General features: G+C 72.4%; 49 protein-coding genes (1 of these 49 running past the window's edge). 30 read left to right on the plus strand and 19 right to left on the minus strand.

All coding sequences use genetic code 11. The features are described 5' to 3' along the window. Nucleotides 1-136 precede the first annotated feature (136 nt). From ABTZ54_RS32575 to ABTZ54_RS32610, 8 genes are all read left to right on the plus strand, one after another. Nucleotides 137-550 carry a DUF3151 domain-containing protein gene (locus tag ABTZ54_RS32575; RefSeq protein WP_351670369.1) on the plus strand — a complete coding sequence of 138 codons (414 nt, stop codon included), beginning with the start codon at nucleotides 137-139 and terminating at the stop codon, nucleotides 548-550. A gap of 49 nt (nucleotides 551-599) precedes the next feature. Further along, nucleotides 600-1,553, plus strand: coding sequence for a DUF3152 domain-containing protein (locus tag ABTZ54_RS32580; RefSeq protein WP_351670372.1), 954 nt, complete (start codon nucleotides 600-602; stop codon nucleotides 1,551-1,553). Between the two features lie 110 nt (nucleotides 1,554-1,663). After that, nucleotides 1,664-2,524: a tryptophan 2,3-dioxygenase family protein gene (locus ABTZ54_RS32585; protein WP_351670375.1), complete on the plus strand. Its 861-nt coding sequence runs from the start codon at nucleotides 1,664-1,666 to the stop codon at nucleotides 2,522-2,524. Continuing rightward, nucleotides 2,517-3,716 carry a kynureninase gene (gene kynU, locus ABTZ54_RS32590; protein WP_351670378.1) on the plus strand — a complete coding sequence of 400 codons (1,200 nt, stop codon included), beginning with the start codon at nucleotides 2,517-2,519 and terminating at the stop codon, nucleotides 3,714-3,716. The genes ABTZ54_RS32585 and kynU overlap by 8 nt, the downstream gene beginning before the upstream one ends. A 95-nt stretch (nucleotides 3,717-3,811) precedes the next feature. Beyond that, nucleotides 3,812-4,669, plus strand: a complete 858-nt coding sequence (locus ABTZ54_RS32595; protein ID WP_351670381.1) for an alpha/beta hydrolase family protein — start codon at nucleotides 3,812-3,814, stop codon at nucleotides 4,667-4,669. Nucleotides 4,670-4,810: 141 nt separating this feature from the next. Further along, nucleotides 4,811-6,070 carry a sensor histidine kinase gene (locus tag ABTZ54_RS32600; RefSeq protein ID WP_351670517.1) on the plus strand — a complete coding sequence of 420 codons (1,260 nt, stop codon included), beginning with the start codon at nucleotides 4,811-4,813 and terminating at the stop codon, nucleotides 6,068-6,070. Further along, nucleotides 6,067-6,729 carry a response regulator gene (locus ABTZ54_RS32605; RefSeq protein ID WP_351670384.1) on the plus strand — a complete coding sequence of 221 codons (663 nt, stop codon included), beginning with the start codon at nucleotides 6,067-6,069 and terminating at the stop codon, nucleotides 6,727-6,729. Before ABTZ54_RS32600 ends, ABTZ54_RS32605 begins: the two co-directional genes overlap by 4 nt. A gap of 27 nt (nucleotides 6,730-6,756) precedes the next feature. Beyond that, nucleotides 6,757-7,959: a cytochrome P450 gene (locus ABTZ54_RS32610; RefSeq protein WP_351670387.1), complete on the plus strand. Its 1,203-nt coding sequence runs from the start codon at nucleotides 6,757-6,759 to the stop codon at nucleotides 7,957-7,959. Nucleotides 7,960-7,967: 8 nt separating this feature from the next. Here ABTZ54_RS32610 and ABTZ54_RS32615 read toward each other — a convergent pair whose 3' ends face one another. Together ABTZ54_RS32615 and ABTZ54_RS32620 are read right to left on the minus strand one after the other, a co-directional pair. Next, entirely contained in the window at nucleotides 7,968-9,578 is a 1,611-nt protein-coding gene (locus ABTZ54_RS32615) for an ABC transporter permease (RefSeq protein ID WP_351670390.1), read from the minus strand. Next, nucleotides 9,575-10,474 carry an ABC transporter ATP-binding protein gene (locus ABTZ54_RS32620; RefSeq protein ID WP_351670393.1) on the minus strand — a complete coding sequence of 300 codons (900 nt, stop codon included), beginning with the start codon at nucleotides 10,472-10,474 and terminating at the stop codon, nucleotides 9,575-9,577. Before ABTZ54_RS32620 ends, ABTZ54_RS32615 begins: the two co-directional genes overlap by 4 nt. A gap of 75 nt (nucleotides 10,475-10,549) precedes the next feature. On the opposite strand from ABTZ54_RS32620, the gene ABTZ54_RS32625 reads away from it, so the two are divergent. Further along, nucleotides 10,550-11,044, plus strand: a complete 495-nt coding sequence (locus ABTZ54_RS32625; protein WP_351670396.1) for a GbsR/MarR family transcriptional regulator — start codon at nucleotides 10,550-10,552, stop codon at nucleotides 11,042-11,044. Here ABTZ54_RS32625 and ABTZ54_RS32630 read toward each other — a convergent pair. Together ABTZ54_RS32630 and ABTZ54_RS32635 are read right to left on the minus strand one after the other, a co-directional pair. Continuing rightward, entirely contained in the window at nucleotides 11,014-12,303 is a 1,290-nt protein-coding gene (locus ABTZ54_RS32630; protein ID WP_351670399.1) for a hypothetical protein, read from the minus strand. The two genes, ABTZ54_RS32625 and ABTZ54_RS32630, sit on opposite strands and share 31 nt — an antisense overlap. A 42-nt stretch (nucleotides 12,304-12,345) precedes the next feature. Then, nucleotides 12,346-13,104, minus strand: a complete 759-nt coding sequence (locus ABTZ54_RS32635) for a diacylglycerol kinase (protein ID WP_351670520.1) — start codon at nucleotides 13,102-13,104, stop codon at nucleotides 12,346-12,348. 194 nt (nucleotides 13,105-13,298) lie between these two features. Between ABTZ54_RS32635 and ABTZ54_RS32640 the strand changes: the two genes are divergently transcribed. Next, nucleotides 13,299-14,582 (plus strand): adenylosuccinate synthase, encoded by a 1,284-nt coding sequence (locus ABTZ54_RS32640; protein ID WP_351670402.1) that lies wholly within the window; start codon nucleotides 13,299-13,301, stop codon nucleotides 14,580-14,582. Between the two features lie 85 nt (nucleotides 14,583-14,667). Here ABTZ54_RS32640 and ABTZ54_RS32645 read toward each other — a convergent pair whose 3' ends face one another. Beyond that, on the minus strand, nucleotides 14,668-16,536 hold the full coding sequence (locus ABTZ54_RS32645; RefSeq protein WP_351670405.1) for a serine/threonine-protein kinase: 1,869 nt from the start codon (nucleotides 16,534-16,536) through the stop codon (nucleotides 14,668-14,670). A 43-nt stretch (nucleotides 16,537-16,579) separates the two neighbouring features. Then, nucleotides 16,580-18,061 (minus strand): substrate-binding domain-containing protein, encoded by a 1,482-nt coding sequence (locus ABTZ54_RS32650; protein ID WP_351670408.1) that lies wholly within the window; start codon nucleotides 18,059-18,061, stop codon nucleotides 16,580-16,582. Nucleotides 18,062-18,217: 156 nt separating this feature from the next. Between ABTZ54_RS32650 and ABTZ54_RS32655 the strand changes: the two genes are divergently transcribed. Next, a complete protein-coding gene (locus tag ABTZ54_RS32655; protein WP_351670411.1) occupies nucleotides 18,218-19,159 on the plus strand; it encodes an NADP-dependent oxidoreductase in 942 nt (313 codons plus the stop codon). A 30-nt stretch (nucleotides 19,160-19,189) separates the two neighbouring features. On the opposite strand, the gene ABTZ54_RS32660 is transcribed toward ABTZ54_RS32655, so the two are convergent. Beyond that, nucleotides 19,190-22,570 (minus strand): FlgD immunoglobulin-like domain containing protein, encoded by a 3,381-nt coding sequence (locus ABTZ54_RS32660; RefSeq protein WP_351670414.1) that lies wholly within the window; start codon nucleotides 22,568-22,570, stop codon nucleotides 19,190-19,192. Nucleotides 22,571-22,736: 166 nt separating this feature from the next. Then, nucleotides 22,737-26,153, minus strand: coding sequence for a flagellar hook assembly protein FlgD (locus tag ABTZ54_RS32665; RefSeq protein WP_351670417.1), 3,417 nt, complete (start codon nucleotides 26,151-26,153; stop codon nucleotides 22,737-22,739). A gap of 233 nt (nucleotides 26,154-26,386) precedes the next feature. On the opposite strand from ABTZ54_RS32665, the gene ABTZ54_RS32670 reads away from it, so the two are divergent. Next, a complete protein-coding gene (locus ABTZ54_RS32670) occupies nucleotides 26,387-27,280 on the plus strand; it encodes a glycoside hydrolase family 19 protein (RefSeq protein ID WP_351670420.1) in 894 nt (297 codons plus the stop codon). Here the strand turns inward: ABTZ54_RS32670 and ABTZ54_RS32675 are convergent, their stop codons facing one another. Together ABTZ54_RS32675 and ABTZ54_RS32680 are read right to left on the minus strand one after the other, a co-directional pair. Next, the gene (locus tag ABTZ54_RS32675; protein ID WP_351670423.1) at nucleotides 27,281-27,517 is read right to left on the minus strand and encodes a DUF397 domain-containing protein; all 237 of its coding nucleotides are present in this window, start codon (nucleotides 27,515-27,517) and stop codon (nucleotides 27,281-27,283) included. It lies immediately after the preceding gene. Beyond that, complete coding sequence (locus tag ABTZ54_RS32680; protein ID WP_351670426.1) at nucleotides 27,514-28,350, minus strand: helix-turn-helix domain-containing protein; 837 nt, start codon at nucleotides 28,348-28,350, stop codon at nucleotides 27,514-27,516. Before ABTZ54_RS32680 ends, ABTZ54_RS32675 begins: the two co-directional genes overlap by 4 nt. Nucleotides 28,351-28,587: 237 nt before the next feature. Here ABTZ54_RS32680 and ABTZ54_RS32685 point away from each other — a divergent pair, with 237 nt between their 5' ends. From ABTZ54_RS32685 to ABTZ54_RS32705, 5 genes are all read left to right on the plus strand, one after another. Then, nucleotides 28,588-28,941 (plus strand): hypothetical protein, encoded by a 354-nt coding sequence (locus ABTZ54_RS32685; protein WP_351670429.1) that lies wholly within the window; start codon nucleotides 28,588-28,590, stop codon nucleotides 28,939-28,941. 39 nt (nucleotides 28,942-28,980) lie between these two features. Then, entirely contained in the window at nucleotides 28,981-29,772 is a 792-nt protein-coding gene (locus ABTZ54_RS32690) for a DUF2785 domain-containing protein (protein ID WP_351670432.1), read from the plus strand. 116 nt (nucleotides 29,773-29,888) lie between these two features. Beyond that, entirely contained in the window at nucleotides 29,889-31,250 is a 1,362-nt protein-coding gene (locus tag ABTZ54_RS32695; protein ID WP_351670435.1) for an aspartate aminotransferase family protein, read from the plus strand. Between the two features lie 66 nt (nucleotides 31,251-31,316). Then, on the plus strand, nucleotides 31,317-32,015 hold the full coding sequence (locus ABTZ54_RS32700; RefSeq protein ID WP_351670438.1) for a GntR family transcriptional regulator: 699 nt from the start codon (nucleotides 31,317-31,319) through the stop codon (nucleotides 32,013-32,015). A gap of 194 nt (nucleotides 32,016-32,209) precedes the next feature. Next, complete coding sequence (locus ABTZ54_RS32705) at nucleotides 32,210-32,863, plus strand: putative DNA-mimic protein (protein ID WP_351670441.1); 654 nt, start codon at nucleotides 32,210-32,212, stop codon at nucleotides 32,861-32,863. Between the two features lie 148 nt (nucleotides 32,864-33,011). Here the strand turns inward: ABTZ54_RS32705 and ABTZ54_RS32710 are convergent, their stop codons facing one another. Continuing rightward, complete coding sequence (locus ABTZ54_RS32710) at nucleotides 33,012-33,746, minus strand: SLATT domain-containing protein (protein WP_351670523.1); 735 nt, start codon at nucleotides 33,744-33,746, stop codon at nucleotides 33,012-33,014. A 260-nt stretch (nucleotides 33,747-34,006) separates the two neighbouring features. On the opposite strand from ABTZ54_RS32710, the gene ABTZ54_RS32715 reads away from it, so the two are divergent. From ABTZ54_RS32715 to ABTZ54_RS32730, 4 genes are all read left to right on the plus strand, one after another. Beyond that, nucleotides 34,007-34,345, plus strand: coding sequence for a YbaB/EbfC family nucleoid-associated protein (locus ABTZ54_RS32715; RefSeq protein ID WP_351670444.1), 339 nt, complete (start codon nucleotides 34,007-34,009; stop codon nucleotides 34,343-34,345). A 55-nt stretch (nucleotides 34,346-34,400) separates the two neighbouring features. Continuing rightward, entirely contained in the window at nucleotides 34,401-35,000 is a 600-nt protein-coding gene (recR, locus tag ABTZ54_RS32720) for a recombination mediator RecR (RefSeq protein ID WP_046911841.1), read from the plus strand. A gap of 47 nt (nucleotides 35,001-35,047) precedes the next feature. Continuing rightward, nucleotides 35,048-35,710, plus strand: a complete 663-nt coding sequence (locus ABTZ54_RS32725) for a DUF5063 domain-containing protein (protein ID WP_351670448.1) — start codon at nucleotides 35,048-35,050, stop codon at nucleotides 35,708-35,710. Nucleotides 35,711-35,869: 159 nt separating this feature from the next. Then, complete coding sequence (locus ABTZ54_RS32730) at nucleotides 35,870-38,473, plus strand: CLIPPER-2 domain-containing protein (protein WP_351670451.1); 2,604 nt, start codon at nucleotides 35,870-35,872, stop codon at nucleotides 38,471-38,473. Between the two features lie 58 nt (nucleotides 38,474-38,531). Here ABTZ54_RS32730 and ABTZ54_RS32735 read toward each other — a convergent pair whose 3' ends face one another. From ABTZ54_RS32735 to ABTZ54_RS32745, 3 genes are read right to left on the minus strand one after another with little or no spacing between them, the layout of a single operon-like run. Next, on the minus strand, nucleotides 38,532-39,293 hold the full coding sequence (locus tag ABTZ54_RS32735; protein ID WP_351670454.1) for an amino acid ABC transporter ATP-binding protein: 762 nt from the start codon (nucleotides 39,291-39,293) through the stop codon (nucleotides 38,532-38,534). Continuing rightward, the gene (locus ABTZ54_RS32740) at nucleotides 39,290-40,135 is read right to left on the minus strand and encodes an amino acid ABC transporter permease (protein ID WP_351670526.1); all 846 of its coding nucleotides are present in this window, start codon (nucleotides 40,133-40,135) and stop codon (nucleotides 39,290-39,292) included. Before ABTZ54_RS32740 ends, ABTZ54_RS32735 begins: the two co-directional genes overlap by 4 nt. A 38-nt stretch (nucleotides 40,136-40,173) precedes the next feature. Continuing rightward, entirely contained in the window at nucleotides 40,174-41,067 is an 894-nt protein-coding gene (locus ABTZ54_RS32745; RefSeq protein ID WP_351670457.1) for an ABC transporter substrate-binding protein, read from the minus strand. 264 nt (nucleotides 41,068-41,331) lie between these two features. On the opposite strand from ABTZ54_RS32745, the gene ABTZ54_RS32750 reads away from it, so the two are divergent. From ABTZ54_RS32750 to ABTZ54_RS32765, 4 genes are all read left to right on the plus strand, one after another. Further along, nucleotides 41,332-42,612 (plus strand): aspartate kinase, encoded by a 1,281-nt coding sequence (locus ABTZ54_RS32750; protein WP_046910219.1) that lies wholly within the window; start codon nucleotides 41,332-41,334, stop codon nucleotides 42,610-42,612. Between the two features lie 36 nt (nucleotides 42,613-42,648). Then, entirely contained in the window at nucleotides 42,649-43,695 is a 1,047-nt protein-coding gene (locus ABTZ54_RS32755) for an aspartate-semialdehyde dehydrogenase (RefSeq protein WP_351670461.1), read from the plus strand. A gap of 341 nt (nucleotides 43,696-44,036) precedes the next feature. Next, on the plus strand, nucleotides 44,037-44,708 hold the full coding sequence (locus ABTZ54_RS32760; protein ID WP_351670464.1) for a SigE family RNA polymerase sigma factor: 672 nt from the start codon (nucleotides 44,037-44,039) through the stop codon (nucleotides 44,706-44,708). Continuing rightward, entirely contained in the window at nucleotides 44,705-46,027 is a 1,323-nt protein-coding gene (locus ABTZ54_RS32765) for a hypothetical protein (RefSeq protein ID WP_351670467.1), read from the plus strand. The genes ABTZ54_RS32760 and ABTZ54_RS32765 overlap by 4 nt, the downstream gene beginning before the upstream one ends. Before the next feature lie 33 nt (nucleotides 46,028-46,060). Here ABTZ54_RS32765 and ABTZ54_RS32770 read toward each other — a convergent pair whose 3' ends face one another. Both ABTZ54_RS32770 and ABTZ54_RS32775 read right to left on the minus strand, forming a co-directional pair. Next, complete coding sequence (locus ABTZ54_RS32770; RefSeq protein ID WP_351670470.1) at nucleotides 46,061-46,801, minus strand: SURF1 family protein; 741 nt, start codon at nucleotides 46,799-46,801, stop codon at nucleotides 46,061-46,063. 24 nt (nucleotides 46,802-46,825) lie between these two features. Further along, nucleotides 46,826-48,655 (minus strand): S9 family peptidase, encoded by a 1,830-nt coding sequence (locus ABTZ54_RS32775; protein WP_351670529.1) that lies wholly within the window; start codon nucleotides 48,653-48,655, stop codon nucleotides 46,826-46,828. A gap of 112 nt (nucleotides 48,656-48,767) precedes the next feature. Between ABTZ54_RS32775 and ABTZ54_RS32780 the strand changes: the two genes are divergently transcribed. Beyond that, the gene (locus ABTZ54_RS32780) at nucleotides 48,768-49,607 is read left to right on the plus strand and encodes a class I SAM-dependent methyltransferase (protein ID WP_351670473.1); all 840 of its coding nucleotides are present in this window, start codon (nucleotides 48,768-48,770) and stop codon (nucleotides 49,605-49,607) included. On the opposite strand, the gene ABTZ54_RS32785 is transcribed toward ABTZ54_RS32780, so the two are convergent. Continuing rightward, on the minus strand, nucleotides 49,576-49,887 hold the full coding sequence (locus ABTZ54_RS32785) for a DUF6191 domain-containing protein (protein WP_351670476.1): 312 nt from the start codon (nucleotides 49,885-49,887) through the stop codon (nucleotides 49,576-49,578). The two genes, ABTZ54_RS32780 and ABTZ54_RS32785, sit on opposite strands and share 32 nt — an antisense overlap. Before the next feature lie 61 nt (nucleotides 49,888-49,948). Next, a complete protein-coding gene (locus tag ABTZ54_RS32790) occupies nucleotides 49,949-51,010 on the minus strand; it encodes an Lrp/AsnC family transcriptional regulator (RefSeq protein ID WP_351670479.1) in 1,062 nt (353 codons plus the stop codon). Between the two features lie 235 nt (nucleotides 51,011-51,245). Here ABTZ54_RS32790 and ABTZ54_RS32795 point away from each other — a divergent pair, with 235 nt between their 5' ends. From ABTZ54_RS32795 to ABTZ54_RS32805, 3 genes are all read left to right on the plus strand, one after another. After that, entirely contained in the window at nucleotides 51,246-53,093 is a 1,848-nt protein-coding gene (locus ABTZ54_RS32795; RefSeq protein ID WP_351670482.1) for a tetratricopeptide repeat protein, read from the plus strand. A 62-nt stretch (nucleotides 53,094-53,155) separates the two neighbouring features. Next, the gene (locus ABTZ54_RS32800) at nucleotides 53,156-54,169 is read left to right on the plus strand and encodes a YdcF family protein (protein WP_351670485.1); all 1,014 of its coding nucleotides are present in this window, start codon (nucleotides 53,156-53,158) and stop codon (nucleotides 54,167-54,169) included. A 77-nt stretch (nucleotides 54,170-54,246) separates the two neighbouring features. Next, nucleotides 54,247-54,528, plus strand: a complete 282-nt coding sequence (locus ABTZ54_RS32805) for a hypothetical protein (protein ID WP_351670488.1) — start codon at nucleotides 54,247-54,249, stop codon at nucleotides 54,526-54,528. Between the two features lie 6 nt (nucleotides 54,529-54,534). On the opposite strand, the gene ABTZ54_RS32810 is transcribed toward ABTZ54_RS32805, so the two are convergent. After that, nucleotides 54,535-55,566 carry a serine/threonine-protein kinase gene (locus tag ABTZ54_RS32810; RefSeq protein ID WP_502997355.1) on the minus strand — a complete coding sequence of 344 codons (1,032 nt, stop codon included), beginning with the start codon at nucleotides 55,564-55,566 and terminating at the stop codon, nucleotides 54,535-54,537. 168 nt (nucleotides 55,567-55,734) lie between these two features. On the opposite strand from ABTZ54_RS32810, the gene ABTZ54_RS32815 reads away from it, so the two are divergent. Then, nucleotides 55,735-56,192: the 5' portion of a hypothetical protein gene (locus ABTZ54_RS32815; protein ID WP_351670494.1), read on the plus strand. The gene runs 175 nt beyond the window's last position; only the first 458 of its 633 coding nucleotides appear in the window; the start codon lies at nucleotides 55,735-55,737; its stop codon lies beyond the right edge, outside the window.

Raw genomic sequence — 56,192 nt, forward strand, 5'->3', positions numbered from 1 at the left:
CGATCTGCGCACTTCACTTCGCTTCGCTCGTTCAGGGCGCCGCCACGTCCGGACACCCCCACCCCCGCTCCGGCCCCGGACCCCTCCCCGCCGTCGTCGGCTTTCCGCCGGGCGTTCCTTTGGCAGACTGGGGCGCATGGCCATCCACGAGAACCTGCTGGGGGGACCGGCCCCCACCCATCTGCCCGACGACCCGGAGCCGCGCGAGCTGCTGGCCGGCGGGACCGCGCCGGCGGACGTCGCCGCGAAGTACCCGACCTCCTCGCTCGCCTGGGCGCAGCTCGCCGACGACGCGTACGAGCGCGGCAGCGTCGTCGAGTCGTACGCCTATGCCCGTACGGGCTACCACCGGGGGCTCGACGCCCTGCGCCGCAACGGGTGGAAGGGGCACGGGCCCGTGCCGTGGGAGCACGAGCCGAACCGGGGCTTCCTGCGCGCCCTGCACGCCCTGGCCCGTGCGGCCGGCGACATCGGTGAGAAGGAGGAGTTCGAGCGCTGCTCCACCTTCCTGCGGGACTCCTCGCAGACCGCGGCCGACACCCTGGGTTAGTTCCTGGGCCGCCCCCCCCGTCCTTTGTGGCGGGGGGAAATCCGGCCAGATGTTTCCGAGCCGTTCGACGGTGTTCGAGGCGTCGGTACCATCCTCCGGACCGCGTACCACCGAGCGGCCGGTGTCGAGGCCCCCCACCTTCCTCTCCCCACCCCGGCCCACGCAGGGGGAGAAGTCTGTCTTGGGCAAGCGCGCCGCTCCGCAGAGGCGGGGCCGGTTTCTTCTGCCGGTGCTCGCGTTGATCCTGGTTGTGTTGGGGGGTGGGGCCGTGATCGCTCGTTATGACGTCGGCCCCCTTCCGTCCGCCGGTCCCGAGTCGTCCTCTGTTCCGGACCGTCCCCGTGCGACGACCGTGGCGCCTGTGACCAAGCCTGTGACCAAGCCTGTGCCCGAGCCTGTGGCTACCTCTTCGTCCGGTCCTCGGCAGAGTGGTGTGCCTCGGGTGGGGGCCGGGACCTTCAGTACTGCTCAGGCCAGTGGGGCTCCTGTGGGGAGTGGCGGGGCGCTGCGGCGGTACCGGGTGCAGGTCGAGGACGGGATCGATCTCTCCGCGCGGGATGCCGCCGGTGAGATCCAGCGGATTCTCGCGCATCCACGCGGGTGGGCCGCGCATGGGCGTGGCCGGTTCCAGCTTGTTTCCGGGGAAGCCGATTTCGTCATTCGGATCGCCACTCCCGACACCGCCGACAGGCTGTGTGGAGAGAGTGGGATGGATACGCATGGTGAGCTGAACTGTGAGACTGCTGCTGGTGTTGTGGTCAATCTGCGGCGGTGGGTGCTTGGGTCGCCCACGTTCGCGGGAGAGCCCGCCGAGTACCGGCATCTGATCATCAACCACGAGGTCGGGCACGAGATCGGGATCCGGCATCACATGGGCTGTCCGGGGGCGGGGCGGTTGGCGCCTGTCATGATGCAGCAGATCAAGGGGCTCGACGGGTGTCGTTCGAATGCGTTTCCGTATGACGAAGACGGTATCTACATCACCGGGCCGATCGTGTCATGATGCGCATGGGAGCCCGTGCGACGAGGCACGACTCCTGAGGGGACCGGGGCTCCCGTGCCGGAAGGCGACGAGCAGACCGCTACCCGGCAGTACGTATCGAGGAGACAGAAATGTCGACCTTCACAGGTTCTCCCGATGCCTCCGGAGCCGGTTCGGTCGCTGACGACCCGAATCTCGACTTCGCGGGCACCACGCCGTACGAGGACTACGTCCAGGCGGACGTCCTCACCCATCTCCAGCACCTGCGCTCCGACGACCCGGGCGAGATGGTCTTCCTGGTCACCACCCAGGTCATGGAGCTGTGGTTCACCGTGATCGTCCACGAGTGGGAGACCGCCAGCCGGGCCCTGCGCCGGGACGATCTGGGGGTGGCGCGGGACGCGCTCAAGCGTTCCGTGCGCGAGCTGGAGGCCCTCAACCAGTCGTGGCGGCCGCTCGCCCAGCTCACCCCCGGGCAGTTCAACGCCTACCGCAGCGCGCTCGGCGAGGGCTCCGGCTTCCAGTCCGCGATGTACCGGCGGATGGAGTTCCTGCTTGGCGAGAAGTCCGCGTCCATGCTGGTGCCGCACCGGGGCGCGCCCCGGGTCCACGCCGAGCTGGAGAAGGCGCTCCAGGAGCCCAGCCTGTACGACGAGGTGCTGCGGCTGCTCGCCCGGCGTGGCCTGGCCGTTCCGGCCGAGGTCCTCGACCGTGATCTCGCGCTGCGGTACGAGCCGCATCCTGGCGTGGAGAAGGTCTGGGCCGGGGTGTACGCGGACTCTGATCAGAACGCCGAACTCGTGCGGCTGGGCGAGGCGTTGAGCGACGTCGCCGAGCTGGTGTGGCGATGGCGCAACGATCATCTCGTGGCGACCCGGCGTGCCATGGGCTCGAAGACCGGCACCGGCGGCTCCGCCGGCGTGGCCTGGCTGGAGAAGCGGGCCCAGAAGAACGTCTTCCCCGAGCTGTGGACGGCCCGTAGCCATGTCTGAGCTGGAGGAGAAGGCGCGCCTGCTTGATGAGGGTGATGGGCTTGCCTCGTGGCGGGAGAAGTTCGCGCTCGATGGTGGGGTCTATCTGGATGGGAATTCGCTGGGTGCGCTTCCCGCTCATCTTCCTGCGCGGATGGCCGATGTCGTTGCGCGGGAGTGGGGTGAGCTGCGGATTCGGTCCTGGGACGAGTCCGGGTGGTGGACCGCGCCCGAGCGGATCGGGGATCGGATCGCGCCGCTCGTGGGTGCCGGGCCTGGGCAGATCGTGGTCGGTGACTCGACCAGTGTGAATGTGTTCAAGGCCGTCGTTGCCGGTGTTCGGCTTGCGGGGGAGGGGCGGGACGAGATTCTCGTCGACGCCACCACCTTTCCCACGGACGGGTACATCGCGGCGTCCGCCGCGCGTATGACCGGGCATCGGGTCGTGCCGCTTGAGCCTGGTGAGATGGTCGCCGCCGCTGGGCCGCGTACCGCGCTCGCCCTGGTCAATCACGTCGACTACCGCAGTGGGCGGCTCCGGGATCTGCCCGGGCTCACCGCCGCGCTCCACGCCGTGGGCGCGCTGGCCGTCTGGGACCTGTGCCACAGCGCCGGCGCCCTGCCGGTCGGGCTCGACGCGCACGGGGTCGACCTGGCCGTCGGGTGCACCTACAAGTACCTGAACGGCGGGCCCGGTTCGCCCGCGTACCTGTATGTCGCCGAGCGGCACCAGGCCGGGTTCGACTCGCCGCTGCCGGGCTGGAACTCGCACGCCGATCCCTTCGGGATGACGCCTGGTTACGAGGCCGCCGACGGCGCGGTCCGGGGGCGGGTCGGCACGCCCGACATCCTGTCGACGCTGGCTCTGGAGTCGGCGCTCGACGTCTGGGACGGGGTCCGGATCGAGGACGTACGGGACAAGTCCCTTGCCCTCACCGACTTCTTCCTGGAGTGCGTCGACGCGTACGTCCCCGAGGGCCGGGTCGTCTCCGTGACGCCCGAGGCGCACGGGGAGCGGGGGAGTCAGGTCGCGCTGCGGTGCGAGCAGGCGCCCGATGTCATGGCGGAGCTCATTCGGCGTGGAGTCGTCGGTGATCTGCGCCGGCCGGACATTCTGCGGTTCGGTTTCACCCCGCTGTACGTCGGCTTCGCGGACGCCGAGCGGGCTGCCCGGGTGCTCGGGGACGTGCTCAGGGACCTGCCTCCGGCATAGGTCTGATGATCGCCTGATCTGCGGGTGTCGGACTCCTGGTACCGTCCCCGCAGGTCAGGCCAATTCGGCCTCGTATCCGAGAGGTTGGAAGCAGCATGCCGGACCCCGCCGCGCGCGACGCCGCCGAAGAGGCTTCGGCCCTCTCGCACCCGGCCGTCGCCCCGGACGCCTCCGCCGCGTACGGCGAGCATCCCGACCAGGTCGTCGACTTCTACGCCCCGCGCGACGGCCGGACGAGCGCGCCGCTCGTGGTCGCCCTGCACGGCGGCGCCTGGCGCGCCCCCTACGACCGGCAACACCTCACCCCCTTCGTGGACTTCCTGGCCCGGCGTGGTTTCGCCGTCGCCAACGTCGAGTACCGGCGGGGCGCCGACATCCCCCGGCAGGGTGCCGTGGGGCCGGTCGCCGGGCGCTGGCCCGAGACCTTCGATGATGTTGCGGCTGCGCTCGATGCCCTGCCGGATCTGGCGGCTGAGGTGCTGCCTGCCGCTGATCCGCGGCGGATCGTGCTGACCGGGCACTCCGCCGGTGGGCATCTCGCTCTGTGGGCCGCCGCCCGTCATGTCCTGCCCGTCGGCTCCCCCTGGCGCCTGTCCGCCCCGCCTGCCCTGCGCGGCGTGGTGGCCCTCGCCCCGATCGCGCACTTCGCCCGGGCGGTGGAGCTGGATGTGTGTGGTGGGGCTGTCACTCAACTCATGGGTGGGGAGGGGCGTTTTCCGTTTGCCGATCCTTCTGTTCTGCTGCCTACCGGGATCGCCACCACCGTCGTCCAGGGGCGTGAGGACACCGTCGTTCCGCCCGCCGTCGCCGAGGCCTATGTCGACGCCGCGGCCAAGGCCGGTGAGACGGTCGGGTTCACCCTGCTGGAGGACGCCGGTCACTTCCCGCTGATCGATCCGGCGGCGGACGCCTGCGCGGTGGTCGCGGAGGAGATCGCCCAGCTCGCCTGGTAGGTGTTCCGTAGTCCTCAAGGCGGACCTCCGAGGATCCGTATCCAGCGGGACGACCCCGTCACCGGCCACCCGTACGGTGGTCGGGTGACTTCGACGACCCAGACCCCCGAAACGAGCCGCAGCCCCGAGCTCCGCCTGACCATGAAGGCGCTCGGCGGTCTGCGGGAGGACCTCCTCGACAATCCGAACGCCTACCGGCCGCTGCCCCGCATGGACGTGGAGCGCGGTCTGACCCGCTTCCTCCCGGCGCGGATACGGGTCCACGCGGGCCTGATCCCGCACGCCCTGGTCGTCGGCCTCGCCGCGATCGTGTTCGGCATCGGCTTCGTGACCGGCGACACCGGGTACCGGGGCCTGACCGGGCTGTTCTACGCGGGCTTCCCCGCCGCGACGGTGCTGCTCACCCTCGTACGGCCGGTGTCGGCGTTCTGGGTGTCGCTCGGCTCGACCCCGTTCATCGCGTACATGGGCGCCTCGGGCATGTGGCCGTGGGAGCCGAACTCGCTCGGCGCCCACCTCGTCGTCCTCACCGTCGTGGCCCTGCGCACCCGCCCGCGTACGGCCGGCTGGATGTGGCTGATCACCGCCGGGTACGCCTTCGTCACCAGCTTCCTCCTCGGGATCGGGCGCACCAACGACGCCCCCCAGCTGCTGTTCTTCTCCGCGCTGATCCTGCTCGTCGTCAGCGTCCGCCAGATCCGCCGCGAGGCCGCCCGCGAGGTGACCGCCCAGCAGTCGGTGACGGCCGTGGAGCGTTCGAAGCGCACCCTTCTGGAGGAGCGCACCACCATCGCCCGCGAGCTGCACGACGTCGTCGCCCACCACATGTCGGTCGTCGCGATCCAGGCCGAGGCCGCCCCGTACCGGGTCGAGAATCCGCCGCCGGAGCTGGAGCAGGCCTTCGTGACCATCCGCGAGAACGCGGTGGCCGCCCTGACCGAGCTGCGCCGTGTCCTCGGGGTGGTCCGCGCGGAGGACTACGAGGCGCCGGACGCCCCGCAGCCCACCCTCGCCGACCTCGACGGTCTGGTCGGCAACGTCCGCGAGGCCGGTCTCGACGTGACGCTCACGGTCACGGGTGCCGTGCGGGAGCTGCCGCAGGGCGTCGAGCTCTCCGCGTACCGGATCGTGCAGGAGGCCCTGTCGAACGTGCTGCGGCACGCGCCCGGCGCCGGTGCCGCGGTGGAGGTCAGCCATGTGCTCGGCGGGCTTGGGCTGCGGATCGTCAACGGGCCCGCGCGGGGTCTGGTGAAGCCCTCGCCGGGGGCCGGGCACGGCATCACCGGGATGCGGGAGCGGGTCGCCATGCTGAACGGCGAGATGACGGCCGAGCCGACCGACGAGGGCGGTTACGCCGTGACCGCGTACATCCCCGTCCCCCGTGAGGAGGTCGTCGAATGACGATCCGGGTCCTGATCGTCGACGACCAGATGATGGTCCGCGAGGGTTTCTCCGTGCTGCTCGGCGCCATGCCGGACATCGAGGTCGTCGGCGAGGCCGTCAACGGGCGCGAGGCCGTCGCCCAGGTCGCCGCGCTCCGTCCGGACGTGGTCCTGATGGACATCCGTATGCCGGAGCTGAACGGCATCGACGCCACCCGCGAGATCGTCGCCGCCGACGCCGACGCGAAGGTGCTCGTCCTCACCACCTTCGACCTCGACGAGTACGTGTACCAGGCGCTGCGCGCGGGCGCCTCCGGCTTCCTGCTCAAGGACGCCTCGGCTCGGCAGCTCGCCGACGGCGTCCGGGTCGTCGCGGCCGGCGAGGCGCTGCTCGCGCCGACCGTCACCAAGCGCCTGATCACCGAGTTCGCCCGCTCGGCCGTTTCGCCTCGGCCGCCCGCCATGGCGCAGGTCGGCGAGCTGACGGAGCGGGAGACGGAGGTGTTGGTGCTGATCGCGCAGGGGCTGTCGAATGTGGAGATCGCGGATCATCTTGTCGTGGCCGAGTCCACCATCAAGACGCATGTCAGCCGGATCCTGGTGAAGCTGGGGCTGCGCGACCGGACGCAGGCGGCGGTCTTCGCGTACGAGGCGCGGCTGGTCCAGGTCGGCGGCTGAGGGGCGGAACGGGGGTAGCGTCCGGTCATGGACGCTGCCGATGCCAAAACTGCCTTCGACCCCTGGTCCCCGGAGTTCGTAGCCGATCCGTACCCCGCGTACGCGGAGCTGCGCGCGACCGGCCGTGCCCACTGGTACGCGCCGACCCGCCAGTGGCTGATCCCGCACTACGCGGACGTGTCGGCGCTGCTGCGGGACCGCCGCCTGGGGCGTACGTACACCCATCGCTTCAGCCACGAGGAGTTCGGGCGCGCCGCCCCGGACGAGGCCCACGAGCCCTTCCACACGCTCAACGACCACGGGCTGCTCGACCTGGAGGGCGCCGACCACACCCGGATCCGGCGGCTGGTCTCCAAGGCGTTCACGCCCCGGACGGTGGCGGACCTGGAGCCGACGGTACGGCGGCTGGCCGGCGAGCTGGTGGGGGCGCTGGTCGCGGACGGCGGCGGTGATCTGCTCGCGGCCGTCGCCGAGCCGCTGCCCGTGGCGGTGATCGCCGAGATGCTCGGCATCCCCGAGGGTGACGAGGAGCGGGCGATGCTGCGGCCCTGGTCCGCGGACATCTGCGGCATGTTCGAGCTGAACCCCTCGGAGGACACGGCCCGGCGCGCGGTCAGCGCCTCGATCGAGTTCTCCGGCTATCTGCGGGAGCTGATCGGCCGGCGGCGCAAGGAGCCGGGGGACGATCTGATCTCGGCGCTGGTGGGGGTGGCGGAGCTGACCGAGCAGGAGATGATCTCCACTTGCGTGCTGCTGCTCAACGCCGGTCACGAGGCCACCGTGAACACCACGGTCAACGGCTGGTGGACGCTGCTCTCGCACGGCGTGCGCCCCGATCCCGAAAAGTTGTCCACAGCTGTGGACGAACTTCTGCGCTACGACACCCCGCTCCAGATGTTCGAGCGCTGGGTCCTCGACGACATCGAGCTCGGCGGCCAGGTCATCCCCCGTGGCTCCGAGGTCGCCCTGCTCTTCGGCTCCGCCAACCGCGACCCGGCCCGCTTCGGCCCCACCGCCGACCGGCTCGACCTCACCCGCGCCGACAACCCGCACCTCACCTTCGGCGCCGGCATCCACTACTGCCTGGGCGCCCCGCTCGCCCGCCTGGAGCTGACCGCCGTCTTCGGCGAGCTGCTGCGCAGGGCACCGGGCCTGCGGCTGGCCGCGGACCCGGTGTGGAAGCCGGGATATGTCATCCGGGGCTTCGAGGAGTTGCTGGTGGAGGTCTGAGGTCCCGCTCAGGTCGTCATGTCCCGGCGGCGCAGTCCCGCCAGGCCGCCCGCCACCAGGGCCGCCGCGAGCGCCGTGAGGGCGAGCAGCGGGGTCCAGGCGAGCTCCTGGCCGGGCAGCTTCGGCAGGTGGGCGAAGGGGGAGAGGTCCAGGAAGGCGCTCGGCAGGTCGAGCGCCGGGCCGATCCAGCCGAGGGCCAGGGACACCCCGGCCACGCCCCAGGCGGCGACGGCGGCCTTCGGGAAGGCGCCCCACAGCAGCACCGTGAGGCCGGCCAGGGTCCAGACGGCGGGGAGCTGGGCGAGCGCGGCGCCCAGGAGCGGGCCGACGTCGTGGCCGTACGAGAGGGCGAGGCCGAGTCCGCTCAGGAGCATGACCAGGGTCGATCCCGCGAAGGCGACCACCAGGTGCCCGGCCGCCCAGCGCAGCCGTCCGACGGGGGCGACGAGCAGCGGTTCGGCGCGCTGCGAGGTCTCCTCGCCGTGCAGCCGCAGCACCGAGCCGACCGCGAACAGGGCGGCGACCATGCCGAACAGGCCGGTCATGGTGGCGAGGAAGGCGTCGGTGAGGGCGCCCTGTCCGCCCATCCGCTCGAAGATCTCGCGGGCCCGCTCGTTGTCGCCGACCAGGTCGGCCGCGCCCTCGGCCATGCCGCCGAAGACCAGACCGCCGAGCAGGAAGCCGAGGGACCAGCCGAGCAGCGTGCCGCGCTGGAGCCGCCAGGCGAGGGCGCCCGCCGTCGCGAGCCGCCCGGTGGCCGGGCCGGGACGGGTGGGCAGGAAGCTCATGCCGAGGTCGCGGCGGGCGGTCAGCGCGTACGCGAGGGCCGTCTGGACGCCGATGGCCGCGGCGGTCAGGAGCAGCACCCACCAGCGTTCGCCCGCGAAGGCGCGGACGTGCTGGGCCCAGCCGACGGGGGAGAGCCAGGTGAGGACCGACTCCCCGTCGGCCGAGCCCGCGTCGCCCGCCGCGCGCAGCACGAAGGCGAGGCCGAGGAGGGCGGCCGTCAGGCCCTTGGCGAGCCGGGCGCTCTCGGTGAGCTGGGCGACGATCGCGGTGAGGGTCGCGAAGACCATGCCGGTCCCGCCGATCGCGAGGCCGAGCGCGAGGGCCCCGGCGGCGCCCTGTCCGGCGAGCCCGGCGGTGATGATCAGGGCGACGGCCGCGTTGGCGGCGAGCGCGGTGAGCAGGGCGGCGGTCAGCGGGGCCCGGCGGCCCACGGCTCCGGCGGACAGCGGCTCCTGACGGCCCGTCTCCTCCTCCTCGCGGGTGTGCCGTACGACGATGAGCAGGCTCATCACGGCGGCGAGCACGGCGGCGAAGGTGCCGAACCGCCAGGCGACGAGCCCGCCGAGCGAGTCGTCGAGGACCGGCCCGTACAGGGAGCGCATCGAGCTGTTGGCGTTCATGGAGGCGGCGAGCTCGGCGCGCTGGGCGGCGGTGCCGTAGAGGCCTTCGAGGGAGCCCGCGCCGCTGGCGACCAGGCCGCCGGTGACCAGGGCCCAGACCGGCAGCATCAGCCGGTCGCGGCGCAGGGCGAGCCGGGTGAGCGCCCCGGTTCCGGTGAGAGTGCCGGAGAGAGTACCGGTGAGAGTTCCGGTGGGAGCGACCGTACTCATCGGGCCGTCGCCTCGGCTTCCTCGTAGTGGCGGAGGAAGAGCTCCTCCAGGGTGGGCGGGGTGCTGGTGAGGGTGCGGACCCCGGTGGTGGTGAGCGAGCGGAGCACCGCGTCCAGCTTGTCGGTGTCGACCTGGAGCCGGACCTTGGTGCCCCGTACGTCCAGGTCGTGCACGCCGGGCAGGTGGGCGAGCCCGTTGGGGGGTCCGGCGAGTTCGGCGACGACGCTGGTGCGGGTGAGGTGGCGCAGTTCGGCGAGGGAGCCGGACTCGACGGTGCGGCCCTTGCGGATGATGCTGACCCGGTCGCAGAGGGTCTCGACCTCGCTGAGGATGTGGCTGGACAGCAGCACGGTCGCGCCGCGCTCGCGGGCCTCGCCGACGCACTCCTTGAAGACCTCCTCCATCAGCGGGTCGAGTCCGCTGGTGGGCTCGTCGAGGACGAACAGCTCCGCGTCGGAGGCGAAGGCGGCGACCAGGGCGACCTTCTGCCGGTTGCCCTTGGAGTAGGTGCGGCCCTTCTTGGTCGGGTCGAGTTCGAAGCGCTCGACGAGCTCGGCCCGGCGTGCGGTGTCGAGGCCGCCGCGCAGGCGTCCGTACAGGTCGATGACCTCGCCGCCGGAGAGGTTGCGCCAGAGGGTGACGTCGCCGGGGACGTAGGCGATCCGGCGGTGCAGCGCGACGGCGTCGGCCCAGGGGTCGCCGCCGAGCAGCCGCACGGCGCCGGAGTCGGCGCGGAGCAGGCCGAGCAGGACCCGGATGGTCGTGGACTTGCCGGCGCCGTTGGGGCCGAGGAAGCCGTGGACCTCGCCGGACGTGACGTCGAGGTCGAGGCCGTCCAGTGCGTGGGTGCGGCCGAACGCCTTGTGGAGCCCGGCGACCGTGATTGCCTTCGTCATGCTTCAGAACGTACGCGACTTTCACAAACTTGTGAAGTTAAGGAAGCGTAGAAAGTTGGTGACATAGTGGAAGGCATGACGACGACCAACGAAGAGGCGGTCTCCCGCTTCGTCGAGCGCTTCGCGGCCGAACTCACGGAGGCCGGCATGCAGCGCATGGCCTCCCGCGTCTTCGCGGCGCTGCTCGCCTCCGAGACGGCCTCGATGACCTCGGCCGAGCTCGCCGAACGGCTCCAGATCTCCCCGGCCGCCGTCTCGGGCGCGATCCGCTACCTCTCGCAGGTCAGCATGGTCAGCCGCGAGCGCGACCCCGGCACCCGCCGCGACCGCTACGTCCTGCACAACGAGCTCTGGTACGAGACCTTCACCCGCCGCGACCAGGTCCTCATCCGCTGGGAGAAGGTCCTCAGGGACGGTGTGGAAGCCCTCGGGCCGGACACCGCGGCGGGCGCCCGGACGGCCGAGACCGCCGAGTTCTTCGACTTCCTCCAGAAGGAGACGCTCGGCCTGATGGACCGCTGGCGGCAGCACAAGGAGGCTCAGGGAGCGGGGACCCCCGACGCGCTCTGAGGCGGTGCGAGCCGCGCCAGGTACTCCCGCGCCGACGGATCGCCCGCCGCCAGCTCCTCGTACGGCCCCGAGGGCCAGACCGGCCGCCCCCCGATCCAGGGCACGACGACCTGGGTGCCGTCCGCCGCCGTCACGCCCCGCAGCTCCACCGGACCGCACGGCTCCTCGGGAAGCCCCCGGCGCGGCTTCGCCAGGGTGCCCGGCGGGTACAGCGGGACCACCGCCTCCGGCAGGTCCCGCGCCCCGTCGCCGTACGGGAAGAGGACCAGGACCGGGCCGCCGCCGAGCGGGTCGAAGAGCAGCGCGTACCGCTTCGGCACGGCCTGGGGCGCCCGCGCCGCCCGGGCGAGCCGCCGGGCCTCGGGCAGGCCGGAGCCGAAGAAGCGCCGGCCCGAGTGCAGTACGACGCCGATGCCGAACGCCACGACGGCGTACTCCACGACCGCCGGGTAGTCGTCCGCCCGGCCCAGCATCAGCAGCCCGGTCACCACGAGCACCGGCGACAGCAGCAGGCGCGTCAGCCCCGACACGTGCCGCAGCGTGCCCACCCGCCACCACGCCACCCTCCGCACGTCCGCCTCGCGGCGCGGGCGCCCGGTGGGCAGGGCCTGTCGCCGGGCGGCCGCGGCGAGGACGGCGTACGTCGGCGGATACGGCTCGGGGGCGGTGGTGCCGGTGCCGGTGCCGGTGACCGGGGCCGCCGCCGGGCGGTCGAACAGGCCCGTGGCCGCCGCGAGCCCGATGGTCCGGTTCCTGGTGTGGTGGCCCCGCACCGGCCGCGTCCAGATCGGCTCCCCGCCGCCGGGCGGCGCGATCACGCCGCCTCGGTCCGGGTCGCCGCACCACCACAGGACGCCGTCCGGGCCCGGCAGCACGCGCTCGTACCGGTGCTTCGTCGCCGCCAGGGTGAGCGGCCACGCCTGCCCGCCGTCCGGGTCGCCCAGGACGATCGACGGGGGCACCATGCCGCCACGGACCACCGCCACGGCCGGGTGGGCCGACCACGGTCCGGCTGCCAGCGCTCGCCGCATCCGCCCGGCGTTCCGCAACGCGCTGAGCGCGACGCCGAGCAGGAGCAGCCCGGCGACGCCGAGGCCCGCGGCCGCGTCCGTCGCCCAGGAGGCCCCGATCGGGAGCAGGAGGAGGGTGAGCGCGGTGACCACGAGGGCCGCCCCCGCCCAGGTGCCCCGCTCCGCCTGCCGCCGGTAGCGCCCGAGCCCCTGCCGGGTCTCCGCCCGGTCCAGCGCGCACTCCACCACGAACCCCCCGTTCCGCCTGTGATCACGTACCCCACGGGGAGGCTAGACCGCGCCGGGCTCCCGGGGAAGCGTCAGCCCCCAGGCCCCCGCCCGGACCGTCCACTCCCGCCGCCGCACCGGCCCCGAGACCAGGGCGTCGGCGCGGTAGCGGAAGTCGGCGCCGGTGACCGTCAGGGTCTGGGCGGTGGCGTGCACGGCCGGGGCGCCGGCCGGGGCGAGGGTCAGGGCGGCCGAGCCGCCCAGGGCGCGCACGGTCAGGCCCGCGAGCGGCGTGTCCACGTCGCTGAGCAGCACCCCGTCCGCCTCCACCCGCAGCCGGTGGGCGCGCTCCAGGACCGGCGCGGGCGCCGGGCGGACCAGGGTGCGGACCAGCGAGCGGCAGGTGTCCCAGACGGTGGGCGGGGCGGCGGCCGGGACGCGGGAGGCCGGGACGTCCAGGCGGTGCAGGACGACCCCGCCGCTGTCGTCCACGAGCAGGTCCAGGCGGCGCGCCACGCCGTCCAGGACCACCCGGGCGGCCGCCACCGTGCCCGGCGGCACGCCGAGCGCGCGGGCGACCTGGAGGCGGTCGGGAGCGCCGATCGGGACGAGTGCCAGGGGCGCCCCGGAGGGGTCGCGCTCCCGGTGGAGCAGGGTCGCCGCGCGGAGCAGCGCGCGGTCGTCGCCGAGGACGACGGGGCGCCGGGAGCCGTGCCGGGACAGGGCCCGGGCGAACTCCTCGGGACCGTCCGGCAGGCAGATCTTCGTTTCCGCGCCGGCGGACAGCACATCCTTCGCGATGCGCACGGACTCGCCGTCCATTCGGCGGGCGACCGGGTCGATGATGACCAGCAGCTGGTCGGTATCCGACACCTCGGTCCTTCCTCGGGTAGCATCTTTGTGCAAGAGCCCCTTGCGCTATTGCGCCAGGGGCTTCGTCTATTCCGGGGCACACCGGTGAGGCGGCGTACGCCCCCTGACCTTGGACATGCCCCACCCGGAAGGGGTGTACGCCTGTGCCCGCACTTGTGCTGCTCGGTGCTCAGTGGGGTGACGAGGGCAAGGGAAAGGCCACCGACCTCCTCGGTGGATCCGTTGACTATGTGGTGCGCTACCAGGGCGGCAACAACGCCGGCCACACGGTCGTCGTAGGCGACCAGAAGTACGCGCTGCATCTTCTCCCTTCCGGAATCCTCTCCCCGGGGTGCACCCCGGTGATCGGAAACGGTGTCGTCGTCGACCCGGCGGTCCTGCTCTCCGAGCTGAGCGGACTGAACGAGCGCGGCGTGGACACGTCGAAGCTCCTGATCAGCGGCAACGCCCACCTGATCACCCCGTACAACGTCACGCTGGACAAGGTGACGGAACGGTTCCTCGGCAAGCGCAAGATCGGTACGACCGGTCGCGGCATCGGTCCGACCTACGCCGACAAGATCAACCGCGTCGGCATCCGGGTCCAGGACCTGTACGACGAGTCGATCCTCACCCAGAAGGTCGAGGCGGCGCTGGAGAGCAAGAACCAGCTGCTCGCCAAGCTGTACAACCGCCGCGCGATCGAGGCGGAGCAGATCGTCGAGGAGATGCTCCAGTACGCGGAGCAGATCAAGCCGTTCGTCGCCGACACCACGCTGATCCTCAACAAGGCGCTCGACGACGACAAGGTCGTGCTCTTCGAGGGCGGCCAGGGCACCCTGCTCGACGTCGACCACGGCACGTACCCCTTCGTCACCTCCTCGAACCCGACCGCCGGCGGTGCCTGCACGGGTGCGGGCGTGGGCCCGACGAAGATCAGCCGCGTCATCGGCATCCTCAAGGCGTACACGACCCGCGTCGGCGCCGGCCCGTTCCCGACCGAGCTCTTCGACGCGGACGGCGAGGCCCTGCGCCGCATCGGCGGCGAGCGCGGTGTCACCACCGGCCGTGACCGCCGCTGCGGCTGGTTCGACGCGGTCATCGCCCGCTACGCGACCCGCGTGAACGGCCTGACCGACTTCTTCCTCACCAAGCTGGACGTGCTGACCGGCTGGGAGCAGATCCCGGTCTGCGTCGCGTACGAGATCGACGGCAAGCGCGTCGAGGAGCTGCCCTACTCGCAGACCGACTTCCACCACGCGAAGCCGATCTACGAGATGCTGCCCGGCTGGTCCGAGGACATCACCAAGGCCAAGACCTTCGCCGACCTGCCGAAGAACGCGCAGGCGTACGTGAAGGCCCTGGAGGAGATGTCCGGCGCCCCGATCTCCGCGATCGGCGTCGGCCCGGGCCGCACCGAGACGATCGAGATCAACTCGTTCCTGTAGGCCTCTCCAGGCTCCAGAGCACGACGGAAGGGCCCGCACCCCGGATGGGGGGCGGGCCCTTTCGCGTGCCCCTAGGGGGAGGCGGTCAGCTCCGCTCGTACTCCCCCGGCTCCCCGTCCGCCGTCATCCCGTAGAGGAGGAGCCGGTCCTTGCCCTTGTACGGGACGAGGCGCAGGTTGTTGGAGCCGTCCTCGACGCAGTCCGGGTCCCAGACGTCCGGGTCGCGGGTCTGCGGGCCGACGACGAGGTGGGGGCCCGCGCCGCCGACCACGGCGGTGGCGGTGCAGTTGACGGTCTCGGAGGTGTTGTTGCCGTCGGCGTCGGTGCGCGGGTACGACTGCTCGACGCGGACCAGGGCGGCGCCGACCGGGCCCTGGGAGACCGTCAGGCGGTTGACCCAGCGGTCGGGCTCCGGGGGCGAGATCCCGCCGAGCGGCACCAGCTTCCAGGTGCCGAGCAGGGTGGCCGGGACGACGGCCGTACCGGTCCTGGCGCGCTGGAACGTGCTCTTGGCGACGCCGGAGCTCCACTCGACGACGTCGTTGGCCCGCAGCCGCAGCGTCTGGCGGGCGGCCGGGGTGCAGCGCTGCGCGGGGACGCTCGCGGTGATCTCGGCGTCGCCCAGGACGAGTTCGGTGTCGGTGGCGGAGAGCAGCACCGCCCGCCCGATGCACAGCCGCTCCCCGGTGACATGGGTGTAGACGGCGCTCCTGCTGCCCGCCGCGCCCTGGGTGATCTCGATCCGGCTGGTCTCGTACGGGGCGTCCGCGGAGCCCCGCAGGACGCCTTCCCAGGCGCCGACGTAGGCGGCGGGGACGATCCCGGCGGGGCGGGAGGAGGTCGGGGAGCCGGTGCCGCGCGCCTTGTCCGACGTGTCGCCGCCGTCGCCGCCGGGGTGGGGCCAGTAGGTGTACGTCAGGGTCGCGGCGCCCGCGACGGCGAGGGCGGTGAGGGCGGCGACGAGGCCCCGGCGGCGGCGCCGGGGGGCCGGGGCGGCGGGAGCCGGGGTGTCCGGGGCCTCCGGGGCCTCCGGGGTGCCAGGGGTATCAGGGGTATCAGGGGCCTGCGCCTCCGTCTCCAGGAGCCGGGCCGCGTGCCGGCCGAGCCGGGCGAGGAGGTCGGCGGGCAGCCAGGGGTCGGTGACCCGGAGGGTGTCGGCGAGCTCGGTCGCGGAGGGGCGCCCGGCGGGGTCCTTGGTGAGGCAGGCCCTGATGAGGCCGCTGAGCTCCGGCGCGAGGTCCGTCAGGTCGGGCTCGTCGTGCGCGATGCGGAACATGGTGGCGTGCACGCCGCTGTCCGCCCCGCCGAACGGGGTGCGCCCGGTCGCCGCGTACGCGAGGACGGAGCCGAGGCAGAAGACGTCGGACGCGGCCGTGACCTTCTCGCCCCGCACCTGCTCCGGGGACATGAAGCCGGGCGAGCCGACGACCGCGCCGGTGCTGGTCAGGCCGCCGTCGGTGACGGTGTCGACGGCGCGGGCGATGCCGAAGTCGATGATCTTCGGGCCGTCGACCGTCAGGAGGACGTTCGAGGGCTTCAGATCGCGGTGGACGAGCCCCGCCGCGTGGATGTGGACGAGGGCGCGGGCGAGCCCGGAGGCCAGGGTGCGGACGCTGTCGGGCGGCAGCGGCCCGTACGCGTCGCCGACGACGGTCCGCAGCGAGGGCCCCGGCACGTATCCGACGGCGACCCAGGGCAGTTCGGCCCCGGTGTCCGCGCCGAGCACGGGCGCGGTGCCGGTGCCGCCGACCCGTTCCAGGGCGGCGACCTCGCGGGCGAAGCGGCGGCGGAACTCGTCCTGGGCGGCGAGCTCCGCGTGCACGACCTTCACGGCGACCGTGCGCCCGCCGGCGGAGCGGGCCAGGAACACCCGGCCCATGCCGCCCACGCCGAGCCGGCCGATCAGCCGGAACGGCCCTATGGTGACCGGGTCTTCCGCGTTCAAGGGATCCACGTCGACAGAGAATGCCAGATGGGCCCGCGCGGGGGAGGGCCGCTCAGCCCTCGCCGCAGATCTTCAGACCCTTGGGGGTGGCGCAGGGCAGGTGTCCGTGGGTGGTGATGACGGCCTGGCCGCCGCCCCGGCTGAGGAAGGTGAGGAAGCTGGAGGTCAGCGAGTCCGCGGGCGGCACGCCCCAGGTGTAGGCGTACTCGATCTCCCGGTACGGGTAGGGCGAGGAGCCGATCTCGTCCACGTTCGGGTGGCGCCCGTCGATGGCGATCCGGTGCAGGCCCTTGAGGCCGCTGCCGGAGCGCAGTTCGGTGTAGCCGATGGCGCCGGGGAGCGCGGCGACGCTGCTGAGGACCTGGTCGGTGCTGTCGAGTTCGCAGCGGACGACCCGGGACTCGGGGTCGTCCTTGTGGACGCAGTCGCGGGAGGAGTTGGCGGGCTCGTTGCGGCGGAGGACGCGCCGCTGGAAGACCTCGCGGGTCCCGGAGTTGGCGTCCCGGCTGACCAGCCGGACGGGGAGGTCGGGGCCGCCGAGCTGCCGCCAGTTGACGACGTCGCCGCGGTAGATCCGGCGTACGGCGTCCAGCGTCAGGTTGTTCAGGGGCACCCGGTCGTTGAGGACGAGCCCGAAGAGGGAGACGGCGACCATGTTCTCGCGCAGCTGGGGGTAGCCGTCGGGCTTGCGCCCGTCGGAGAGGGCGATGAGCGCGGGCGCGCCCTTGGCGTTCTTCGCGCCCTGCTCGGCGAGCTCCCGTATCCCGGCGGTGGATCCGTGGACGTCGACGAGGACGGTGGCGCCCTCGCAGTCCTCCTCGTACTGCCGGGCCAGGTCGCGCATGACGGGCGCGAAGGCGGTGGAGCCGGTGACGGTGAGGGTGCCGTGGGCGCAGCCCATGGGCGGCGGGGCGTCGTCGCGGACCACGATGATCGTGGCGAGGACGATGACGCAGGCGGTGAGGACGAGGGTGACGGCGCGGGCGGCGCGGCCGAAGGTGGGTGGGATGTCGTCGACGGTCGTGCTGTGGTTGGTGTGGATGTCGCCGTCGCGGATGCCGCCGGAGACGGTGACGGGGGTGTCGACGGGCCCGCCGGTGAGCAGGGCGAGCAGCTTGAAGTACTGGCCCCGGTTGAGCGGCACCTTGGGCAGCTTGACCTGGCTGCCGCCGTGGCTCATGGCGGCGGCGGTGAAGGACGCCTCGGTGGCGGCGACCGCCCGGACCCGCCGCGGCCCGAACTCGACGGTCAGCCCGTGCTCCTCCAGCTGGTAGTCCTCGCGGCCGATGGAGACGGCGCCGTCGTTCTCGATCCGCAGCAGCACGAGGGTGGCGTCCGCCATGTCGGGCTGCCCGTGGAAGAGCCCGGCGTCGGGGTTGTCCCGCTCACCCACGGGAGTGTCCAGTTGCACGCGGTAGCCGATCCGCTTGCGGCGCGGCACCCGCCGCTCGATGACGAGCACGCCGAAGGTCACCACGACGCCGAGCAGCGCGGTGACGACGGCGATGACGTTCTCGGGGCTGACCCAGTCCACGGCCGCCACGGTACGGACGTACGTGCGACCGGGCGGGTGGTCGGCGATCCCGCCACCCGGTGTTCGTGCTTCCTTCACCTCGCCCCGTACCTGTTGCCGGGGGTGCCGGGCGTGGGTGTAATGGCCACGAGGGGGCTGCCGCAGGAGGAGAACCCCATGCGTGTCGTCGAAGTGACCGCCTACGGCGGACCCGAGGTCCTGAGCATGGCCCGCCGCCCGGAACCCGAGGCCGGGGACGTGCCGGGCAAGGTACGGGTACGGCTCAAGGCGGCCGGTGTGACCGTGGCGGACCTGAGGATCAGATCGGGCCTCTACGTCGACGCGATCGGGGGCCTGCGCCCGCCCTTCGTCCTCGGCACGGACTTCGCGGGCCGCCTCATGGACCAGGCGGGGAGCCTGCCGGCGGGCACCCGGGTGGCGGGCTTCATGCCCTGGTTCGACGAGCTGACCGGCGAGGGCACGTACGCGGAGGTCATCAGGGTCGACCCGGAGTGGCTGGCCCCCCTCCCCGAGGACGTGGATTTCACGGTCGCCGCCTCCGTCCCGCTGGCCGCGATCACCGCCCGCCAGGGCCTGGACAAGCTGGCCCTCCCGGAGGGCGCGACCCTGCTCGTCACGGGCGCCAGCGGCGTCGTGGGCCGCTTCGCCGTCCAGCTGGCCGCGGCGGACGGCCTGCGGGTCGTGGGCGTCACCTACGAGGGCGACGAGAGCGAGCTGAAGGTCCTGGGCGCCCAGCACTGCGTACCGCGCGGGGAACCGGCCCAGATCCTGTCCGGAATCCTGGAGTACGCCCCCGACCGCGTCGACGGCGTCTTCGACGGCGCCCTGATCGGCACCCCGGTCCTGGCCGCCCTGAAGGACGCCGGCCGCTTCGTCTCCCTGGCCGCCGACCGCACCCCGACGGCCGAACGCGACATCGAGGTCCACACGGTCGTCGGCCGCCCCGACCCCGCCACCCTGACCACCCTCCTGAACAAGGTCGCGGCCCGCGAACTCGTCACCCGAGTGGCCGACGTCATGCCCCTGGAGGAGGCGGCGGAGGCCCACCGTAGAGCGGAGTCGGGGCACCGGCCGGGGCGGATCGTCCTGATGATCTGAGCCCCGGCCGGGGCGGCGGCCGCCTACGGGCTACTCGGCGAAGTAGCCCTGCACGTCGGCGACGAGGTCGGTGGTGCCGGCGTGGTTGTACAACGTCACCTTGCCGTCCTTCACCGGCACGACCACCAGGTTGGACACGATGCTGCCCGCCGGCACATTGAGGTTGGAGGCGGCGGTGCGGGTGGTGCCGTAGGGGTAGGCCGTGACGTACGTGTTCGCCGTCGTGTTGGTGGCGGTCACGTTGAGGACCACGGCGGTGACGTCGACGGCGGAGACGCCGCCCTTGCCGCCGACCGTCAGGGTGATCTCACCCTTGGCGCCGACCTTGGCCTTCGCCGCACCGGTGCCCGTACGGGTGTCGAGCAGCCGGCTCGGCGCCAGCGGCTCGAACCGGGAGCCGGGACCGGCCTCGTCGTAGTAGCCCTGCACGTCGGCGATCAGGTCGACCGCGCCCGACTTGTTGTACAGGTACACCTGGCCGTCGATGACGGGGGCGACGACGAGGTTGGAGGCGGTCTGCCCGGCGGCCACGTTGAGCAGCGAAGGTCCCGTCCAGTCGTTGTTGAACATGTAGGGAACCACGGAGACCACGGTGGGGTCCGTCGGGTTGGTGGCCGTCACGTTCAGCACGACGGACTTCGTCCCGTAGGGCAGCTTCCCGTACTTGCGGCTGATGCCCAGCGGAAGGGTGATGCTGCTCCCCACCTTGTACTTGGGGGCGCCGAGGCCGCTGCGGGTGTCCAGCAGACGCGAGGGCGTCAGCGGCGTGTAGAGGTCCCCGGCGCCCGGGGCGTAGTAGCCCTGGACGTCGGCGATCAGGTCGACGGTGCCGGAGTTGTTGGAGAAGGTGACCTTCCCGTCCTTCACCGGCACGACGACCAGGTTCGGCACGGTCTTCCGGGCCGGGACGTTCACGTTCGACGCGTTGGGCCTGGCGGTCCCGTACGGGTAGGCGGTGACGAAGGTCGACGCGGTCGCGTTGGTCACGGTCAGGTTGAGCGCGACGGCGGTGACGCCGGTGGCCGGGACGCCGCCCTTGCCCGCGAGGTCCAGCGTGACGGTGCCCTTCGCGCCGATCTTCGCCTTGGCGACGCCGGTGCCGTTGCGGGTGTCCATGACCCGGGCCGGGGTGACGCTCGTGTACGCCTCGGAGGCCGTGGGGATCGACTTGCGCAGGCTCGTGGTGCCCTGGACGGTGACGTCGGCGCCCACGCCGTCGGCGGGCTTGGCGGTCAGCGTCCAGGTGTACGCGGCGTTGGGCAGCGGGTTGCCGGCCGCGTCCTTGCCGTTCCACGTGGGCGTGATGGCCCCGCGCGCCTCCCCGCCGCCCGGCAGGTCGTAGACCTGGTCGGTGACGGTGTTGCGCACGCTCAGGGACCACGAGGCGACGGGCTTGCTCAGCGTCAGGGAGCCGAGCGGCGAGGCGGTCGGACCCGCGTCGACGAAGGCGGCGTCCCGCTGGTCCACGACGGCCAGCGGCTGCGTGGCGATGCCGGAGGGCACGACGTGCACCTGCTCCTGCGCGTCCACGTACGCGACACCGCCACCGAAGCGGTCGACCGTCCAGCGGACATGGCGCTGCGAGACGCCGGTGTCGGGCAGGTCGCCGACGACGCGGCTCACCGGCTGGGCGGGGTCGAGACCGGTGAGGACCAGCTTGCCCGCGGCCTTGTCGTGGGTGACGACGTAGCCGTCACCGAGCAGCGCCTCGCCGGCCGGCACGGTCCGGGAGGCCATCTTGTCGCTGTCGAGGACTCCGGCCGGGCCGTTCGGGCCGCAGTTCCAGTAGATCCAGCGGCCGGACTTCTGGAGCTCCTGCGGGGTGCAGGGGATTCCCCCGGTGATCCGGCGTTCCTGGCCGGGGTCGGTGACGCTGCGGCCGACGAGAGTGCCCTCGTCCCGGGTGGAGGGCGCCCAGTTCCAGGCGCCGTCCAGGGCGACGGCACCCGCCGGGTACTCCCGGCTGACGCCCTTGTCGATGTCGAGGACCTGGTTCCTGGCGGGCGGTCCGGGCACGGCGTGGAGCAGCTGGTTGGGGGCCGCGTCGCTGAGGACGCTGCCCAGGGGGGTCTCCCATTCCCGGTTGCTGCCGGTTCGGCCGACGGCGTAGATCTTGCTGGTGCCGTCGAACCTCGCGTAGCGCGCGAAGCGCCCGTCGCCGAGCCCGAGCAGCCGCGAGCACGCCGGGTTGTCGGCCGCGCAGCCGTTGAGGGGCGGCAAGGTGGCCTTGCGGCTGTCGACGGCGGGGTCGCTCGCGGGGTCGACGGTGCGGACGTACGCGTCGACCCTTCCGGCTATGCCGAAGCTGTCGTCGGCGACGGCCAGCCGGCCCTGCGTCAGCGCGATGCCCTGGATCTTCGCCGGGATGGGCGCGAACCGCTTCACGAGCGTGGCGGTGGGCGTCCCCTCGGCGTCGGCGGTGATGCGGCGGATGCCCCAGTCCTGGTTGCTCGTCCCGCCGATGACCACGGCGGTGCCGTCGGGGCCGGTGGACAGGTTCGCGGTGGACGAGGCGACGATCTTGACCGCCGCGCCGCCGGCGATGGGCTGGGACCAGATCCCGCCTCGGTAGTCGCGGTACACGAGGCTCTCGCCGACCACGGCCGCCTCGTCGTACGTCGCGGCGGTGACGGCGGCGTCGATGTCGACGATCACGGGTGCGGCGGAGAGGTCGCCGCGGGAGAGCAGGCGGACCTTTTTGTCGGAGGAACCCTGCAGGGCGATGTACTTGGGCGAGACCGCCATCGCCATCAGCCCCGGCGTCGGCACGCCGCGCTGCGTGATCCGCCCGGTCTCCTTCGAGACCAGCAGCGTCTCCCAGGCCTCGCCGGACATGACGAGGGACGTGCCGTCGGAGTCGACCGCCCAGGTCTCGACGGCCGGCTTGCCGGACTCGTCGGTGACCGTCACGTCCTGCGTGGTGCCGTCGGGACGGGCCGACAACAGGTGGGTCTCCACCAGCTCTTTGGTGCCGTCGGCCTTCGTCGTCTCCTTGTACGCGACGACGGTCGAGCCGAAGACCCGTACGGACGTGAGGCCCGCCGGGACCTTGACGGTCTGGACCGCCCCGCTCGCGTGGCGGAGCTCGACCTCGCCGTTCCGGAGGTACGCCAGGAGGTCGTCGCCGGTCGCCTGGACCGAGGTCCACGGCGTGGCGGGCTCGGTGACCTGGACGGTCGTGCCGTCCGCGTACCGGGTCCACTGGACGCCCTTGAGGCCCTCCTCGGTGTGGAAGAAGCCCTCGACGCCCGCCCCGTCGGCGCGGGAGTACCTCGACTGCTCCGCGAGGTACGGCTTGCCGCCCCGCGGCGGGCCCTTGAAGGTCGCCGGAACGACCACTTCCTGCGCCACGGGAGTCTCCGCGGCCGTCGCCAGCGGTGCCAGACCGCCGACGGTGAGTGTGATGCCCATCGCGGTGGCGAAAGCGCCCCTCGCGAGATGGTGGCGAGTCACTTGTGTGTCCCCTTGTTCGCAAACCTGCCGTGGCCCCCCACGCAGGTGGACCGGAGCCTAACAAGCGCTTGCAGGCTCCGGTCCACGGGTGTCGCGTCAGGGGCGCGTCAGGATCGCGTCAGGGTCACTCCGCGAAGAACCCCTGCACATCGGCGATGAGGTCCGTCGTCCCGCCGTGGTTGTAGAACGTCACCTTGCCGTCCTTGACGGGGACGACGATCAGGTTGGAGACGGTCGCGCCCTTCGGGACGTTGAGGTTGGACGCGGCGGTGCGGGTCGTCCCGTACGGGTAGGCCGTGACGAAGGTGTTCGACGTGGTGTTCGTGGCGGTCACGTTGAGGACGACCGCTGTGGTGCCCTTCGCCGGGATCCAGGCCTTGTCGGCCACCGTCAGGGTGACCGTGCGGCCCGCGCCCAGCTTCGCCTTCGGGACGCCGGTGCCCGTGCGGGTGTCCATGAGGCGCTGGGGGGACAGCGACTCGTAGAGCGAGCCCAGCCGGTCGGCGGTGTAGTAGCCGGCCACGTCGGCGATCAGGTCGACCGAGCCCGCGCGGTTGTAGAGGTCGACGCCGCCGTCCTTGACGGGGACGACCACCAGGTTGGAGCGGGTCTCGCCCTTGCCCGGGTTGAGGTGCGAGCCGACGACCGCCGCGCCCTTCGGGAGGGCGGTGACGAAGGTGCCGGCGGTGACGTTGGTCGCCGTCACGTTCAGGACGACCGCCGTCACGGCCGGGTTGTCCAGTTCCGTGCCCTTGAAGGAGAGGCGGGCCCGGGCGCCGCCCGTGATCTTCGCCTTCGGCGCGCCGAGGCCGCTGCGCGTGTCGAGCGCCCGCCACGGGGCCATCGGCCGGTACAGCCCCGCCTCGTCGCCGAAGGTGTTCGCCCCGGCGAGGTCGGCGATCAGGTCGACGGTGCCCGCGTGGTTGTAGAAGGTCACCTTGCCGTGGTCGACGGGGGCGACGACCAGGTTGGAGACCGTCCTGCCCGCCGCCACGTTGAGGTTCGACGCCGACGAGCGGCCGGTGGAGGCGTCGTACACGGAGACGAAGGTCCCGGCGGTCGGGTTGGTCGCGGTGACGTGCAGCGCCACGGACGTGGTCATGCGGCTGTCGATGCCGGGCACGCCCGAGAGGTCGACGGTGACGGTGCCCTTGGCGCCCAGCTTGGCCTTGGTGACGCCGGTGCCGTCACGGGTGTCGAGCACCCGGCGCGGCGGCAGGGCGGTGAAGCTGGAGCTCGCCGGGGACTTCCCGCCGCGCAGGACGACCTCACCGCTCAGCGTCGTCGCCGCGCCCGAGGCGCCGTCGGGGCGGGCGGTCAGCGTCCAGGTGTACGCGCCGTTCCCCATCAGCTCGCCGGACTTGTCCTTGCCGTTCCAGGAAAGGCGCAGCGCCCGCCCGTCCGTGCCCGAGGCCAGCGTGCTGACCTTGCCGGTGGTGCGGTGGCGGGCCGTCAGGGTCCAGTCGCCGAAGGGACGGGACGGCGTGAGGGAGGTGAGGGCGGTCGGCTCCCCGTACTTCTGGCCGTCGACGACCCCGGCCGGGTTGTCCTCCCGGGCCAGCACCGTCAGCGGCTGGCGCGCGATGCCGCTCGGCACCACGTGGATCTGCCCCTGGGCGTCGGCGTACGCGAGGTGGCCGCCGAACTTGTCGACGGTCCAGGTGATCCGCCGCTGCGAGCTGCCCGTGTCGGGGAGGCTGCCCACCACGCGGGTGACGGCGGGCCCGGCGGAGTCGGCGCCGGTCAGGACCAGCTTCCCGGCCGCCTTGTCGTGCGTGACGACATAGCCGTCGCCCAGCAGCGCCTCGCCGGACGGCACGGTCCGGTTCGCCTTCTCCGTACGGTCGAAGACCCCGGCCGGGCCGCTCGCGCCGCAGGACCAGTACAGCCAGCGGCCGACGGCCTGGAGCTCCTCGGGCACGCACGGCGCGCCGGTGTTGAGCGCCTCGACGGTCTTGCCGGTCTTCAGGTCCTTCGCGCTCACCGCGCCCTTGTCGGCGCCCGCGCTCCACAGCCAGGACCCCCACAGGGCGGACGCGACGGGCTCGCGCTCCTCCAGGACCTGGGTGCTCTTGTCGTCCGTCACCATCCGCAGCACGCGCTGGGTGGTGCCGGTCTTCCGCACGCTGTCCACGACGAGGTACGGGCCGCTGAGGTCGCGGACGCGGGCCGTGCCGCCGGGGAACGTGGAGCGGAAGGTGCTCTCCCAGCCGCCGACGGTGATGTAGCCGTCGCTGCCGCCGATGTGGGTGAGGAAGCCGCCGTCGCCGCTGGGCCAGTACTCCTGGCACGCGAGGTCGCCCGCCGGGCAGGGGCCCACCCACTTGCTCGTGGCGGTGCGCTTGCCCGCGGTCAGGGCGCCGGTGGTGCTCAGCCCCCGGCTCCAGGCCGCGCCGTCCGACGCGCTGTCGTCGCTGCGGTCGATGACGGCCAGCTGGCCCTGGGCGAGCGCGAGCCGCTCGACCGGGACGGCTTTGCCGGGGACCTTCTTCAGGACCGAGATCACGGGCTTGCCGTCCGGCCCGACGGTGATCCGCCGGACCGCCCAGTCGGAGTTGTCGGGGCCGCCGACGACGACCGCGCTGTCCGGGCCCTGCCCGATGCCGCCCCAGGTCTTGCCGGTGAGCAGATCGACGGGCGCGCCGCCCCCGATCGGGACGGCCTGGACCATCCCGTACGGGTTGTGCACGACCCAGTCGCCGACGAGCGCGACCTCGCTGCCGTACACCCGGGCCGGCACCTCGGCGAGCGGCGCGGAGAGGTTCGCGCGGGAGCCGACGAGGACCTTGTCGAGGCGGTAGTCGGCGTAGAACAGGACGCGCGTGGCGGAGATCCTGGCGCTCGCGTAGGCCGCGGGGACGGCCGGGAAGCGGCCCTGGGCCTTGCCGGTGGCCGCGTCGACCAGGGTGTAGGTGCGCGTGCCGTCCAGCTCGGGGCCCTGGAGCAGGAGGGAGGTCGCGTCGCCCGCGACGGCGGGGCCGTAGTCGACTCCGGCCGGCTCCTCGACCACCAGATCGGCGGTGCCGCCGTCGGGGGTCGCCGAGAGGATGTGGGTGCGGCCCGTCGCGTCGTCGGCGACCGCGCGCGACCCGTAGACGTTGGTCCCCTTCAGGCCCGCGGGCACCGCGAGGGTCGCCACCCGCCCGTCGGAGTACCGCAGTTCGACCTTGTCGTCCGTCACGTAGGCGAGCGCGTCCGTGCCGGTCCCGCGTCCCGAGCCCATCGCCGACTCGATGCCGGGGATCGCGGAGGTCCTGCCGTCGGAGAAGCGCGTCCACACCGGCTGCGTGCGTCCGTCCTCGTGGACGAAGACGCCCTCGGTGCCGACGCTGTCGGCGTCCCCGTACTCGGACTGCCCCGCCTGGTGCACCTTCTCCCAGATGGGGCCGCTCTTGACCGCGGCCGGGATGACCAGCTCCTGCGGCACCTCCGGCGTGTCCGCGACCGCCGGTGCGGCGGCCAGCGGTATCAGGCCACCTGCGGCGACCGTGAGTCCGAGCGCGGCGAAGGAAGCCCTCCGCGCGAGGGTATGACGAACCACCTGGTGTTCTCCCCGTGTTGCCCCGGGTCGGTCCGGGCTCCCCCCGGCCCCGCCCTGTTGCTTCTGTGGCCTCTGCGGCCCTTGTTGCGTCTGCTCGTTCCCCCGGGCAGGCCGAAAAGGAGCCTAACAGCGGGCGTTCGCGCGCTCTCAGTGGTTTTACGTTTGGTCTAGACCTTGACGGGTCCAGACCAATCACGCTTCGCTGGCCCTTCCCCCACCGGAAGGAAGAGCGCGTGTTGCGACGTCTTCTCACCGTTCTCGCCGCGATCTGTACGGTCGTCGGCCTCGCTGTACTCGTCCCCGCCACCTCCGCCGCCGCGGCGCCCGCCTGCGCGGCGGCCTGGAGCTCCGGCGCGGTCTACACCGGCGGCATGACCGCCTCGTACAACGGCCACAACTGGCAGGCCAAGTGGTGGACCCAGAACGAGACCCCCGGCACGACCGGCCAATGGGGCGTCTGGGCCGACCAGGGCGCCTGCGGCGACGGCGGCGGCAACCCGGACCCGTCCGGATTCGTCGTCTCCGAGGCCCAGTTCAACCAGATGTTCCCGAACCGGAACCCCTTCTACACGTACGCGGGCCTCGTCGACGCCCTCAAGTCGTACCCCGCCTTCGCCACCACCGGCGGCGACACCGTGAAGAAGCAGGAGGCCGCGGCCTTCCTCGCCAACGTCAGCCACGAGACCGGCGGCCTCTACTACATCGTCGAGCAGAACACCGCCAACTACCCCCACTACTGCGACGCCACCCAGTCCTACGGCTGCCCCGCCGGCCAGGCCGCGTACTACGGCCGCGGCCCCATCCAGCTCTCCTGGAACTTCAACTACAAGGCCGCGGGCGACGCCCTCGGCATCGACCTGCTGAACAACCCCTGGCGCGTCGAGCGCGAGCCGGCCGTCGCCATGGCCACCGGCCTCTGGTACTGGAACACCCAGAACGGCCCCGGCACCATGACCGCCCACAACGCCATGGTCAACGGCGCGGGCTTCGGCGAGACCATCCGCTCCATCAACGGCGCGCTGGAGTGCAACGGCGGCAACCCGGCCCAGGTGCAGAGCCGGGTCACCAAGTACCAGCAGTTCACCCAGATCCTGGGCGTCCCGACCGGGGCGAACCTGTACTGCTGATCAGCCCTGCCAGGTGAGGAACGACTGCCAGACGGACGGCTCGACCGCGAAGGTCGGGCCGTCCTGCACCTTGGAGTCGCGGAGGTGGATGGAGTGGGGGCAGGTGGCTACTTCTACGCAGTTGCCGCCGCCGCTGTCGCTGTAGCTGGACTTGTGCCAGTCGAAGGCGACTTCGACGCAGCTTCCGCCGCCGCTGTCGCTGTAGCTCGACTTGAACCAGCTCAGGGTGTCGCTCATCTCTGTACTCCCGCCAACCGCTCGATGAGGCCAAGGGACTTGCGCGGATCCAGGGCCTGTGCGCGGATCTTCGCATACCTCTGCATGAGCTTACTCACCTTGGCGCGGTCGGTGATGAGTACGCTCTCGCCCTGGATTTCCAGGTAGCTGGCGTGCGTGTGGTCCGGGCTCTCGACGATCTCCAGGTTGCCCCGATCGCCCGAGTACTCGCCCCCCAGCGCCGCGTCCAGCGGCAGCACCAGAAGGTTCACGTTGCTCCTGCGGGCGCAGTCCGCCAGGTACAGCAACTGCTCCCGCATGATGTCCACGCTCCCGATCGGGCGCAGCAGGACCGACTCGTCGAGCACCAGCTCGATCTCACAGGTCGGTGTCCGGTCGAACAGGGCCTTACGGGCCATCCGGCCCATGACCAGCTCCTCGACCCGCTCCGGGCTCGGCTTCGGGTACCCGCCCGCGATGAGCGCCCGCATGTACGGCTCGGTCTGGAACAGTCCGTGGACGACGTGGTTCGCGTACAGCCACAGCGCCACCGCCTTCTGCTCGATCTGCGAGTAGTTGCGGAACTGCTCCGGCAGCTTCTCCAGGCTCACCGGGACCCGGAGCTGCTCGAAGATGCCGAGGCCGTCCCCGAGGATCCGCTCCAGATGGACGAGCATCTCGTCGCTGACCGGATGCACGAAGCGCTCCATCGCGCTGATCGCCGCGCCGGTGTACCCCATGAGCGCCCCTTCTCGCGCCTGAGTGAGCCCCTTTCGCAACCGCATCTTTTTGGCCAGGGTCGCGGCCATACGGGCCATCGGACCCACGGTTTCCCTGTTTTCTTCACGCGCCATTCGCGTTCCCCAATCGAACTCAACCGGACTCAACCGGTCTCAACTGCTCCCCGCCGAATTCGACTGCGCGCAAGGCACGTTGGCGCAGGTCAACGGTTTCCCGACGCGCCCTCGCAGTCGTGGAAAACGCTAGCGTCGAGCCGCCACCATGGTCCTGTGAATGTCGCAAAGAGTGAGCGAAACTCCGCGCCGTGTGATTGGATTCCGCTTTCCGGATTCCAACTCCGCAAGGCGGGAGTGCAATTCGACGCCGTACGCGTCGACGGAGACGAGGGCCGCCGCCTCGCGGACTGGATGGAAGCCCTTACGGGAGGCGATCCGGGACCGGTCGTGATGGAGGCGAACGGGCGGCGCGGGGTCTACTTCCTGCTGCCGCCGGGCTCGACGTCGCACCGCGCGTGGCCGCGGGGCGTGACGCGGTTCAACGCGGGCCCGGCCCATGTGAGCTACGTGCCGGTGCCGGCGCTGACGGGGAAGACCTGGCCGCTCTCGTGGCGGTTCCCACCGACGGAGCCGGGACGGCTGGTGCACCCGTTACTCCTGAGGAGCGCGGTGTCGGAGCTGTTCGCCGACCCGTACGCGGGGAATTAATCCCGGCAGGGCCGACTCCTGTCCGATTATCGTGCGGGCGTGACCGACTGGAGTGGCGTCGTGGACGCCGATTACGCCGTGCCCGCCGACCGTGACCTGGGCGAACTCGTGGGGGAGTTGTCCCGGGCGCTCGCCGACCCGGATCCGGAGGTCCGGGACGGCGCGCCGTACGCGGTGCTGTACACGTGGCTCCAGCGGGGGGTGGTCGACGAGGGTCGGCGGCTGGAGCTGGGTGACGAGATGGCGGCCCGGTTCGGGGATGCCGAGATCCAGGCGCGTACGTTCGCGCCGCTCGTTCTCGACATGATCGTGGCGGCGGGCGGCTTCAGCGAGGCCTGGGTGGACGCCTTCGAGCGCTGGTATCCGGCGGAGGGCGATCTGCGCGGGTACGACGAGAAGCTGGGCTGGCTGCACGCGGTGGCGCACGGGGCGGATCTGCTCGCGCGGTTCGGGCGGCACGCCGAGGTGGAGCCGGTGCGGATGCTGGAGCTGGCCGCCGCGCGGCTGACGGCGCCGACCGGGCACGTGCTCGACCAGCTGGAGGACGACCGGCTGGCGCGGGCGGTGGCGCGGGTGCTGACCCGGGAGGGTCTGAGCGAGCGGGACGCGACGGGGTGGCTGGACGCGGTCGACGCGGAGTTCGGCGCGGACCGGATCGTCACACCGGTGCCCGCCCATCTCTCCAACTGCCTGCGCACCCTGCGCCTGCTCTACGTCCTCGCGGACCGGGGCGTGCGCCCGGACCAGGAGTCGCAGCCGGAGCCCCTGCGCCACGCCGAGGCCGTGAAGGCGCGCCTGGGCGAGGTCCTGGACCGGATCGTCAAGCGCTAGCCGCCTCCCGCAGCCCCCTCCCGCGGCCCCGTCCGGCAACCTGTCTCGTCCGTCCCGGTCTCGGTGGACAAGATGGCCATGGCCCGCCCCACCTGCGGTTCCTTACCCTCGGACGCATGACCCCTCATGTCGAGCCCGACCCCCAGGCCGGTGCGGCCGTCAAGGCCGCCGACCGCGCGCACGTGTTCCACTCCTGGTCCGCCCAGGGCCTGATCGACCCGCTCGCCGTCGCCGGCGCCGAGGGTTCGTACTTCTGGGACTACGACGGAAACCGCTACCTCGATTTCACGAGCGGTCTCGTCTACACCAACGTCGGCTACCAGCACCCGAAGGTCGTCGCCGCGATCCAGGAGCAGGCCGGGAAGCTGGCGACCTTCGCGCCCGCCTTCGCCGTGGACGTCCGCTCCGAGGCCGCGCGCCTGATCGCCGAGCGCACCCCGGGCGACCTGGACAAGATCTTCTTCACCAACGGCGGCGCCGAGGCCGTCGAGAACGCCGTCCGCATGGCCCGTCTGCACACGGGCCGTACGAAGCTGCTCTCGGCCTACCGCTCGTACCACGGCGCCACCTCCACCGCGATCAACCTGACGGGTGACCCGCGCCGCTGGCCCTCCGACACGGCCTCCGCCGGTGTGAAGCACTTCTGGGCGCCGTTCCTCTACCGCTCGCCGTTCTACTCGGCGAACGAGGCCGAGGAGAGTGCCCGCGCGCTCCAGCACCTTGAGGACACCATCGCCTTCGAGGGCCCGCAGACGGTCGCGGCGATCATCCTGGAGTCCGTCCCGGGCACCGCCGGCATCATGACCCCGCCGCCCGGCTACCTGGCCGGTGTCCGCGAGATCTGCGACAAGTACGGCATCGTCTTCATCCTCGACGAGGTCATGTCCGGCTTCGGCCGCACCGGCAAGTGGTTCGCCGCCGAGCACTTCGACGTCGTGCCCGACCTGATGACCTTCGCCAAGGGCGTGAACTCCGGCTACGTCCCGCTCGGCGGCGTCGCCATCAGCGAGAAGATCGCCGCGACCTTCGACAAGCGGCCGTACCCCGGCGGTCTGACCTACTCCGGTCACCCGCTGGCCTGCGCCGCCGCCGTCGCGACGATCCAGGTCATGGAGGACGAGCAGGTCGTCCAGCACGCCGCGAAGATCGGCGAGACGGTCCTCGGCCCCGGCCTGCGCGAGCTCGCCGAGCGCCACCCGTCCGTCGGCGACGTGCGCGGTCTGGGCGTCTTCTGGGCCCTGGAGCTGGTCAAGAACCGCGAGACCCGCGAGCCGCTGGTCGCGTACAACGCGGCGGGCGCGGACTTCGCCCCCATGGCGGCCTTCGCCGCCGAGGCGAAGAAGAACGGCCTGTGGCCCTTCGTCAACATGAACCGCACCCACGCCGTCCCCGCCTGCAACGTCTCCGAGGCGGAGGCCAAGGAGGGCCTGGCGGCCCTCGACGCGGCCCTGACCGTGGCCGACCAGTACACGGTGTGACATGAGCGGCCCCCTCCGTGCCCTGGACTAGGGTGTCCGGGAGCCGGACGGAGGGGGCCGACCACCATGCCCGCGAGCGGAGCTGTCACCCGCAACACCCTGCGGCAGCAGATCGCGGACGCGCTGCGTGACGAAGTCCTCGCGGGGCGTCTCGCCGCCGGTGAGGAATTCACCGTCAAGCAGATCGCCGAGCAGTACGGGGTGTCCGCGACCCCCGTGCGCGAGGCCCTCGTCGACCTCTGCGCGCAGGGGCTCCTCGACTCCGACCAGCACCGCGGCTTCCGCGTGCACCGCTTCTCGGTCGCCGACTACCGGGGCATGGTCGAGGCCCGGATGCTCGTCGTCGACGGCATCTTCCGCCGCGACGCCCCCCGCACCCCGCCCGCCGAGCCCGACCTGTCGTACGGGGTCACGCTGGTCTCCATACGGCGCCGGGGCGAGGCCGCCGCCCGCGCGGCCCGGGCCGGCGAGCTGGAGGTCCTCATCGGCTACGACATCCGCTACTGGCGCGAGCTGGGGCGGCTGGTCTCCGCCAACGACCACATCGCCGGCTTCCTGCACCGCCTGCGCGTCCAGGCCTGGGTCTTCGCGGTACCCCACCTGCGCGCCGACCGCGCGTGCACCCGCTGGCTGTGGAGCGGCCACGTGGACCTCGTCGACGCGATCACCCGCGGCGACGCGAAGGCCGCCGTCGCGGTCGTACGGGAGTACAACGCGCGCTCCCTGGAGTGGGCGGACCGACTGGAGGGGCTGGAACGCCCCTGAGCGGAGGCGGGGCCTGCCGTACGGGGCCGGGCGGGGCCTGTCGGGGTTCGGCCTGGTTCGGCCCGGGCGGGTTGAGGGGGGTCCTCCAGGGGCAGTTCCCCGGCGGGGTGTGCGGGGCCGGAGGGCCCGACTACCCTGGCCGTTTCCGAACACCGCCCGTACCGAACCCGCGACTGACGGAGAGCGAGCCTCCCTTGGCCTGTGACCTGTGGCTGGTCCCCCTCGTCGACGTGTTGTGCCACAGCGCCGACAACCCCTTCGCCGAAGAGATCGCCGCCTACGACCACGCCCTGACCACGGCCGGCCTGCCGACCGTGCCCGTCTACGCGTACATGCCGGGGCTCTCCGGGGACGTCGCCCCGGTCGCCGGCTTCGACTACGAGGCCCTGCACTTCCTGCGCCGGGCCTACCTGCTCCAGATGTGCGGGCTGCCCGTCGAGCCGGTCGGCGAGCTCGGCGGCGACTACGAGCAGCTCCTGGAGATGTTCGAGGCGACCGCCCAGCAGTCCCACCTGGTCTGGCACTACGACCACGCGGGCGCCTACGTGCCGGTCGACTTCCCCGTACCGCTCTCCAACGACGAGCTCCTGGAGGGCGGCGGCCCGCTCGGCTCCTCGCACGGTCTGCTGCGCGAGCTCCAGCTCGTCGCGCCCGCGATCGGCATCAACCCGGCCAACCCGCCGGCCGCGCCCCGGCCCCCGGAGCGGCCCACCGCCCTGGAGGAGCCCGCCGCCCCCCTCCCGTACGAGGACGACAGCCCCTTCGCCCGCGAACGGCACGTCTGGCTGGGCCTCCACGCGGCGGCCACCCGGAGCCTGGGCCAGGGCTCGATGATCGTCCTCAGCTGAGGCCGCCGCCGGGCCTCCCGCGCCGGACCCGACCCGTCCGCCCGCTACCCGACGCGTCGCCCCACCCCGTACCGGGTAGGCATCCGGCCAGGGGGCCACCGCACCCGTACGGGACCTCCCGTACGGGCCTCACCGGGCCTTCACCGCCTCAGCGTGCCTCCGGCGGCCGCTGGCGCGGCATGTTCGGCCGGGTGCCCGGGGGCAGCGGGAAGCGGCCCGAGGGGTGTCCGCTCTCGGGGCGGGCGGCCGTCGTGCCGACCGACTGGAGCGCCAGCGGCGCCGGGCCCGAGCGGAACTCCACCATCCAGTCCGCCGTCTCCGCCCGGACCAGCTCCGTCACGTCCTCGGAGAAGCGGCGCAGCACGCCCAGGCAGCGCTCGGCGGCCTCGCTCGCGGTGCCCTCGGTGGGGCCGAGGACCTCGCGGACGCTCTCCGACGCCCAGTCGAACTGGAGCGCCTGGAGCCGCCGCTGCACCGCCTGCGCGGTGGCCACGTCCCTTATCCAGCCCGAGGTGATCCCGAAGTACCGGTCGCAGGCCAGACAGGCCGCGCCGAGCAGCAGCGAGAGGTAGCCCCAGCCGGCGAGGCCCGCGGCGGCCCCGGCCAGGTCGAGCAGCGGCAGCGCGGCGCCGGCGATCACGCCGAGGGCGGTGCCCATGCGCAGCGCGCGGGCGCAGCGCCGCTTCCAGACGCGGTCGGACAGATACCACTCGGCGGTGCGCAGGGCGTTCGACTCGACCCAGCGGTAGAGCTCGTCGAGGCGTTCGGCGGGCTCGCCCCAGTCGCCGAGGGGGAAGGGCGCCCCGGTCAGGTCGCGGTCCGGCGCCGGACCGGGACCCCCGCCCTTGCCCGGGTCCTCGGGATTCCCCGGCTGCGGCTGCATGTCCGGCTGCTGGCTCACCGGGGTACTCCTCTGTTCAGCTCAGCGCTCGTGTCCTTCTGTGACGTGCGGTGCACGTGGTGCCTGCCCTTCCTACCGCCGAATGGTGGGCCGCGGGCCCGGAATCCCGGGATTTCCGCCCTCAAGAGGGTCTTGATCAGGTAGAGAAGCCCGCAGTTTCTCACTCGAAAGTGTTGTGTCGGCAGCCCGGTCGGCGACCACGTAGGCTCGTTTCACCAAGTCCCTGAACCTGAGGAGTGACCGTGATCCCCGGTGGTGGCCAGCCCAACATGCAGCAGCTCCTCCAGCAGGCGCAGAAGATGCAGCAGGACCTCGCCCGCGCCCAGGAGGAGCTCGCGGCGACCGAGGTCGACGGGCAGGCGGGCGGCGGCCTGGTCAAGGCCACCGTGACCGGCTCCGGGGAGCTGCGCGGCCTGGTGATCGACCCGAAGGCGGTCGACCCGGAGGACACCGAGACGCTGGCCGACCTGATCGTGGCCGCCGTGCAGGCCGCCAACGACAACGCGCAGGCGCTCCAGCAGGCCAAGCTGGGCCCGCTGGCGCAGGGCCTGGGCGGCGGCGGCATGCCGGGCCTCTTCTAACACTGGTTTTAGGCCACTACCGTAAGAATCAAGCACTCCCGAGAAGGGCGTTCCGTTGTACGAAGGCGTGGTTCAGGACCTCATCGACGAGCTGGGCAGGCTGCCCGGCGTCGGTCCCAAGAGCGCGCAGCGGATCGCCTTCCACATCCTCCAGGCCGAGCCGACCGATGTGCGGCGGCTCGCGCAGGCCCTCCTGGAGGTCAAGGAGAAGGTCCGGTTCTGCGCGGTCTGCGGCAACGTGGCGCAGCAGGAGCAGTGCAACATCTGCCGCGACCCGCGCCGCGACCTGACGGTCATCTGCGTGGTCGAGGAGCCGAAGGACGTCGTGGCGATCGAGCGGACCCGTGAGTTCCGCGGCCGCTACCACGTGCTGGGCGGCGCGATCAGCCCCATCGAGGGCGTCGGCCCGGACGACCTGCGGATCCGTGAGCTGCTCGCGCGGCTCGCGGACGGCGCGGTCACCGAGCTGATCCTGGCGACCGATCCCAACCTGGAGGGCGAGGCGACCGCGACGTACCTGGCGCGGATGATCAAGCCCATGGGGCTCAAGGTGACGCGTCTGGCGAGCGGTCTGCCGGTCGGCGGCGACCTCGAATACGCGGACGAGGTCACCCTGGGGCGTGCCTTCGAGGGGCGGCGGCTGCTAGATGTATGACGACCGGGTCCGTGCGCACGACGGCGCACTCTCAGGGAGGCTCCTCGATGTCTGACGCCACGCTGCACTCCATCACGCAGGACCCGGACGACTTCGCCGTCCAGATCGCGGACTCGATCGAGAGTTTCATCGTCGCGACGGCCGAGGTCGCCAAGGGTGACGAGCCGGACAGCGCGGTGCCCTTCCTGCTCCTGGAGGTCTCCCAGCTGCTGTTGGCCGGCGGGCGGCTGGGCGCGCACGAGGACATCGTCCCGGACGAGCGGTACGAGCCGGACGCGGGCCCGGACGTGGACGTGGACGAGCTGCGCCTGCGGTTCGCCGTGCTCCTGGAGCCGGTGGACGTGTTCTCGGAGGTCTTCGACCCGTACGAGCCGCGCAAGGCGCCGGTCCCGGCCCGGATCTCGGACAACCTGGCGGACATCGTCACGGACCTGCGGCACGGCCTGGCCCACTACCGGGCGGGCCGGACCAGCGAGGCGCTGTGGTGGTGGCAGTTCTCGTACTTCTCCAACTGGGGGCCGACGGCCTCCGCGACCCTGCGCGCCCTCCAGTCGCTGGTCGCCCATGTCCGGCTCGACCAGCCGCTCGCCGCGCTGGACGGCCTCGACACGGACGAGGACCTGACCGAGGACGACCTGGCCGAGGAGGCGGGGCGCGTGATGATCGAGGAGATCGCGGGGCCGCTGGGGCTGGGGCGGCCGAAGGGCTGAGGGCGGGGCGCCCGCCGTCTTCGGGCTGCCGCCCGGAGTGCCCGTCGGCGGTCCCGGGGCTGCCGGTCGGCGGGATGTTCAGTCGCTCGTAGGGGCGGATTTCCCTCCGTACGTCACATAATGTGATAATTAGTCACTCTGGGTGGTCATTGTCTCGGAATGACGAGAAGTGACTGCGGACCCCCGAGACCGCGATCCCGCGCCCCCCGCCTCGTGGCGGCGGCGGCGACCCTAGGGCTGCTCGGCACCGGACTGGTGGCGGGGACCCTCGCCCACGCCGCCGATCCCGCGCCCCGCCACGGCGCGCCCCGCGCGGGCGCCCCGCTGCTCAACGAGACCTTCACCGGGGCCACCGCCGACTCCCGGTTCACCGCCGTCGGCGCCGCCTGCCTCACCGGCGCGGCCCCGGCCCCGGCGGGCTCCGGCAACCACCCGCTGACCGGCTGCCCGACCCCCGGGACCGGCCCGGTGCCCCCGCCGAGCGGAGCGCCCCACGGGTACCTCCGGCTCACCGACTCCGGCAACGACATGAGCGGCGCCGTCCTCTTCGACCAGGCCCTGCCCGCCGGGAACGGCCTCGACGTCACCTTCGACCAGTGGCAGTACGGCAGCACCACGCCGAACACCCCGGCCGACGGCATCTCCTTCTTCCTGGTCAACGGCGATGTCTCGCTCGAACACCCCGGAGCCTTCGGCGGCAGCCTCGGCTACGCCCAGAAGCTGCCCGACGACAACCCGGGCCTCGCCTTCCTGCCCGGTGTCGACCGCGGCTACCTCGGCGTCGGCCTCGACGTCCTCGGCAACTACTTCGGCGACTGGGAGCACCGCGGCGACGGCTGCGCCAAGCGCTCCCCGGCCGGCACCTCCTTCCGTATCCCCGCCCCCGGCGCGAACATGGTCACCGTCCGCGGCCCCGGCGACGGCACCGTCGGCTACTGCTTCCTGACGGCGACGACCAGCAACTTCACCACCACCGGGCCGTGGCCCTCCACGCTGCCCGGCACCCTCCAGGGGCCGCTGACCACGATGCCGCCCGGCACCACCCCCGCTCAGGCCGAGGCCCTGCTCGAACCCTCACGGCGCCGGGTGAACGTCCACCTGACCCCGGCCCCCTCGCCGGTCCTCACCGTCTCGCTCGACTTCAACGACGGCCAGGGCATGCGCCAGGTGCTCCAGACGCCTGCCCCGGAGCCCGTCCCGGGCACGTACAAGTTCGGCTTCGCCGCGTCGACCGGCCTCTTCACCGACGTGCACCTGATCCGCAACGTCGCGGTCAGCACGGAGCAGCCGCTGCCCGAGCTCAACCTGGTCAAGCAGGTCCATGAGCCGAGGCCGGGCGAACTCGTCGTCGGCACGCCCGTGAACTACGACTTCGTGGTCACCAACTCCGGCAACACGCCGATCAACGACCTCGCCGTCAACGACCCGACGGTCGGCGCGATCGACTGCCCGGTCAGCGTGCTCGCCCCCGGCGCGACGATCACCTGCACCGGCACCTATCTGATCACCGCGGCGGACGTCGCCCGGGGCCATGTCACCAACACCGCGCGTGCCACCGGGACCTCCGACGGCGATCCGGTCACCTCGCCGCCCTCCACGGTCGAGGTGCCCATCGACGCGCCCCCGGGCATCAACATCGTCAAGCACGTCGACGCCACCGGGCCGTTCGCCGTCGGCGCCGTCGTGCCGTACCGGTACGTCGTCACCAACGAGGGCGGCACCGAGATCACCGGCCTCGCCATCACCGACGACCGGGTCACCGGCATCACCTGCGACGCCACCACGCTGGAACCGGCCGGCAGTCCGGGCGACCACACCACCTGCCGGGGCACGTACACCGTGACCGCGGCGGACGCCGACGCCGGGGAGGTCACCAACACCGCCAAGGCCACCGGCACCTCGAACGGCGGGCCCATCGAGTCCCCGCCGACCGACGCCACCATCACCGTCGTCGGCACGTCCTCGCTCGGCCTGACCAAGAAGGCCGACACCGCGGGCCCGGTCCGCGTCGGACAGAACGTCACCTACACGTACACGGTGACCAACACCGGCAGCACCACCCTGAACGCGGTCGCCGTCACCGACGACCACGCCACGAACGTCACCTGCGACCGGACCACGCTGCCCGCCGGTGAGCACGCCACCTGCACCGCCACGTACCGGGTGACCGAGGCCGATCTCGCCCTCGGCCATCTCACCAACCAGGCCCGGGCCACCGCGAACGACCCGCGCGGCGACACCGTCGTGAGCCCGTTCGCCGAGGTCACCCTGGACGTCGTCGGCGTCTCCAAGCTGACCGTGACGAAGAAGGCCGACACGGCGGGGCCCGTCGCACCCGGCGACCGGATCACCTACACGTACACCGTGACCAACTCCGGCTCGACGACGCTGAACGACATCGCCGTCGTCGACGACCGCGTCACCGACGTCACCTGTGACCCGACGACGCTGGCGCCCGGCGCGAGCGCCACCTGCCACGGCACGTACACGGTCACCGAGGAGGACGCCGCCGCCGGACACGTCACCAACGTCGCGAAGGCCACCGGCACCGACCCCGACGGCCACACCGTCGAGAGCCCCCCGGTCCGGCTCAGCATCCCCGTCGCCTGCCCGCCGAAGGGGTACGGGGACGAGGGCCACGGTGAGCCGGGCTACGGCGAGCCGGGCCACGGCGACCAGGGTTACGGCGCCGAGCACTGCAAGGACCAGAAGCCTGAGCACGGCTACGGCGAGCCCGGGAAGCGGAAGGAGGCCAAGCGCTGAGCCGCTCCTGAGCCGATCCTGAGCCGAGCGCTGAGCTGATGTGAGGGCCGGGCGGTGTCTACAGCCGCCCGGCCTCCACGATCCGGCTCAGGAACCTCTGGGTCCGCTCGTGGGAGGGCGCGCCGAAGACCTCCGCGGGGGTGCCGCGCTCCAGGACGACGCCGTCGGCCAGGAAGCAGACCTGGTCGGCGACCTCCCGGGCGAAGCCCATCTCGTGGGTGGCGATGACCATGGTCATGCCCTCCTCCTTGAGGTCCCGGACCACGTTCAGGACCTCGCCGACCAGCTCTGGGTCGAGCGCCGCCGTCACCTCGTCGAGGAGCAGCAGGCGCGGGCGGCTCGCGAGGGCGCGGGCGATGGCGACGCGCTGCTGCTGCCCGCCGCTGAGCCGGTCCGGGTACTCGCCGGCCTTGTCGCCGAGGCCGAGCCGGACGAGCAGCTCGCGGGCCCGCTCCTCGGCCTCGCGGCGCTCCGCCTTGTGGACGCGGCGCGGGGCGAGCGTGATGTTGTCGAGCACGCTCATGTGCGGGAAGAGGTTGTACGCCTGGAAGACGACGCCGATCCTGCGCCGTACGGTGTCGGCGTCGACGCGCGGGTCGGTGATCTCCTGGCCGTCCAGGAAGATCGCGCCGTCGTCGATGTCCTCCAGGAGGTTGGCGCAGCGCAGCAGCGTCGACTTGCCGGAGCCGGAGGCGCCGATGAGCACGGTGACCGTGTGCTGCGGGACCTCCAGGTCGACGTCCCGGAGGACGACGGTCTCCCCGTACGTCTTGCGGACCGCCTCCAGGCGGAGCACGGGGCGGTCGGGGCTGTCCGTCATACGGTGCCTCCCTGCGACTGGCGCCGGTTCATGCGCGCCGTGATCCAGTCGGTGAAGCGGGTCATGGGGATGGTGAGCAGGACGAAGACGAGGCCCGCGACGACGTACGGGGTGTAGTTGAAGGTCTTGCTGGAGAGGATCTGCGCCGCGTACACGGCGTCGACCGCGCCCGCGATGGAGACCAGGCCGGTGTCCTTCTGGAGCGACACCAGGTCGTTGAGGAGCGGCGGTACGACCCGGCGTACGGCCTGCGGCAGGACGACGAAACGCATGGTCTGGGCGTTGGAGAGGCCGAGCGAGCGGGCGGCGGCCCGCTGGCTGGGGTGGACGCTCTCGATGCCGGCCCGGAAGACCTCGGCCATGTACGCCGAGTAGGTGAGGACGAGGGCGGCGCCGCCGAGCACGACGGGGTCGGTGGGGACGCCCGTCAGGCGCAGCGCGGGCACGCCGAAGATCACGGCGAGCAGGCAGATGATCAGCGGCAGGCCGCGGAAGAAGTCGACGTACGCGGTGGCCAGCGCGCGCAGCGGGAAGAACGCCGGGCCGCGCAGGGTGCGGGCGACGGCCAGCAGCAGGCCGATGACCAGGGTGAGGGCGCCGCAGACGACGAGCAGCTGCAGGTTGAGCCAGAGGCCGTCGAGGACCTTGGGCAGCGCCTGGCGCGCGTACTCGGCGTTGAAGAAGGTCTCCTTCGTGCGCGGCCAGCCCGGGGAGCCGGTGACGACGAAGTAGAGCACCGTCAGGGTGAGGGCGCTGCTCAGGGTGGCGACCGCCGTCGCGCGGCGGGTGCGGGCGCGCTTGTAGCGCTCGCGCTCGATCCGCCGCTGCGACGGCTGGTACATGTGACCGGGGGTGTCCTCTGCGGTCTTCTCTGTGGTGGTCACTTGAGCACCGGGGCGCCCGCGGCGTCGGACAGCCACTGCTTCTCGATGGCGGCGAGGGTGCCGTCCGCGCGCAGCGCGTCGACGGCCTTCGAGACGCAGGAGGTGAGCGCGCTGTCCTTGTCGAGGACGAGGCCGAACTGCTCCTTGGCGGCGCCGGCGGGGGTCTCGAACTGGCCGACGACCTTGGCCTCGGTGACCTCGGCGCCGGTGATGTAGAACGCGGTGGGCAGGTCGACGACGATCGCGTCGACCTGCCCGTTCTTGAGTGCGGCCTTGGCGAGGTCGTTCTTCTGGAAGACGGCCGGCTGCTGGTCCGGCTTGATGAGGTCGTTGATGACGTCGAGGCTGGTGGTGCCGACCTGGGCGCCCAGCTTGGCGCCCTTGAGGTCGGCGAGGCTGGTCGCCTTGGCCGCCTTGGAGTTCTTCAGGGCGATGATCGTCTGGCGGACGTCGTAGTAGCCGCTGGACAGGTCCACGGCCTTGCGGCGGTCCTCGTTGATCGACACCTGGTTGATGTCGATGTCGAACGTCTTTTCGCCGGGGGCGAAGGCGTTGTTGAAGGCGACCTTCTGCCAGACGACGTCGCCCTTGGCGAAGCCCAGCTTCTGCGCGACGGCGTAGGCGACGGCGGACTCGTAGCCCTTGCCGTTGGCCGGGTCGTCGTCCTGGAACCAGGGGGCGTACGCGGGCGTGTCGGTGCCGACGGTCAGCTTCCCCTTCGCCTTGGTGGCGAGCGCGTCCGGCGCGCAGGAGCCGGCCTTGGCGGCGGCGGAGGAGGACGTGCCCGAGGCGCTGCCCGTCGTCTCCTGGGGCGCGCAGCCGGACGCTACGAGGGCTGCGAGGGCGGAGGCGACGGAGGCCGCGGCTATGGCGGCGGAGCGAGAGCGCATGGCGGGAGAGTGGCAGCCGCACGGGAATGTGTCCAGGTCACACCGTTGCCGTCTCGAATGCCGGAACGTTTGTGAAAGGGATGTTGCCAGACGCTATGAGCGGCTTCGGGCGTGTGGGTGCGGAGTTTTCTCCCGCCGATCCGCCGGGATCATTTTCTGAACATCACATCTCAGCATGCGATATCTCGTCGGTGTTTTCCGGTCCCTCGTTAGACTGAGCCGACCGCAGCGTGTGCTGCGGCGAGGACTGAGCGAGGAGCGCACGTGGGCCTTGTCGTGCAGAAGTACGGAGGCTCCTCCGTTGCCGATGCCGAGGGCATCAAGCGCGTCGCCAAGCGGATCGTGGAAGCCAAGAAGAACGGCCACCAGGTGGTCGTCGTGGTCTCCGCGATGGGCGACACGACGGACGAGTTGATCGATCTCGCCGAGCAGGTATCCCCGATGCCGGCCGGGCGTGAGTTCGACATGCTGCTGACCGCCGGAGAGCGGATCTCCATGGCCCTGCTGGCCATGGCGATCAAAAACCTGGGCCACGAGGCCCAGTCGTTCACGGGCAGTCAGGCCGGTGTCATCACCGACTCGGTCCACAACAAAGCGCGCATCATCGATGTCACGCCGGGCCGCATCCGCACCGCGCTCGACGAGGGCAACATCGCCATCGTCGCCGGTTTCCAGGGTGTGTCCGCCGACAAGAAGGACATCACCACCCTGGGCCGCGGCGGCTCGGACACGACCGCCGTCGCCCTGGCCGCCGCGCTCGACGCCGAGGTCTGCGAGATCTACACGGACGTCGACGGCGTCTTCACCGCCGACCCGCGCGTGGTGAAGAAGGCGAAGAAGATCGACTGGATCTCCTTCGAGGACATGCTGGAGCTCGCCGCCTCCGGCTCCAAGGTGCTGCTGCACCGCTGCGTCGAGTACGCGCGCCGCTACAACATCCCGATCCACGTCCGCTCGTCCTTCTCCGGACTGCAGGGCACCTGGGTCAGCAACGAACGACCCGTCGAGCAAGGAGCCGAGCAGGTGGAGCAGGCCATCATCTCCGGTGTCGCCCACGACACCTCCGAGGCGAAGATCACCGTCGTCGGCGTCCCGGACAAGCCGGGCGAGGCCGCCGCGATCTTCCGGGCCGTCGCGGACGCCGAGATCAACATCGACATGATCGTGCAGAACGTGTCCGCGGCCTCCACGGGCCTCACGGACATCTCCTTCACGCTCCCCAAGGCCGAGGGCCGCAAGGCCATCGACGCCCTGGAGAAGACGAAGCCCGTGATCGGCTTCGACTCGCTGCGCTACGACGACCAGATCGGCAAGATCTCCCTGGTCGGCGCCGGTATGAAGACCAACCCCGGGGTCACCGCGGACTTCTTCAAGGCGCTGTCCGACGCGGGCGTGAACATCGAGCTGATCTCCACCTCGGAGATCCGCATCTCGGTCGTCACCCGCGCCGACGACGTCAACGAGGCGGTACGCGCCGTCCACACCGCCTTCGGTCTGGACAGCGACTCGGACGAAGCCGTCGTCTACGGCGGCACCGGTCGCTGACGTCCTGGCCCCCTCGATGACGCCCGGGCCCCCTCGATGAGCCGCAAGCCGACGCTCGCGGTCGTGGGGGCGACCGGGGCCGTCGGGGCGGTGCTGCTCCAGATGCTCACGCACCACGCGGACGTCTGGGGCGAGATACGGCTCCTCGCCTCCCCGCGCTCGGCCGGCCGCAGGGCCACCGTGCGCGGGGAGGAGTGCGAGGTGCTGGCCCTGAGCGAGGAGGCCCTGGAGGGCGTCGACCTCGCCCTCTTCCTCGTGCCCGAGGCCGTCGCCGCCCAGTGGGCGCCGATCGCCGCCGCCAAGGGCGCCGTGGTCGTGGACACCTCCACGGCCTTCCGGGCCGATCCGGACGTGCCGCTGGTGGTCCCGGAGATCAACGCCCCCGCCGCACGGGTACGCCCCCGGGGCATCGTCGCGAGCCCCGGCTGCTCCACCCTGGCGCTGATCGTCGCCGTGGGCGCGCTGCACGCCGAGTTCGGGCTCACCGATCTGGTCGTCACCGTCCAGCAGGCCGCGAGCGGCGCGGGCCGGGCGGGCACGGCCGCGCTGCGCGACCAGCTGGCCCTGGTCACCGGCAGCGAGCTCGGCACCCACCCCGGAGACGTACGGCGGGCCGTCGGCGACCACACCGGCCCCTTCCCCGGGCCCGTCGCGCTCAACGTGCTGCCCTGGTCGGGGGAGCTCGCCGCCGACGGCTGGTCCTCGGAGGAGCTGGCCGTCCGCGAGGAGACCCGCAAGGTCCTGGGCCTGCCGGGGCTGCGCGTCGCGGCCACCTGCGTCCGGGTCCCCGTCGTGACCGGGCACGCCGTCTCGGTGCACGCCCGCTTCGAACGGCCCGTCACCGTCGCCCGCGCCCACGAGATCCTGGCGACCTCGCCCGGCGTGGTGCTGTACGACGCCCCCGCCACGGGCGACTTCCCCACGCCGGCCGACGTCGTGGGCACCGATCCGGCCTGGGTGGGGCGGGTGCGGCGGTCGATGGACGACGAGCGGGCCCTGGAGCTCTTCGTGTGCGCGGACAACCTGCGCAAGGGGGCCGCGCTGAACGCCCTGCAGATCGCCGAGTCGGTCATCACGGTCTGAGCCCGCGAGCGTCCGGAAATCGGCACCGCGTCACCGCTGAAGTTTGTAGGATCTGTGAAGCCCTTGTGAGCAAATCGGCTTCGGATGCCTCTTGAACAGGTCAGATGTCCTGGACGACGATGCTCTTCCCTCCCCTTCGCAACCGGCGGTCGGGCAGGAGGCGTCTTCGCGTGCACCCATCACTACGTGGCCGTTCACTTTGTGGCCGTCCAGACAGCGCGAAGCAGACCGCGAAAGCGGGGCATCGGGGGAGAACGGGTACGCATGAGGACGAACGACGCATCGTCAAAAACGGTGCCGTACGCGTACAACCCTGACGGGGGGAAGCGTGTCCAACAGGCGTGGCAGAGGTACTCGACATCGCTGCGGTCATCCCGCTTCGCGGCTCCGTGGCGCGCCCGCTCCGGCGGCCGCGCCCGGCCGGCGGCATGCCGGTGATCGCCCCCATGCCCATCAGGACCCGCCCGACCGTGAACGGCATCCCGGCGCCCCGCGAGGGCGCTGACGACACGATGGCCGCCGGCACCACCGTCGACCACCTCACCGAGACCTACCGCGCCCACTACCGCTCGCTGCTCGGTCTCGCCGCGCTGCTCCTCGACGACACCGCCTCCTGCGAGGACGTCGTGCAGGAGGCCTTCATCCGGGTCCACTCGGCGCGCGGCCGGGTGCGCGAGCCCGAGAAGACCCTGGCCTACCTGCGCCAGACCGTCGTCAACCTCTCCCGCTCCGCGCTGCGCCGCCGCATCCTCGGCCTCAAGCTGCTCTCGAAGCCGATGCCCGACATGGCGAGCGCCGAGGAGGGCGCGTACGACCAGCTGGAGCGCGACGCCCTGATCAAGGCGATGCGCGGCCTCCAGCGCCGCCAGCGCGAGGTCCTGGTGCTGCGCTACTTCGCGGACATGACGGAGTCCCAGGTCGCCGAGACCCTCGGTATCTCCCTCGGCTCGGTGAAGGCCTACGGCTCCCGAGGGATCGCCGCCCTGCGCGTCGCGATGGAGGCGACGTCATGAGCGGGCCGCTGGACGGCGGACCGTCGGGCGGTGGGGCGTCGGGCGGTGGGGCGTCGGCCGACGGGGAGTCGAACGGCTGGGCGGGGGGCGAGCACAGTGGCCGGGACGAGCTGAGCGGGCTGGGCGGCGTGCCGTCGAACGGCTGGGCGCGGGGCGAGCGCGATGGCCGGAGCGAGCTGAGCGGGCGCGGTGTGTTGGGCGGCGTGCCAGCGGCCGGCGGGGCGTCGAACGGCTGGGCGCGAGGTGGGCACGATGACCGGAACGATCTGAGCGGACGCGGGATGCTGAACGAAGGGCCGGAATCCGGCGCGGCCGACGAGCAGGCGCTGCGGCGGCTGCTCCAGGGCGCGGTGTCCGGGCTCGAACCCTCCGAGGGCACGCTCGAGCACCTGCGCCGCGCCGTGCCCGCGCGCCGCGCCCGCAGACGGCAGGCGGTGGTCGGCATCGCCGCCGCCGTCGTCCTCGTCGGCACCGCCGTCCCGGCGCTCGTGCACGTGGCCTCCTCCGGCGGCACCAGCGCCGACAAGGCCGTCAACGCGGGCCACGGCGAGCAGGCCCAGGGCGGCACCGGCACCGAGACCGGTGTCGAGGGCGGCCAGAAGAGCCACGCCCCGCCGACCGGGACCGTCGTGCCGGAACAGGGCGGCACCGCGGGAGCGGACCGGCCCAGCATCCCGGTGCCCGGCTCGGGCGGCGGCTCCGGCGGCGAGGCCGGCACCCCGACGAGCCCGCCGGTCCCGTCACCGACCTGCGAGGCCGGCCAGCTGAGCGTCAGCGCCGCGCAGGCGGGCGCGCCCGACGCCGACGGCAAGGTCTACGGCAGCTTCCGCATCGCCAACGTGTCCGGCAAGGAGTGCCGGGTCGGCGGCCCGGGCCGGGTCGGCTTCCAGGCGCGGGGCGCGGCCGACGCGGCGAGGATCGCGGTCGTCGACCACACTTTCGGCGACGCGGCGAACGGCCTCCCCGACCCCACGCAGGAGTCGCCGACCCTGGTCCTGACCCCGGCCAACGCCTACGAGGTGCGCTTCGCCTGGGTGCCCAGCGAGACCTGCCCCACCGCCCCCGAGCCGACGCCCACGCCGAGCACGACCACGGGGGGCGGCGGTCCGGTGTCCACCGGCGGCGCCACGGGCGGCTCGGCCGGCACGGGCACGACCGGCAACCCGGCGAGCGCCCAGCTCGTGACGGACGGCACCCCGACCGACGGCAGCGTCGCGGTGACCCACACGGCGGAGGCGGGCGGCCCGGTGGCCGAGGCGACCATCTCCAACGCGTGCGCGGGCACGATCTACCGCACCGGGGTCCTGGACGCGTCCTGAGGCACCCGGCGGGCGCCCCAGGAGCTCAGGAGCTCACAGCCCGAGGGCCGCGTCCCGGGAGGCCTCGGCCTCCCGGCGTATCAGCCGGAACCACATGAAGACCACGAAGCCGGCGAAGACGAACCACTCCGCGGTGTAGCCCAGATTCTGGAACGCCTTCATGTCCAGGCTCGTGCCCGCCGCGGCCGCCGCGGGCACCGGGGTGAGCCCGGCGGGGGAGTCCACCAGCGTGATCCAGGCGTCGTAGACGTCGTCCGGCACCACGTTGACCAGGGCCGCCGCGCTGATCATGCCCAGCTGCCCGGCCGGCAGACCGCCCGCCGTGTTGACGCCCTTGGTGCCCGGATTCTCCGAGGCCTGGAGGGCGCCCGACACGGTGACCTCACCGGACGGCGGGGCCGGCACCACGGCGCCCGAGGGCAGCCAGCCCCGGACCACCGGAAGCATCTTGCCGCCGTCCGTCTTCAGAAGCGTGAGGACGTACGAGCCCGAGCGCCCGTCCAGCGCGCGGTCGGGGACCAGGAACTGCTCCCCGTACCGCCCGCTGGCCTGCGCCACACGGCCGGAGGTCTCCTTGTCCACGGGCAGCAGCGAGTCCAGCGGCTCGGTGCGCTGGGTCGCCGGGTCGGGTCGCCGCTCGGCCTCCCGGTGGGAGTCGACGCGGTCCTCGAACTTGCCCAGCTGCCAGGTCCCCATGAACACACAGAACGGGATCGCCAGCAGGACGAAGACGTTGATCCCCCACCAGCGGGGCGTTCTCAGGAACCGGTACACACCCCCCACGGTACGCAAGCGGCCTCACCCCTCCTGCGGCCGGGTCCCCAGGTGCCTGGCCACGAAGGCCAGGTCCAGGGCGACCTGCTTGATCCGCTCCTCCACGACCAGCGAGCCGTGCCCCGCGTCGTACCGGTACACGTCGTGCACCGCGCCCCGGGCGGCCAGCCGCTCCACGTAGTTGTCGATCTGCCGGATCGGGCAGCGCGGGTCGTTGACGCCGGCCGTGATGTGCACCGGGGCCTTCACCGCGTCCACGTACGTGATCGGCGAGGAGGCGGCGAAGCGCTCCGGCACCTCCTCGGGCGAGCCGCCGAGCAGGGTGCGGTCCAGCGCCTTCAAGCCCTCCATCTCGTCCTCGTACGCGGCCACGTAGTCGGCGACGGGTACGGCGGCGAGCCCCACCGCCCACGCCTCCGGCTGGGTGCCGAGGCCGAGCAGGGTGAGATAGCCGCCCCAGGAACCGCCGGACAGGACGAGCCGCTCCGGGTCGGCGAGGCCGCTCTCCACCGCCCACTCGCGGACCGCGCCGATGTCCTCCAGCTCGATCAGGCCGACCCGGTGCTTGAGCGCGTCCGTCCACTCCCGGCCGTAGCCCGTGGAGCCGCGGTAGTTGACCCGGACCACCGCGTAGCCGTGGTCGATCCAGGCCGCCGGGCCGGACGCGAAGGCGTCGCTGTCGTGCCAGGTCGGGCCGCCGTGCACCTCGAAGACCGTCGGGAACGGGCCCTCGCCCTCCGCCGGGCGCTGCACCAGCGCGTGCACCCGCCCGCCGGGGCCTTCCACCCACACGTCGGTCACGGGCACCGACGGCGGCGCCTTCGGGCCGGGCGGGTCGAGGACGACCGAGCCGTCCGTGGAGCGCACCACCGGCGGCTGGGCGGCCGAGGACCACAGATACTCCACCGAGCCGTCCGGGCGGGCCGTCGCGCTCGACACGGAGCCGGCCGGGGTCTCCACCCGGACCAGGGCGCCGGTGCCGATCTCGTACCGCCACAGCTCGCTGCGCGCCTCGAAGCTGTGCACGACGAGCAGCCCCGAGCCGTCCGGATACCACTCGGCCGACACGTCACCCGGCAGGTCCAGGCGCAGATCCGTCTCGGCGCCCGTCGCCACGTCCCACAGCATCGGCTCCCAGCGGCCCCGTCGCTGGTGGCCGACGAGCAGCCGGGTGTCGCCGCCGACCGGCGCGAAGCCGAGGACGCTCAGGCCCAGCTCCTCCGTACCGCCCTTGGTGTCGTCGAGCTCGGCCACCACCGAGGCGTCGGCCGCGCGCAGGACGCGGACCGAGGAGTGCATCGAGTCCCCGTGCTCGGTGTGCTCGATCGCGATCAGGCTCCCGTCGTGGGAGAGGTCGCCGACGCCCGCCGACTCGCGGTGCCGGTAGATCTCCACGGGCCCGGCCGCGCCCGGCCGCAGCAGGTGGACGGTCGAGCCGTCCTCGTCCGTGGACCGGCCCACCACGACGGTGCCGTCCCGCCCGATGGCGAGCCCCGCCGGATAGGAGGCGTCGAGCCCCGGCACCGCGGGCTCGTCCGTGGCGCCGTGGAAGGGCTGGCGCATCCACACCCCGAACTCGTCGCCGTCGGTGTCCGCGAACCACCAGATCCACTGCCCGTCGGGCGAGAGCGTGCCGTCCGTCGTCCCGTTCGGCCGGTCGGTGACCTGCCGCTGCCCGCCGGTCGCCCGGTCCCACGCGTACAGCTCGTACGTCCCCGTCGCGTTCGACACGAACAGCGAGCGGTCCGGGGCCTCCTCGGCCCACTCGGGCAACGAGACCCGCGGCGCGCGGAACCGCCGCTGCCAGCGCGGCGCGTCGGCCTTCTCGTCGGTCGTCTCGGTCGTCTCGGTCATCTCGGTCGGCTCGGTGCTCTCGGTCGCCTTGCTCTCAGTCATGAAGCCATGATGCTCCGCCCGGCCGACAATTCGTTCGCCCTGTCCGCAACCTGTGGATAACCTCCCGGGCATGTACGCATCGACCCCCGACGACTGGCACGCGGCCAACCGCGCCCGCTGGGACGAACGCGTCCCGATCCACGCCGCCAGCGACTACTACGGCCTCGACGCCTTCCGAGCCGGCAAGGACGCCCTGCGCGACTTCGAGCTCGCGGAGGTGGGCGACGTCACCGGACGCTCCCTGCTGCACCTCCAGTGCCACATCGGCCTGGACACCCTGTCCTGGGCCCGCCACGGCGCCTCGCGCGTCGTCGGCCTGGACTTCTCCGAACCGGCCGTCGAGACCGCCCGGTCCCTCGCCGCCGACCTCGGCCTCACGCCGGAGCAGGCGGTGTTCGTCGCCGCCGACGCCTACGACGCGGCCGAGGCGGTGCCGGACTCCTCGTACGACATCGTCTACACCGGTGTCGGCGCGCTGTGCTGGCTGCCCGACCTGGAGCGCTGGGCCGAGACGGCCGCCTCGCTGGTCGCGCCCGGCGGATTCCTGTACGTGTCCGAGTTCCACCCCATCGTGGACTCCTTCGACGACGAGACCGGGACCCGCCTGGTCCACGACTACTTCGTGCGCGACCCGTGGGTGGACACCTCGTCCGGCACCTACGCGGACCTCGACGCCGCGACCGTCCACAACCGCAGCGTGGAGTGGGTGCACCCGGTCGGCGAGGTCGTCACGGCCCTCGCGAAGGCGGGGCTGCGCATCGAGTTCCTGCACGAGCACGACGTGACCCTGATCCCGCGCTTCGAGTCCCTCGCCCAGCACGAGGACGGCTACTACCGCTTCGCGGCCGACCGCCCCCGGATCCCGCTGATGTACTCGATCAAGGCCTCGAAGGCGCCGAAGGCTTCGTAGGCACCCTGATGACGGCGCGCCCGCCCGCCAGATCCACCGTGGAGCGGTGGGGCGGGGCGCCGTCCTCCTCGTCGTCGCGCATCACGAGGGAGCTCTGCCGCTCCTTCAGCTCGTTCTGCTTGCCCTGCGAGAAGGTGGCGTGCAGCTGCTCGAAGCCGGTGGAGGAGATCTGCCCCGACCGTCGCCCGCGCCCGGTGGCACGCAGGATCTGATCGCCGAACGCGACCGCGGTCAGCAGGATGACGAGCCCCGGCAGGGTCACGAACACGGCGAACTCCATACCGCCATTCTCACGCCCGCCCCGGTCGGACGGAAGACGGACGGACGAGGGGCGTCCCGCATCAGACGAAACGGTCCTGCCACAGCGGAGCATGCAGGTCCGGCGGTATGTGGTGCAGTCGGCGCCCGTCCCGCCCCAGCACCTGCGCGCCCGACTTGTGGGTCCGCAGGCTCAGCGCGGTCCCGGTGATCCGCAGCGAGGGCGCCGCCCGCTCCATCGTCGTGGTGATGTCGTGCAGCTCGCCGACCGAGCGCAGCCAGGCCCCGACGGCCAGGTTGTGCCCGCCGGTCACCGAGGTCACCAGCCGGGTCTGCCGCAGCCGGGCCATCGCCGCCGCCGTCGGGGTCACCGCGAGTGACGGCACGTCCGCCCTGATCAGCGCCCACACCGGCCGCCCCGAGAAGCGCGGCGCCGGGACACAGTGGTGGATCAGCACGTCGCCGCCCAGCAGCGCGTCCAGCCGGCGCCGTACCGTCGACTCGCTCGCCCCGCAGATCCGCGCGAGCTCCGCCGCGCTGCGCCGGGCGTCCCCGGCCAGCTCCAGGGTCAGGGCCTCGTCGAGCTCGGTGACCCGCTGCGGACGCCGCCGCGGCACCCCAGGGCCGCCCTGCGCGGGAACGGTGGGCCCGGTCAGCTGCCGGGCCTGGCGCGGGGTCAACTGGTCGAGCTGCCACAGGTTGCGCGCGCTGTGCACCCCGGTGACCACTTGGGTGCGCGAGCGCGTCACCCCGGGCAGCCGCTGCACACGCAGCGACAGGTAGGAGTCGAGGGCCGCCAGGTCGGGGCAGAGCACGAGCAGCATCAGATCGGTGTCCCCGGTCACCTCGTGCACCCCCAGGGTGTACGGGTCGCCGGTCAGCTCGATCGCGGTCTCCTCGGAGCGGCCGGCCGCGCAGTCCACCTCGACCCACGCGTACAGCGGCGCCTCCCCGCCGGAGTGGCGGAGCAGGAAGCCGTTCCACGCGTAACCGCCCGCCGTCAGGTGCTCCCAGCGGCGCGCGAGGGTGTCGGGGCTGGCGCCGAGAACGGCCGAGAGCTGGGTCCAGCTCGCCCTCGGCGCGAGCTGCAATGCGTGGATCAGCGCGAGATCCGCCTCTCCCAGGACGGTTTCCCCCGTTGGCATGCGCCTCCTTGGTCGTTTTACGACAATAGCTTGGCCGGTTTACTCCTGCCGTCCAGGATTTTGTCCCAGGGGCATATGCATTCAAGCCGTGCCGGCGGCGCCCCGCCATGAAGACAGGCTGAAGAGACCGGGCACGAAGTAACGGGGCGGACAGGGGCAAATGGCGGAAACGGGGCGGCCGTTGGCGGGCCGGGAGCAGGAACTGGCGGTACTGCGCGGCGGGATACGCGATGGTGTGCGACTGCTGACACTGGCCGGGCCGCCGGGCCCGCTCAAGACCCGCCTCCTGAGGGAGGCGCTGAGACGCGAGGGCGTCGAGGCCCTGTGGGAACCGGCCGAGCTGCTGGCCCCCGAGAACCTGCCCGCGCTCGCCCGTCTGCTGCGCCGCAGACTCGCGGCCCCGGGAGCCCCGCGCGTCCTGGTCCTGGACGGCTGGGAGCGGCTCGGGCACAGCGGCGCGGCCCTGGTGGCGGGCCTGCTGCGCGAGGCGCCCGCCTTCGCCCCCGGCCTGACCGTGCTCGTCACGTCCCTGCGGGCCCTGCGCCTCGCGGAGGAGACGACCCTGCCCGTCGCCCCGGGCCCGTCCCACCCGGCGGGCCTGCCGCGCGGAACCGGCACGGACCACGACACCGTCCCCGGCAGCGGTTACGACACCGCCCCAGGCACCACCCACAGCACCACCCCAGGCACCGTCCACAGCACCACCCCCGACCCCACCCTCACCCCCGACCCCGCCCCCGCCCCCGCCCCCGCCCACGAAGAGGGCCCCTCCCTCCTCCAACTCGCCGCCGCCGACCGGGGCTACACCCAGTGCGACCCGCTCGAACGGCTCCTATGGGAGCGGATTTCCGTCTTCGAGGGCTCCTTCGGCCGCGAAGCCGTCCGTGAGGTGTGCGCCTCCGGATCCCTGCCGGCCGACATCGTCCTCGACGTCCTGGACCGGCTCGCCCCGCTCGCCCTGCTCCCCGTGGACGACGGCGACCCGGGCGAGGACCGCTACTGGATGCCGCCGCCGATGCGCGCGGTCGGCGCCCGCAGGCTCACCGAGCGCGGCGACCGCTGGGCCGTCGTCCTCCACCACCGAAGGTGGTACGTGAAGGTGGCCCGGCGGGCCGCCGACTGGTGGCACGGCGGACGGCAGCTCGACGCCCGCGCGCTCGCCCTGCTCGAACTCCCGGACCTGGCCGCCGCCATGGACCCGACGACGGCGCCGCTCTCACCCGCCGCCGAGGCGGACGCCGCCGTCGAGATCGCCGTATCGCTGTGGTTCCTGTGGGTGGCCTGCGGCCGGGTCACCGAGGGCAGGGCCCGGCTGGCCCACGCGCTCGCCCTGCACCCGGGCCCGGCTCCCGCCCGCGCCCTGTGGCTCGCCGGCTATCTGGAGCTGGAGGCCGGCCACCCCGAGGACGCCGACCCGCTCCTCGTACAGTCGTGGGCGGCGGCGGTACGGGAGGGCGACGACAGGTGTCTGGCCATGCTGGCCCATCTGCGCGGCTCCACGGCCCTGTACCAGGGCCGTACGGAGGCGGCGGCCGAGTTCCGCGACGCCCTGGAGGGGCTCGCCGAGTACCCGGATCTCGGCCCGACCCGGCAGCTGTGCTGGACCGCGCTCGCCCTGGCCCTGGTGCGTACCGACCCGGAGGCCGCGCAGGAGGCGCTGGACCGGGGCGCCGTGCACAGTTGGGCCGGGCGGGACGTGTGGGCCGACGCCTGGGCCCAGTACGCGCGCGCCGAGCTCCACTTCTGGGACGGGGAGCCGGGCCGCGCCATCGAGCTCGCCACCCGCGCCCTGCGGGACCACCTGCGGATCGGCTGCGTCACCGGAGCCACCTGCTCGGCCGAACTCCTCGCCCAGATGCGGATCCTGCGCGGCCGCCCGACCACCGCGGCGCACCTCCTGGGCGCGGTCGACCTGCTGCGCTCCTCGGCCTTCGAGGACGGCTACCGCCCCTCCCGTTTCTGCTCGCCGTCCCGCGAACGCAGCGAGTCGGCCCTGCGCAGGCACCTCTCGGACGGCGAGCTGCGCCGGGCGTACGAGGAGGGCGCGCGGCGCGGGCTGCACGCGCTGGTGGCCGAGCCTTGAGGGGGACGGCCGAGCCGCCATGGGCCGACAACGCTGTCGGTGGCGCTGTCTACGATGAGCGCATGTTCGCCTACGTCGTGTGCGCCGTGTTCCTGCTGCTCTTCGGGGCCGGTGTGCTGCGTGACCGGCGCCGCTTCAGCAACGCGGTGTATCTGGGCCTCGCCGTCACGTTCCTCGGCCTCGGCCTGCTCGCCGAGCTCGACGACGCCCCGGCCGGTGTCTCCGTGACCGTGATCGTCGTCCTGCTGCTGGTGCTCGCGATCGGGCCCCTCGTCCTGGCGGGGCTGCTGTGCGCGAACGGCGTGAAGATGGTCCGCAAGGAGGGCCGCCGCCCCGCCAACCTGCTCTCGTTCCTCGCGGGCCTGGGCATCTTCGGCGTGATCGCCCTGATGGCCACCGCGGTGATCACCCACTCGAAGCCCCTGGGCATCGTCGCGGGCACGCTCCTCATGGTGCTCGCCTACGTCTCCTTCCTCTTCGTCTGCTTCATCGGATACGCCTTCCTGTACGGCAGGATGCGCATCCGCCGGGACGCCGACTACGTGGTCGTCCTCGGCTCGGGCCTGATCGGCGGCCGCCGTGTGCCGCCGCTGCTCGCGAGCCGTCTGGAGCGGGGCCGTGAGGTGTACGAGACGCTCGCCGCCCGCCGCGAGGTGGACCGGACGCCGGTGCTCATCACCTCCGGCGGGCAGGGCCCGGACGAGGAGCTGCCGGAGTCGCACGCCATGGCGGACTACCTGGTGGAGCGCGGTTTCCCGGCGGACCGCGTCCTGCGGGAGGACCGCTCGCGCACGACGGAGGAGAACATGCTCCTCAGTAAGAGCCTGATGGAGCGGGACCGCCCGGGCTCCGAGTGCGTGATCGTCACCAACAACTTCCACGCCTTCCGGGCCGCGCTGATGGCCCGCAAGGCGGGGGTGAACGGGCAGGTGGTGGGCTCGCCGACGGCCGCGTACTTCTGGCCGAGCGCGACGATCCGGGAGTTCGTGGCGGTCTTCCTCCAGTACCGCGCGGTGAACCTGGGGATCTGCGCGGCCCTGGTCCTCATGGGCTGCCTGGCCTGGGTCGTCAGCTAGGCCGCCGGCCGACGTTCCCCGCGCCGCCGCCCTACGCTGGAACGAAGGGGCGGCCACGCGCGCGCGGAGGCGACGTCATGAGAGCACGGCACCACTTCCACATCGACTACCGGGGCCATTCGGTCAGCGCCACCGTCCAGACCGGCCACACCCCGGTCGTCGAGGTCCTGGTGGACGGCAAGGAGACGGGCCACGCCACGACCCGGGACGACCGCCCGGTGACGGTCCGCATCGAGCTGCCCACCGACCCGCCGACCCCGGTCACCGTCCGGGCGACACCGGGCCCGGGAGTGCCCCGCTGCCTGCTGCTCGCCCCGGAACACCCGGACGGCCACGTGATGGCCCCCCGCGTCTACTGACCGGGCTCAGCCGACCCAGGCCATCCCGATCAGCAGGAAGACGACGAAGGCGATGGCCCCGGCGACCGCGGCGGTCCTGCGCGGCCGCCGCCGGGAGATCACGGCCAGCGGATTCTCGGCCGGCGCCTGCGCCCGTCGCCCCCGGGACGCGGTTACCGGCGCGGTCGGCGGCGGAGGCGGCACCGGCGCGTGCTGCGGCCGCTGCTGTACGGGCGGGGCCGGGGCGGGCGCCACGGCCTGCGGAAGGGGCAGCGGCTGGTCCCGCCACGCCCCGGAGCCGAACCACTCGGAGATGGCCTGCGCCCCCGGCCGCTGCTCCGGCTGCTTGGCCAGCAGCGTCAGCAGGAAGGACTCGAACGCGGCCGGCATCGCGACCCCGACCTGCCGGGGCGGCGCGGGCGGGGTGTCGATGTGCTGGTAGAGCAGGGCCGTCGCGGTGTCCCCGCGGAACGGCGGCCGCCCGGTGAGCAGTTGGTAGAGCACGCAGCCGAGCGAGTACACGTCGGAGGCGGGCGAGGCGGGCTGCCCCAGGGCCCGCTCGGGCGCGAGGTAGAGCCCGGTGCCGACGATCTGGCCCGTGGTGGTGAGGGCGGCCGACGGGTCGTCCACGAAGCGGGCGATGCCGAAGTCGGCCAGCTTCACGGTCCCGTCGGCGTCCCTCAGCAGGTTCCCCGGCTTGATGTCCCGGTGCACCACGCCCTCCCGGTGGGCGGCGGCGAGCCCGGCCGCCGCGTGCGCGGCCACCGTCGCGACCTGCTCGGCCGGCAGCACGGGCGCCTGCCCCCGGTCCCCGGCGAGGCTGTCCCCGTGGACCAGCTCCATGACGAGGTACAGCTTCCCGTCCCACGTACCGAAGTCGAAGACGCCGACCACATGCGGATGGCTCAGCCGCGCCGCGGTCTGGGCCTCCATCCGGAACCGCTCGGCTGCGGAAGGATCGTGCTCATGACCCAGCATCAACTTCACGGCCACGTCGCGCCCGAGCACCTCGTCGGTGGCCCGCCACACCTCGCCCATGCCGCCACGCCCGACACACATGTGGAGCCGATATCGGTCCGCGACCAGCACCTGAGACCCACCCTTCTTCTCGACGCCCCATCGTAGAGCCGCCTCCTGAGGGAACCTCAGGCCGGGCACACGGCAGGGAACCGCTCAAGGGACGTAAATGCGATGCCCCGCGATGACGGAGCGTGGCACAGTCGGCGGATGTCCAACGACGTCGCGTATCCCGTCTTCCGTACCCCCGACCCGCTACTCGCCCTGAGCACCGCACGCCGGCTCATGGAGTTCGGCCGCCGCGAGTATTCCGAGGTCGCCGCGTACGCGGAGTTCTCCTCTGTCGCCGAGGTGCGGCGGGTGGCGGAGGCGATGCCCGGGGGATGGTTCCGCGGGGCGTCGGAGCTCAAGGAATTCGCCGGGGTGCCGTTCGAGGACCAGCCCCCTTTCGTGGTCGGCGTCCCGGCGGCCGACCTGCCGACCGAGGCGTCCGCGTTCGAGGGGCGGCTACCGGTGGAGTGGGACGTGTTCGACCAGCCGGTCGGCAGCATCGAGGACGCCTTCACCGCGGCGATCGGTCCCAGCACGGGCGAGATCAACTGGTCGTCACTACAGTGGCCGCCCGCGCCCGAGCTGGGATTCCGCGGCGAGTCCAACCACGCTGAAGT

The organism is Streptomyces sp. NPDC094032 (genome assembly GCF_040303965.1).
In the GTDB taxonomy this organism is placed as follows: Bacteria; Actinomycetota; Actinomycetes; order Streptomycetales; family Streptomycetaceae; genus Streptomyces.

Excerpts from the sequence above, each read along its gene's own strand:
- ABTZ54_RS32575 (WP_351670369.1), top strand. The coding sequence starts at position 137 with ATGGCCATCCACGAGAACCTGCTGGGGGGACCGGCCCCCACCCATCTG.
- ABTZ54_RS32580 (WP_351670372.1), top strand. The coding sequence starts at position 600 with ATGTTTCCGAGCCGTTCGACGGTGTTCGAGGCGTCGGTACCATCCTCC.
- ABTZ54_RS32585 (WP_351670375.1), top strand. The coding sequence starts at position 1,664 with ATGTCGACCTTCACAGGTTCTCCCGATGCCTCCGGAGCCGGTTCGGTC.
- kynU (WP_351670378.1), top strand. The coding sequence starts at position 2,517 with ATGTCTGAGCTGGAGGAGAAGGCGCGCCTGCTTGATGAGGGTGATGGG.
- ABTZ54_RS32595 (WP_351670381.1), top strand. The coding sequence starts at position 3,812 with ATGCCGGACCCCGCCGCGCGCGACGCCGCCGAAGAGGCTTCGGCCCTC.
- ABTZ54_RS32600 (WP_351670517.1), top strand. The coding sequence starts at position 4,811 with ATGAAGGCGCTCGGCGGTCTGCGGGAGGACCTCCTCGACAATCCGAAC.
- ABTZ54_RS32605 (WP_351670384.1), top strand. The coding sequence starts at position 6,067 with ATGACGATCCGGGTCCTGATCGTCGACGACCAGATGATGGTCCGCGAG.
- ABTZ54_RS32610 (WP_351670387.1), top strand. The coding sequence starts at position 6,757 with ATGGACGCTGCCGATGCCAAAACTGCCTTCGACCCCTGGTCCCCGGAG.
- ABTZ54_RS32615 (WP_351670390.1), bottom strand. The coding sequence starts at position 9,578 with ATGAGTACGGTCGCTCCCACCGGAACTCTCACCGGTACTCTCTCCGGC.
- ABTZ54_RS32620 (WP_351670393.1), bottom strand. The coding sequence starts at position 10,474 with ATGACGAAGGCAATCACGGTCGCCGGGCTCCACAAGGCGTTCGGCCGC.
- ABTZ54_RS32625 (WP_351670396.1), top strand. The coding sequence starts at position 10,550 with ATGACGACGACCAACGAAGAGGCGGTCTCCCGCTTCGTCGAGCGCTTC.
- ABTZ54_RS32635 (WP_351670520.1), bottom strand. The coding sequence starts at position 13,104 with ATGGACGGCGAGTCCGTGCGCATCGCGAAGGATGTGCTGTCCGCCGGC.
- ABTZ54_RS32655 (WP_351670411.1), top strand. The coding sequence starts at position 18,218 with ATGCGTGTCGTCGAAGTGACCGCCTACGGCGGACCCGAGGTCCTGAGC.
- ABTZ54_RS32660 (WP_351670414.1), bottom strand. The coding sequence starts at position 22,570 with ATGGGCATCACACTCACCGTCGGCGGTCTGGCACCGCTGGCGACGGCC.
- ABTZ54_RS32675 (WP_351670423.1), bottom strand. The coding sequence starts at position 27,517 with ATGAGCGACACCCTGAGCTGGTTCAAGTCGAGCTACAGCGACAGCGGC.
- ABTZ54_RS32680 (WP_351670426.1), bottom strand. The coding sequence starts at position 28,350 with ATGGCGCGTGAAGAAAACAGGGAAACCGTGGGTCCGATGGCCCGTATG.
- ABTZ54_RS32695 (WP_351670435.1), top strand. The coding sequence starts at position 29,889 with ATGACCCCTCATGTCGAGCCCGACCCCCAGGCCGGTGCGGCCGTCAAG.
- ABTZ54_RS32700 (WP_351670438.1), top strand. The coding sequence starts at position 31,317 with ATGCCCGCGAGCGGAGCTGTCACCCGCAACACCCTGCGGCAGCAGATC.
- ABTZ54_RS32710 (WP_351670523.1), bottom strand. The coding sequence starts at position 33,746 with ATGCAGCCGCAGCCGGGGAATCCCGAGGACCCGGGCAAGGGCGGGGGT.
- ABTZ54_RS32725 (WP_351670448.1), top strand. The coding sequence starts at position 35,048 with ATGTCTGACGCCACGCTGCACTCCATCACGCAGGACCCGGACGACTTC.
- ABTZ54_RS32730 (WP_351670451.1), top strand. The coding sequence starts at position 35,870 with ATGACGAGAAGTGACTGCGGACCCCCGAGACCGCGATCCCGCGCCCCC.
- ABTZ54_RS32735 (WP_351670454.1), bottom strand. The coding sequence starts at position 39,293 with ATGACGGACAGCCCCGACCGCCCCGTGCTCCGCCTGGAGGCGGTCCGC.
- ABTZ54_RS32740 (WP_351670526.1), bottom strand. The coding sequence starts at position 40,135 with ATGTACCAGCCGTCGCAGCGGCGGATCGAGCGCGAGCGCTACAAGCGC.
- ABTZ54_RS32745 (WP_351670457.1), bottom strand. The coding sequence starts at position 41,067 with ATGCGCTCTCGCTCCGCCGCCATAGCCGCGGCCTCCGTCGCCTCCGCC.
- ABTZ54_RS32755 (WP_351670461.1), top strand. The coding sequence starts at position 42,649 with ATGAGCCGCAAGCCGACGCTCGCGGTCGTGGGGGCGACCGGGGCCGTC.
- ABTZ54_RS32765 (WP_351670467.1), top strand. The coding sequence starts at position 44,705 with ATGAGCGGGCCGCTGGACGGCGGACCGTCGGGCGGTGGGGCGTCGGGC.
- ABTZ54_RS32775 (WP_351670529.1), bottom strand. The coding sequence starts at position 48,655 with ATGACCGAGACGACCGAGACGACCGACGAGAAGGCCGACGCGCCGCGC.
- ABTZ54_RS32780 (WP_351670473.1), top strand. The coding sequence starts at position 48,768 with ATGTACGCATCGACCCCCGACGACTGGCACGCGGCCAACCGCGCCCGC.
- ABTZ54_RS32785 (WP_351670476.1), bottom strand. The coding sequence starts at position 49,887 with ATGGAGTTCGCCGTGTTCGTGACCCTGCCGGGGCTCGTCATCCTGCTG.
- ABTZ54_RS32790 (WP_351670479.1), bottom strand. The coding sequence starts at position 51,010 with ATGCCAACGGGGGAAACCGTCCTGGGAGAGGCGGATCTCGCGCTGATC.
- ABTZ54_RS32800 (WP_351670485.1), top strand. The coding sequence starts at position 53,156 with ATGTTCGCCTACGTCGTGTGCGCCGTGTTCCTGCTGCTCTTCGGGGCC.
- ABTZ54_RS32805 (WP_351670488.1), top strand. The coding sequence starts at position 54,247 with ATGAGAGCACGGCACCACTTCCACATCGACTACCGGGGCCATTCGGTC.
- ABTZ54_RS32810 (WP_502997355.1), bottom strand. The coding sequence starts at position 55,566 with ATGTGTGTCGGGCGTGGCGGCATGGGCGAGGTGTGGCGGGCCACCGAC.